This window comes from Pedosphaera parvula Ellin514 (assembly GCF_000172555.1).
Classification (GTDB): domain Bacteria; phylum Verrucomicrobiota; class Verrucomicrobiia; order Limisphaerales; family Pedosphaeraceae; genus Pedosphaera.
In genome coordinates, this window is record NZ_ABOX02000022.1 from 57,672 (window position 1) to 107,422 (window position 49,751).

General features: G+C 52.2%; 47 protein-coding genes (1 of these 47 only partly in view). 31 read left to right on the forward strand and 16 right to left on the reverse strand.

Annotated features, from left to right (window positions below; translation table 11 throughout):
• A protein-coding gene (locus CFLAV_RS17160; protein WP_007416048.1) for a hypothetical protein crosses the window boundary here: on the forward strand, window positions 1–197 show its 3' portion. 64 nt of this gene lie to the left of the window's left edge; only the last 197 of its 261 coding nucleotides appear in the window; its start codon lies beyond the left edge, outside the window; its stop codon occupies window positions 195–197.
• A gap of 157 nt (window positions 198–354) precedes the next feature.
• On the opposite strand, the gene CFLAV_RS17165 is transcribed toward CFLAV_RS17160, so the two are convergent.
• Window positions 355–1,629, reverse strand: a complete 1,275-nt coding sequence (locus tag CFLAV_RS17165) for a PQQ-binding-like beta-propeller repeat protein (protein ID WP_007416049.1) — start codon at window positions 1,627–1,629, stop codon at window positions 355–357.
• 131 nt (window positions 1,630–1,760) lie between these two features.
• Between CFLAV_RS17165 and CFLAV_RS17170 the strand changes: the two genes are divergently transcribed.
• Window positions 1,761–2,369, forward strand: a complete 609-nt coding sequence (locus tag CFLAV_RS17170) for a hypothetical protein (RefSeq protein WP_007416050.1) — start codon at window positions 1,761–1,763, stop codon at window positions 2,367–2,369.
• A gap of 66 nt (window positions 2,370–2,435) precedes the next feature.
• Window positions 2,436–3,119 (forward strand): DUF748 domain-containing protein, encoded by a 684-nt coding sequence (locus tag CFLAV_RS17175; RefSeq protein WP_007416051.1) that lies wholly within the window; start codon window positions 2,436–2,438, stop codon window positions 3,117–3,119.
• Window positions 3,120–3,187: 68 nt separating this feature from the next.
• Here the strand turns inward: CFLAV_RS17175 and CFLAV_RS17180 are convergent, their stop codons facing one another.
• Window positions 3,188–4,258, reverse strand: coding sequence for a M42 family metallopeptidase (locus CFLAV_RS17180; protein ID WP_040549213.1), 1,071 nt, complete (start codon window positions 4,256–4,258; stop codon window positions 3,188–3,190).
• Here CFLAV_RS17180 and proB point away from each other — a divergent pair.
• From proB to CFLAV_RS17195, 3 genes are all read left to right on the forward strand, one after another.
• Window positions 4,257–5,462 (forward strand): glutamate 5-kinase, encoded by a 1,206-nt coding sequence (gene proB / locus CFLAV_RS17185; RefSeq protein ID WP_202796911.1) that lies wholly within the window; start codon window positions 4,257–4,259, stop codon window positions 5,460–5,462. The two genes, CFLAV_RS17180 and proB, sit on opposite strands and share 2 nt — an antisense overlap.
• A gap of 86 nt (window positions 5,463–5,548) precedes the next feature.
• Window positions 5,549–6,220 carry a nucleoside triphosphate pyrophosphohydrolase gene (gene mazG / locus CFLAV_RS17190; RefSeq protein ID WP_007416054.1) on the forward strand — a complete coding sequence of 224 codons (672 nt, stop codon included), beginning with the start codon at window positions 5,549–5,551 and terminating at the stop codon, window positions 6,218–6,220.
• A gap of 43 nt (window positions 6,221–6,263) precedes the next feature.
• A complete protein-coding gene (locus CFLAV_RS17195; RefSeq protein ID WP_007416055.1) occupies window positions 6,264–7,373 on the forward strand; it encodes an aminopeptidase in 1,110 nt (369 codons plus the stop codon).
• A gap of 92 nt (window positions 7,374–7,465) precedes the next feature.
• Here CFLAV_RS17195 and CFLAV_RS17200 read toward each other — a convergent pair whose 3' ends face one another.
• The 3 genes from CFLAV_RS17200 to CFLAV_RS17215 all read right to left on the reverse strand — a co-directional run bounded on the left by CFLAV_RS17200 (window position 7,466) and on the right by CFLAV_RS17215 (window position 9,857).
• A complete protein-coding gene (locus CFLAV_RS17200; RefSeq protein ID WP_007416056.1) occupies window positions 7,466–8,344 on the reverse strand; it encodes a LysR family transcriptional regulator in 879 nt (292 codons plus the stop codon).
• A 294-nt stretch (window positions 8,345–8,638) separates the two neighbouring features.
• Window positions 8,639–9,046: a cytidine deaminase gene (locus CFLAV_RS17210; protein ID WP_007416058.1), complete on the reverse strand. Its 408-nt coding sequence runs from the start codon at window positions 9,044–9,046 to the stop codon at window positions 8,639–8,641.
• A complete protein-coding gene (locus tag CFLAV_RS17215) occupies window positions 9,033–9,857 on the reverse strand; it encodes a purine-nucleoside phosphorylase (protein WP_007416059.1) in 825 nt (274 codons plus the stop codon). Before CFLAV_RS17215 ends, CFLAV_RS17210 begins: the two co-directional genes overlap by 14 nt.
• Window positions 9,858–9,973: 116 nt before the next feature.
• On the opposite strand from CFLAV_RS17215, the gene moeB reads away from it, so the two are divergent.
• From moeB to CFLAV_RS17265, 10 genes are all read left to right on the forward strand, one after another.
• Window positions 9,974–11,122 (forward strand): molybdopterin-synthase adenylyltransferase MoeB, encoded by a 1,149-nt coding sequence (gene moeB / locus CFLAV_RS34200; protein WP_007416060.1) that lies wholly within the window; start codon window positions 9,974–9,976, stop codon window positions 11,120–11,122.
• A gap of 389 nt (window positions 11,123–11,511) precedes the next feature.
• Window positions 11,512–14,316 (forward strand): hypothetical protein, encoded by a 2,805-nt coding sequence (locus CFLAV_RS17225; protein ID WP_007416061.1) that lies wholly within the window; start codon window positions 11,512–11,514, stop codon window positions 14,314–14,316.
• 222 nt (window positions 14,317–14,538) lie between these two features.
• On the forward strand, window positions 14,539–16,101 hold the full coding sequence (locus CFLAV_RS17230; protein ID WP_160164605.1) for an IS1182 family transposase: 1,563 nt from the start codon (window positions 14,539–14,541) through the stop codon (window positions 16,099–16,101).
• 504 nt (window positions 16,102–16,605) lie between these two features.
• Window positions 16,606–17,511 carry a helix-turn-helix domain-containing protein gene (locus CFLAV_RS17235; protein ID WP_237712412.1) on the forward strand — a complete coding sequence of 302 codons (906 nt, stop codon included), beginning with the start codon at window positions 16,606–16,608 and terminating at the stop codon, window positions 17,509–17,511.
• A gap of 229 nt (window positions 17,512–17,740) precedes the next feature.
• Window positions 17,741–18,778, forward strand: coding sequence for a zinc-binding dehydrogenase (locus tag CFLAV_RS17240; protein ID WP_007416064.1), 1,038 nt, complete (start codon window positions 17,741–17,743; stop codon window positions 18,776–18,778).
• A gap of 32 nt (window positions 18,779–18,810) precedes the next feature.
• On the forward strand, window positions 18,811–19,527 hold the full coding sequence (locus CFLAV_RS17245; protein WP_007416065.1) for a carboxymuconolactone decarboxylase family protein: 717 nt from the start codon (window positions 18,811–18,813) through the stop codon (window positions 19,525–19,527).
• 59 nt (window positions 19,528–19,586) lie between these two features.
• Window positions 19,587–20,582, forward strand: a complete 996-nt coding sequence (locus CFLAV_RS17250) for an aldo/keto reductase (RefSeq protein ID WP_085998875.1) — start codon at window positions 19,587–19,589, stop codon at window positions 20,580–20,582.
• 170 nt (window positions 20,583–20,752) lie between these two features.
• Window positions 20,753–21,523, forward strand: coding sequence for a glucose 1-dehydrogenase (locus CFLAV_RS17255; protein ID WP_007416067.1), 771 nt, complete (start codon window positions 20,753–20,755; stop codon window positions 21,521–21,523).
• Between the two features lie 60 nt (window positions 21,524–21,583).
• Window positions 21,584–21,982 (forward strand): (R)-mandelonitrile lyase, encoded by a 399-nt coding sequence (locus CFLAV_RS17260; RefSeq protein WP_007416068.1) that lies wholly within the window; start codon window positions 21,584–21,586, stop codon window positions 21,980–21,982.
• Window positions 21,983–21,993: 11 nt separating this feature from the next.
• Entirely contained in the window at window positions 21,994–22,221 is a 228-nt protein-coding gene (locus CFLAV_RS17265; RefSeq protein ID WP_007416069.1) for a tautomerase family protein, read from the forward strand.
• An 89-nt stretch (window positions 22,222–22,310) separates the two neighbouring features.
• Here the strand turns inward: CFLAV_RS17265 and CFLAV_RS17270 are convergent, their stop codons facing one another.
• The 3 genes from CFLAV_RS17270 to CFLAV_RS17280 all read right to left on the reverse strand — a co-directional run bounded on the left by CFLAV_RS17270 (window position 22,311) and on the right by CFLAV_RS17280 (window position 25,154).
• The gene (locus CFLAV_RS17270) at window positions 22,311–23,357 is read right to left on the reverse strand and encodes an LLM class flavin-dependent oxidoreductase (RefSeq protein ID WP_040549254.1); all 1,047 of its coding nucleotides are present in this window, start codon (window positions 23,355–23,357) and stop codon (window positions 22,311–22,313) included.
• Window positions 23,358–23,487: 130 nt separating this feature from the next.
• The gene (locus CFLAV_RS17275; RefSeq protein WP_007416071.1) at window positions 23,488–24,000 is read right to left on the reverse strand and encodes a hypothetical protein; all 513 of its coding nucleotides are present in this window, start codon (window positions 23,998–24,000) and stop codon (window positions 23,488–23,490) included.
• A gap of 191 nt (window positions 24,001–24,191) precedes the next feature.
• Window positions 24,192–25,154: an N-acetylmuramoyl-L-alanine amidase-like domain-containing protein gene (locus CFLAV_RS17280; protein ID WP_007416072.1), complete on the reverse strand. Its 963-nt coding sequence runs from the start codon at window positions 25,152–25,154 to the stop codon at window positions 24,192–24,194.
• Window positions 25,155–25,326: 172 nt separating this feature from the next.
• Between CFLAV_RS17280 and CFLAV_RS17285 the strand changes: the two genes are divergently transcribed.
• Entirely contained in the window at window positions 25,327–26,304 is a 978-nt protein-coding gene (locus CFLAV_RS17285; RefSeq protein ID WP_007416073.1) for a 5'-nucleotidase, read from the forward strand.
• 51 nt (window positions 26,305–26,355) lie between these two features.
• A complete protein-coding gene (locus CFLAV_RS17290; RefSeq protein ID WP_007416074.1) occupies window positions 26,356–26,583 on the forward strand; it encodes an AbrB/MazE/SpoVT family DNA-binding domain-containing protein in 228 nt (75 codons plus the stop codon).
• A gap of 57 nt (window positions 26,584–26,640) precedes the next feature.
• Here the strand turns inward: CFLAV_RS17290 and CFLAV_RS17295 are convergent, their stop codons facing one another.
• Window positions 26,641–27,954, reverse strand: a complete 1,314-nt coding sequence (locus CFLAV_RS17295) for a sodium:proton antiporter (RefSeq protein WP_040549215.1) — start codon at window positions 27,952–27,954, stop codon at window positions 26,641–26,643.
• Between the two features lie 71 nt (window positions 27,955–28,025).
• Between CFLAV_RS17295 and CFLAV_RS17300 the strand changes: the two genes are divergently transcribed.
• A complete protein-coding gene (locus CFLAV_RS17300; RefSeq protein ID WP_150107464.1) occupies window positions 28,026–28,667 on the forward strand; it encodes a hypothetical protein in 642 nt (213 codons plus the stop codon).
• 50 nt (window positions 28,668–28,717) lie between these two features.
• Here the strand turns inward: CFLAV_RS17300 and CFLAV_RS17305 are convergent, their stop codons facing one another.
• Genes CFLAV_RS17305 through CFLAV_RS17320 form a run of 4 tightly spaced genes read right to left on the reverse strand, consistent with a single transcriptional unit; the run spans window position 28,718 to window position 33,380 of the window.
• Window positions 28,718–29,695, reverse strand: coding sequence for a HEAT repeat domain-containing protein (locus tag CFLAV_RS17305; RefSeq protein ID WP_150107465.1), 978 nt, complete (start codon window positions 29,693–29,695; stop codon window positions 28,718–28,720).
• A 46-nt stretch (window positions 29,696–29,741) separates the two neighbouring features.
• Entirely contained in the window at window positions 29,742–30,734 is a 993-nt protein-coding gene (locus CFLAV_RS17310) for a glycosyltransferase family 2 protein (protein WP_007416078.1), read from the reverse strand.
• On the reverse strand, window positions 30,734–31,390 hold the full coding sequence (locus CFLAV_RS17315) for a class I SAM-dependent methyltransferase (protein WP_150107466.1): 657 nt from the start codon (window positions 31,388–31,390) through the stop codon (window positions 30,734–30,736). Before CFLAV_RS17315 ends, CFLAV_RS17310 begins: the two co-directional genes overlap by 1 nt.
• A complete protein-coding gene (locus tag CFLAV_RS17320) occupies window positions 31,374–33,380 on the reverse strand; it encodes a hypothetical protein (RefSeq protein ID WP_007416080.1) in 2,007 nt (668 codons plus the stop codon). Before CFLAV_RS17320 ends, CFLAV_RS17315 begins: the two co-directional genes overlap by 17 nt.
• A 410-nt stretch (window positions 33,381–33,790) precedes the next feature.
• On the opposite strand from CFLAV_RS17320, the gene CFLAV_RS17325 reads away from it, so the two are divergent.
• The 4 genes from CFLAV_RS17325 (at window position 33,791) to CFLAV_RS17340 (ending at window position 38,387) form a co-directional block, all read left to right on the forward strand.
• Window positions 33,791–34,333 (forward strand): GNAT family N-acetyltransferase, encoded by a 543-nt coding sequence (locus CFLAV_RS17325; protein WP_040549218.1) that lies wholly within the window; start codon window positions 33,791–33,793, stop codon window positions 34,331–34,333.
• Between the two features lie 558 nt (window positions 34,334–34,891).
• Window positions 34,892–36,385: an ATPase domain-containing protein gene (locus CFLAV_RS17330; RefSeq protein WP_007416082.1), complete on the forward strand. Its 1,494-nt coding sequence runs from the start codon at window positions 34,892–34,894 to the stop codon at window positions 36,383–36,385.
• 37 nt (window positions 36,386–36,422) lie between these two features.
• A complete protein-coding gene (locus tag CFLAV_RS32550) occupies window positions 36,423–37,946 on the forward strand; it encodes a sensor histidine kinase (protein WP_007416083.1) in 1,524 nt (507 codons plus the stop codon).
• A 3-nt stretch (window positions 37,947–37,949) separates the two neighbouring features.
• Window positions 37,950–38,387, forward strand: coding sequence for a response regulator (locus CFLAV_RS17340; RefSeq protein ID WP_007416084.1), 438 nt, complete (start codon window positions 37,950–37,952; stop codon window positions 38,385–38,387).
• Window positions 38,388–38,392: 5 nt separating this feature from the next.
• On the opposite strand, the gene CFLAV_RS32555 is transcribed toward CFLAV_RS17340, so the two are convergent.
• A complete protein-coding gene (locus tag CFLAV_RS32555; RefSeq protein WP_160164607.1) occupies window positions 38,393–38,794 on the reverse strand; it encodes an ester cyclase in 402 nt (133 codons plus the stop codon).
• Window positions 38,795–39,142: 348 nt separating this feature from the next.
• On the opposite strand from CFLAV_RS32555, the gene arsS reads away from it, so the two are divergent.
• The 6 genes from arsS (at window position 39,143) to CFLAV_RS17380 (ending at window position 45,393) form a co-directional block, all read left to right on the forward strand.
• Window positions 39,143–40,087 (forward strand): arsenosugar biosynthesis radical SAM (seleno)protein ArsS, encoded by a 945-nt coding sequence (gene arsS, locus CFLAV_RS17355; RefSeq protein ID WP_007416087.1) that lies wholly within the window; start codon window positions 39,143–39,145, stop codon window positions 40,085–40,087.
• A 103-nt stretch (window positions 40,088–40,190) separates the two neighbouring features.
• The gene (locus tag CFLAV_RS17360; RefSeq protein ID WP_007416088.1) at window positions 40,191–41,360 is read left to right on the forward strand and encodes a DUF8838 domain-containing protein; all 1,170 of its coding nucleotides are present in this window, start codon (window positions 40,191–40,193) and stop codon (window positions 41,358–41,360) included.
• A gap of 24 nt (window positions 41,361–41,384) precedes the next feature.
• Window positions 41,385–42,152, forward strand: a complete 768-nt coding sequence (locus CFLAV_RS17365; protein ID WP_007416089.1) for a DUF547 domain-containing protein — start codon at window positions 41,385–41,387, stop codon at window positions 42,150–42,152.
• A 6-nt stretch (window positions 42,153–42,158) separates the two neighbouring features.
• Window positions 42,159–42,866 carry a TVP38/TMEM64 family protein gene (locus CFLAV_RS17370; protein WP_007416090.1) on the forward strand — a complete coding sequence of 236 codons (708 nt, stop codon included), beginning with the start codon at window positions 42,159–42,161 and terminating at the stop codon, window positions 42,864–42,866.
• Between the two features lie 4 nt (window positions 42,867–42,870).
• Window positions 42,871–44,388: a mercuric reductase gene (locus CFLAV_RS17375; RefSeq protein WP_007416091.1), complete on the forward strand. Its 1,518-nt coding sequence runs from the start codon at window positions 42,871–42,873 to the stop codon at window positions 44,386–44,388.
• 777 nt (window positions 44,389–45,165) lie between these two features.
• Window positions 45,166–45,393 carry a hypothetical protein gene (locus tag CFLAV_RS17380; protein ID WP_007416092.1) on the forward strand — a complete coding sequence of 76 codons (228 nt, stop codon included), beginning with the start codon at window positions 45,166–45,168 and terminating at the stop codon, window positions 45,391–45,393.
• Window positions 45,394–45,579: 186 nt separating this feature from the next.
• On the opposite strand, the gene CFLAV_RS17385 is transcribed toward CFLAV_RS17380, so the two are convergent.
• Window positions 45,580–45,795 (reverse strand): hypothetical protein, encoded by a 216-nt coding sequence (locus CFLAV_RS17385; RefSeq protein ID WP_007416093.1) that lies wholly within the window; start codon window positions 45,793–45,795, stop codon window positions 45,580–45,582.
• 321 nt (window positions 45,796–46,116) lie between these two features.
• On the opposite strand from CFLAV_RS17385, the gene CFLAV_RS17390 reads away from it, so the two are divergent.
• The gene (locus CFLAV_RS17390) at window positions 46,117–47,835 is read left to right on the forward strand and encodes a DUF262 domain-containing protein (RefSeq protein WP_007416094.1); all 1,719 of its coding nucleotides are present in this window, start codon (window positions 46,117–46,119) and stop codon (window positions 47,833–47,835) included.
• Window positions 47,832–48,932: a protein kinase domain-containing protein gene (locus CFLAV_RS17395; protein WP_040549221.1), complete on the forward strand. Its 1,101-nt coding sequence runs from the start codon at window positions 47,832–47,834 to the stop codon at window positions 48,930–48,932. Before CFLAV_RS17390 ends, CFLAV_RS17395 begins: the two co-directional genes overlap by 4 nt.
• 327 nt (window positions 48,933–49,259) lie before the next feature.
• On the opposite strand, the gene CFLAV_RS17400 is transcribed toward CFLAV_RS17395, so the two are convergent.
• Window positions 49,260–49,751: toll/interleukin-1 receptor domain-containing protein (locus CFLAV_RS17400; RefSeq protein ID WP_007416096.1), on the reverse strand; the 492-nt coding region annotated here is incomplete at its 5' end.

The following is a 49,751-nucleotide window of genomic DNA, read 5'->3' on the forward strand; positions in this document are numbered from 1 at the left end:
TTACGGGCTTGGAGCGGAGCAGGGCGGTCGCATTGGATAAAGGATATTTGCAAGGTGAGTTGAAAGGCAGCACCAGTCCGGAGCGAGCGCATTCATTGCCGGGCGACTATACCAAAAATGCGAAAGCTGTTGCAGAGCGCAGAGCCGCACTTGCCGGCTATCGATTGGCCGATGAGATTCAGAAGTGTCTGCGTTAACTGGTGCTGCCGGGAAACTTTGAGGCGTGGGAGATTGCACAAACCTGGGATTTATCTCCCGTTGCGACTAAAACGGAGGCCCGGTCAGGTTTGTCTCCGACCGGGCCATGCGTTTGAAAATCACCAACTCCTCAATGGAGGAGTCTTAAAATTTGGATCAAGGCTTGGCGCTTACATCCAGGCAAACCAAATCGCCACGAGCGTTGCGGCAGTAAATCTTTCCGTTCGACAGGACGGGCACGGTCCAACATTTGCCGCCGAGTACTTGAGCGCGGGAAGCGGGTTTGAATTCTGTGGGCGAAGCTTCGGCGGCCATCAATTCACCCTTGTCACTCAATCCAATGATTTTCCCATCAGCCAACATGAGCGAACCTTTTCCGAAACTTTTTTCACTCCATTTTACGTCGCCTGTGTCCCAGGTGAGACACTTGAGTTCGTTTTCGTCCACGCCATAAATGAAACCTTTCCACAGGACGGAACTGGCGAAATGATTGCGCATATTCTTGTTTTCCCAGAGCTGTTTCGGTTCGCCACCGCTGATATCGATGATGGCACAGCCATGATTGTAACCCGAGGAAACAAAAATTTTGCCATCTGCAATGATGGGCTCAGCGGCATTCACGTCGTACTGAGTTTTCCAGGGATAATGCCACACTTCCTTGCCATTCTTTACATTCACGACCACCAGGTCTTTTGCGGCAACAATGGCAACGCAACGATTTTTTTCGTAATCAAACGGGACCGGAGTTGCATAACCGGAGACACCCTTGCCTGAACTCCATACCACCTTGCCGTTTTTTTTATCGAAAGCCGTGCCTGCTTCACCGACATTGAGAATGGCAAGATCTCCTTCGATTAATACCGAACCAGCAAAACCCCAGGTTGGAATTTCAAGGCCAAGTCCCTTGTTCACATTGGTGGACCAAATAACAGAACCCTTGTTGGCATCCAAACAATAGAGGTCACCTTTTTTGCTCATCGTGTAGACCTGGTCGCCATCGACTGTAGGCGTGCTGCTGGAACCGCCTTCATAATACTTGGGATCCAATGGACAATCATAAGTATGTTTCCATACCACTGCACCAGAGTTCGCAGCGAAACAGTATACAGTGTCCTTGTCATCCTTGTTGCCCATCGCATAGACATGTCCTTTGCTGACTGCCAGGGAAGAAAAGCCGGTGCCAATGGATGCTTTCCAAAGTTGTTTTGGGCCGTCTGCCGGCCAGTTCACCTGCCAACCCGTCTCCTTGGAAATGCCATTGAGATCCGGCCCGCGAAAGCGATACCAGTCCGCGGCGCAGGCAGCACCGGTGAGTGTGGCGAAGGTACAGGCCACCAAAACAATTTTTGCAGCCAGGCGTGATGGAAATGCAAACCGAGACTCGCGTCTGTGCACAATGGATTTAAAATCGTGATTGGAGCCTGTTCTCATGGGGCATCATTACTGCAAGCCTGTGGCTGTGTCAATGTGGCATGGTTAAGCTGTCTTGCCGCGCCTGAGCGTTCGGGAGGGAGAAACCTGTCGGCTCGACAAAATTCCCGGGAAAGGCCAAGCTTTCCCCGATGGCACTGAACACAGATTCTCGCCTGGACCGACTGTGGAAGGAATATAGCCTGGCCTTCCAGGATTTTGATGATTTGACTCTGGCGCGATGGCTGGCCCAAACCCTGGGCCAGTTGGAGGGCCGCGTCTGGCGGCTGTCGCATCCTTTATTGGGAGCTTATCGCCTGGCCGCCCAGTTGGGGCATCGTCGTCAAGTTTGGTTGAAGCGTTTGGCGACTGCTCCTGCCGCATATATGGAGGCTCCTTGTTGCCGGGCGCCGCTATTGCCATTGTTAACTCGTGACGTTCGGGAATCCGGATTGATCTGCCAGCACTGCACTGAAACAGCGGTGTCTTTTGAAGAAATTCCAACAACCTTGCGAGCCGAGCTTGATGCCTGGGCAGCGCGGTATGCTCCCATTCACGCAGTCGCGCATTGGGATAATCAGCAACGCAAGAGCGCTGCAAATTACGATCTTGCCTATGAAAATGCTGTTGAGCAGGCAGAACAAATGCTCGTAACGCTCAGCACCAAAATTATGCCAAAACTTTTGGATCATTATCCGGCCGCAGTTTGGGAGGATCAGGATGAATGTCTCTCCGTTCAACCCGAGGATCTTGAGCTGTAACGGCTATCGGTTAGGGATGTCGCAAATGGCATTGTTCAGTGAGTATAAGTCTGGTAGAAGGAGACCATGAAGTTCCTGTTCCGATGGGCTTTTCGCCTCTTCATTCTGCTGGTTGTCCTGGTGATCGCTGGCATTTTGTTGCTCGATACCATCGCGAAGGAGGTGGCTGAATACCGGATCAGACGTCAGACTGGCCTTGATGTAAAAATCGGCAGGATGCAGGTCGGTATCTTTAATTCCAGGGTCACGATTGAAAATTTGGTTATTTATAACACTGCGGAATTTGGTGGTTCACCTTTAATTGATCTGCCCGAACTGCACGTCGAATACGATCGAGACTCGCTTCTTTCCCACAAGCTGCATTGCAAGCTGGTTCGATTTAATCTCGCACAACTAAATCTTGTAGAGGACAAAAACGGAAACCTCAATGTCGCGCAGTTGCAAGCGAGGATGCAGAAAACCAATGGCCAAATCAATCCGGCGGGTACCAATAAGACCTTGCAAACCCACCTTAAATTCACTGGAATTGATACGTTAAACCTTACTCTCGGCAAGGCTACGGTGTTGAATATGAAACAACCCAAGGATGTGGTCCAAATCACGATGGACCTCCGCAACCAGGTGCTTACGAATGTTCAGTCGGTGCAGGATCTGGGAGGAGTAGCTTTGCTGGTTGCGCTAAAGAACGGTCAAGTCATGGATAAAACGCTGCAAAACTGGTTGGTTCAGTTTGGTTGGCCAGCGAAATAGCAGATTCTTTGTCTGCCAATTGAGGGGGAGCGGCGACAATCAAGGCTTACCGCGGTCATGCGGGGAAATTAGATGATTACCTTGAACTCCTCCCCCTTCTTAAGGGAAAGAGCAAAGGCGGCCATTAATTCCGGAATCTTTTCCAGGTCCGCGAGGCTTACTACTTCCACAGGTGAGTGCATATAGCGGTTGGGCAGACTGATCAGGGCGCTGGGTATGCCGCCCCGGGTCCAGAAGATCACATCGGTGTCGGTCCCGCTGGTGTTGGAAATAGCCTCGTGCTGTAGTGGAATGTTTTTCGCCTTTGCGAGCTCTTCAATCCGGTTAACCACTTCGGCATGATTACAGCCACCATGCGTCACGGTGGGTCCCTGGCCGATCTTTACATTTCCATGCTGCGCCTTGTTGACGGTCGGGAAATCTGTTGCATGGGTCACGTCCACCACGAGTGCCACGTCCGGTTTAAGCGTGTAGGCAATCTGGCGGGCACCGAGGAGCCCGACTTCCTCCTGCACGTTGGAAACGGCACAGATTTCTGCCTGCAATTTGCCCTTGGAACGTTGTAGCAAGCGCAGAGTTTCTGCGACTGCGAAGGTGCCGATTCGATTATCGAAGGCGCGCGCCACGGCCAGGTCATTGCGCAAAAGCTCAAACTCGTCATTAAGGGTTATCGGATCTCCGACTCGCACCAACTTTTCTGCCTCCTTCGCGCTGCTCACACCGATGTCGATGAAAAGGTCATGCATCTTTGGCAATTTACGGTCCTCTTCCTGTCTGGTAAGGTGCGGCGCGACGTTTCCAACCACGCCTTTTACCGGGCCATTGCGGGTGTGGATGATGACGCGCTGGGCCTTGGTTATGGCTGGATCGATGCCGCCCATTTTCTTCACGTAAATAAAACCCTCGGGATCGATATAATTCACACCCATGGCGATTTCATCCGCATGGGCTGCGAGCATGAGTTTTGGAGAGCCTCCTTTGTTCAAAACGGCGACACAATTTCCATAAGCGTCGGAAAACGTTTCATCGGCAAAAGCCTTCACATAATCGAGCCAAACACGTTGTCCGCGGGTTTCATATCCCGTCGGACTGGGGGTATTAACCAAAGCTTCAAGGAAGTTTAGTGATTCGTCGCGCATGCCGCCATTATGCCAAGGCCTCATCCAAAATTCAAAGTTCAAATTGCATCGAAGCAGCGGGCCTTGGAGTCGGTTGCCACCACGCCAGTTCTCGACACGTGCCAAATCTTTCATTACGATTTATGGAGTGCGTAGTCAGTTGCTAAAAAATGTAAGTCGTATCGTGGTCAAGTTGGGCACCGGTGTTCTGACCGATAGCCGGAAACAGCCCGATTTGGCGCAGATGGAACAATTGGTGGCTCAGGTCGCAGAGCAATGCCGGGCTGGAAGGGAAGTTGTGCTGGTCTCTTCTGGCGCGGTGGGTTCAGGCATGGGCGCGTTGGGTTATAAAAAGCGGCCCGCTGAACTGGCTGAATTGCAGGCTTGCGCTGCCGTGGGACAATCGCGTTTGATGGCCACTTACGAAGGATTATTTGCCAAACACAACATTAACGTCGCCCAGGTATTGTTGACGCATGAGGATTTGCAGGGACATGAGCGGCATCTCAACGCACGTAATACGCTGGTAACCTTGCTGAAGCATCGGGTGGTGCCGATCATTAATGAGAACGATGCCATTTCATTCACTGAGCTGAAATTTGGTGACAACGACAAGCTATCCGCACTGGTGGCTTCAATGCTGCCGGCTGATCTTCTCGTCATACTAACCACTGTGGACGGGGTTATTGAAAACTTCGGAAAGTCAGAGGCGCGCGTGATTTCCACGATTCAGCAGGTAGATGGTGAAATAGAAAGCCAGGTCGGCGGTACAGATAGCGAGACGGCTGTTGGCGGCATGACGTCAAAAATCCAGGCAGCCAAGATCGTTATTCGTTCCGGTGTCCCGTTAGTGATTGCGTCGGGACGCAAGCCGAATGTCATAGAGGATATTCTTAAGGGTGAGGATGAGGGGACGCTTTTCGTTCCTCAACCAACACGTCTGCAGGGACGCAAGCGTTGGATCGCATTTTTCCATCATCCCAAGGGCACGTTGTTTGTGGATGAGGGAGCCAAAATTGCCTTGCGTGAGAATGGCAAAAGCCTGCTGCCTCCCGGAGTTGTACGCTGTGAAGGTGAGTTTACAGCGGGCGATGTATTACGTATCTGCGACCTCGATGGAACTGAATTTGCGCGTGGGATTTGCAATTACACTTCTGAAGCCATTACCGCCCGACAGTTTGACAGCTCGGAAGTGATGCATCGGGATGATCTGGTGATTTTGTAAGCTGTTTTCCCCGGGAAGCCGTGGAGCTAATTAGGAATTTTACTTTCTTCGAAGTTTGTGCGTTGTTTCGAAGGTGGGTCGATTTTATGCCAAAGACTGCTGCGATTGAAGATTTGCTGAAGGTGATGGCCAGGCTGCGTTCACCCAAGGGATGTCCCTGGGATCGTGAGCAGGATCATAAATCCTTACGTTGGCATGCCGTCGAGGAGGTTTATGAGCTTATGGATGCCATCGAGGCTGGTGACGATCATGAGATGGCTGAAGAGTTGGGGGACCTCTTATTACAAGTGGTATTTCACTGTCAAATGGCGCAGGAACGAGGTGCCTTCAATTTTGAAAAGGTCGCTCGCCATCTTGTGGATAAATTGATTCGAAGGCATCCGCACGTTTTTGGTAATTCAAAAGTAAAAACAGTGGATGCGGTATGGGCGCAGTGGGAGCAGATCAAGAAAGCCGAGAAAAAGGGCACCAAGCATGAGCGCCCTTCGGCGCTGGATGGCATCCCCAAACACCTGCCAGCCTTGATGCGAACAGAAAAGCTGCTTAAGAAAGCGCGCAAAGCCGGGTTGTTGGAAGCAGGCGCCGGGACCGGCAAGCTCTCCAAGGCGGTTGTTGGCCGCAGGTTGTTTGAACTGACCAAATATGCCCAGCGAAATAAATGGTCGGCCGAGAGCTTGCTGCGCGCAGAGATGAAAAAGGAAGAGCGCAACCTTCGAAAACTGGAGAAGGCGCGCGAACGCAAGAAAACCACGAACTAATTTTTGTGACAATCCGCACTTCTGTGCTTACTTAAACATTGATATGACTGATCCACGATACGCGAAACTGGCGAAATTATTGGTTGAATATTCAACAGAGTTGAAAAAGGGAGACAAGGCATTGCTCGACATGATCGATGTGCCGGATGAGTTCACGGTCGAGTTGATGCGCGCGGTGCGGGCTGTAGGCGCAACCCCGATCGTGGAAGTGCGGCACACGCGAATCACCCGTGAGGTGCTAAAGGACACAAATGACAAGCATGCTGCATTGGTCCGTGACCTCGAGATGTTCCGGATGAAGAAAATGCAGGCCTATATCGCGATTCGCGGAAGCGCGAATGCCAGTGAAACTTCGGACGTGGCGAGTGACCGAATGTCCTTGTACTCGCGCATCATGCGCCCGGTGTTGAACTACCGTGTGAACAAAACCCGCTGGGTGGTCCTGCGCTGGCCGAGTCCGAGCATGGCCCAGGCTGCCAGCATGAGCACGGAAGCCTTTGAGAATTTATACTTCGACGTCTGCACCATGGATTACCAAAAGATGGCGAAGGCGATGGCGCCGCTTGAGAAGCGAATGAAGAAAGCTGATCACGTGCACTTGAAGAGTCCCGGCACGGATCTGACCTTCAGCATCAAAGGCATTGGTGCAAAAATGTGCAAAGGTGATCGCAACATTCCCGATGGCGAAGTCTTCTCCTGCCCAGTGAAGAACTCGGTAAATGGATATATCACTTTCAACACACCAACTCTTTATTCCGGCACCAAGTTCGAGAATGTGCATCTCGAATTTAAGGACGGCAAAATTATCAAAGCCACCGCCAATAATACCAAACGCTTAAACGAGATTTTGGACACCGACGCCGGGGCACGTTACATCGGAGAATTCTCCCTTGGTTTCAATCCTTATATCCAAAACCCGATGTGCGACATTTTGTTCGACGAGAAAATTGCCGGCTCGTTGCACTTCACTCCGGGCCAGGCATATGAGGTTTGCGACAACGGCAATCGTTCAGCCGTCCACTGGGATATGGTGTTAATTCAACGTCCGGAATGGGGCGGGGGAGAAGTGTGGTTTGATGGCGAACTCATCCGCAAGGAAGGTATGTTCATTCCCAAAGACCTGAAGCCGCTAAACCCGGCCCATCTTAAGTAGTTTAACTGATAGTTCCTTTTCATAAAAAGAGACGGCCTTAATTGGTCGTCTCTTTCGTTTTTCTTATGAAACCTTGAAAGTCTCGAGATCGATCAGCCTTCCTTCAAAATGGCCAGGAACTGCTTCACTGCTGGTGACAGCACCTTGTTTTTCTTGTAGATGGCTGCGAGCGGGCGATAAAAATCCCCGTCTTCCAATTGTATTTGAGTGAGCGTCTGCTTGGCGACTTCCTGCAAAATCGTGCCCTGCGGAACGATGGAGATACCCGCATCAATTTCCACGGCCCGCTTCACGGTTTCAATGTTATCGAACTCCATCACGTGATTCACCTCAACGTTTGTGTCCTTTAAAATTTTATCCAAGGCCTTGCGCGTGGGGATGTCCGGTTCAAAGCCGATGAACTTTTGGCCGGTGATCGCCTTGAGTTTGACACTCTTGTTTTTGGCGAACGGATGTTGCGGATGACAAATCAGCACCAGCGGATCCTTGCGCAGGGAAACAGTTTCCAGCTTGCTTTCACGAGTGGGATACGCCACCAAACCCACGTCAACAACGTTGCTCAGCACATCGTCATAAACCTGGTTTGCACGACGGTATTCCACGTGCACATTGACCGTCGGATAACTCTTGAGAAATTTTTTGATGTAGGGCGGCAGGTCGTGAAGTCCGATTGAATAAATGGTGGCGACACGAATGGTGCCGGAAATAATGTCCTTAATCTCCTGCAACTTGCTATGCAATGAATCGTGAGTCTGGATGATCTGCTTGGCAAATTCGTAAAGCACCTGACCTTCGCGCGTAAGCCGAAACTTTTTTTTGCTGCGTTCAATCAAAAGGGACTTGAACTGCCTCTCAAGAGAACTTATCTGCTGGCTGACCGCCGATTGAGTGACATTATTAATCTGTGCGGCTTTGGTGAAACTTTCAGTTTCAGCCAAATCGCAGAAGACTTTGAGACTTTCGATTTGCATAAGTTATGTTTATTGAATCCAAAACTGTCCAGTCAGTCAACAGGTGTAGGGTAACTTGATGATGACAATGCGTGTTTGACCTTCAGCAGGAGGTCCTGACCGGTGAAGGGTTTTGTAAATAGGTGATTTCGTCCGATGCCGGCATTGCAAACCACGCCGGCCGCAGCCAGCAGGAGCGTGGGCCAAAATGCTTTTTCCAATCCGAAAACGACGTCAGACTTCATGGTACGCAACGACAACTCTCTGAACTTAACTTAATTAACATACGTGTTTTCTCCAAATAAAATTACCAATTTAAGAAGGAACATCCAGAAAGGCCGCGGGCAAAAGTTCGCGCACCGTGAATTCCTTTATCTTTTTTGGAAACTTACTGTCGGCAGTCCAGACCTTCGCATCCGGGGCGTATTCCGATAAAAGCTGCCGGCACGCTCCACACGGCATTGGAGTGCCCGGTGCACGAGCCACCACCGCAACCGCCACGTACTTCTTAAAACCCTCCGTCAAACCCTTGAACAAAGCAACCCGCTCAGCGCAACAGGTCAGGCCATAACTTGCGCTTTCCACGTTGGCGCCGGTGATGATTTCACCCTTGTCCGTCAATAACGCCGCCCCCACCTGGAATTTCGAATAGGGTGCCACGGCCATTTGGCGTGCTTTCAATGCCGCCGCGACCAGTTCCGCTCTCTTATCAGCCCTTCGCATACAATTTTGCAAAACTGTTAAGCAATCGCGCTGCCATATTCTTCACTCGTTCGGCAGTCTCAAGCACTTCGGCATGGGAGAGCGTATCCCCGCCACAGCCTGCCGCTAAATTCGTTATGCACGAGACACCCGCTACATTGATGCCACATTGACGCGCCACAATCGCCTCCGGAACCGTGCTCATCCCCACCGCATCCGCCCCCAAGGTCGCAAAGGCGCGTATCTCTGCCGGGGTTTCATAGCTCGGACCCGAAACCGCCAGGTAAACCCCCTTTTGCAGCTTCAATCCGCACAATTTCCCCGCCTTATGCAGCAACTGACTCAATTGCTGGTCATAAGTGCACGTCATATCCACAAAACGCGGCAATTTCGCTATCGTCGGTCCTCGTAACGGATTGATTCCCATGAAGTTAATATGATCCGTTAACACCATGAAATCGCCCGCCTTGAACTTCCGGTTTACCCCGCCTGCAGCATTGGTCAGCAACAAATCGCGAATCCCAAATTCCGCCAGAACTCTCGTCGCATAAGTCACTTGCTCCATCTCGTGACCCTCGTAGTAATGCGCCCGACCACTCAAAACCAGCACCGGCGTCTTCCCCAGATACCCCAAAATCAACTTCCCTGCATGTCCACTGACTCCCACCGGTGGAAATCCCTTCAACTTTTCGTAGCTGATTTCCAGTTCGATTCGCATCTCTGCGATTGCCTGTTGGAAACCGCTGCCCAAAACGATGGCAAGCGTTGGCCTAAGTTGGGACAGCCTGCCTAATTGCTGCGCCGTGATTAGTGGATTTAATTGAGCATTCATCCTGATTCGAATCCTGCGATTCTATCCATCCACTTTGCACATTTCCAATCCTCATTTCATCGACTTGATTTATTTTATTTCTGCACTACGCTCGCACCTCTTAGAGAAATAGATATATGGAATTAGACAATGACCAAATACGGCGTTACTCCCGCCACCTGATCCTGCCCGAAGTCGGCCTGGCCGGACAAAAGAAAATCTGCTCCACCAGCGTCCTTTGCATCGGCGCTGGCGGCCTCGGTTCCCCCATCGCCATGTATCTCGCCGCCGCCGGCATCGGCAAAATTGGCATCGTCGACTTCGACACCGTCGATTTCTCCAATCTCCAACGCCAGATCATACACGCCACTGCCGACGTCGGACGTCCCAAGGCCGACTCCGCCAAGGAAACCATTCTCGGCATCAACCCGACCTGCGAAGTCGTCATCCATAACACCCGGCTCTCCAGCGAAAACGCCCTCGACATCATCCGCCAATACGACATCGTCGTCGACGGCACCGACAATTTCCCGACTCGTTATCTCACCAACGACGCCTGCGTTCTCCTCAAGAAACCCAACGTCTACGGTTCCATTTTCCGATTCGATGGCCAGGCCAGCGTCTTCGCACCGCACCTCGGCGGACCTTGTTACCGCTGCCTCTATCCCGAACCCCCGCCACCCGGCATGGTTCCCAGCTGCGCTGAAGGCGGCGTCCTCGGCGTCCTCCCCGGCATCGTCGGCTGCATCCAGGCCACCGAAATTTTGAAGCTCGCCATCGGCAAAGGCACCTCCCTCACCGGACGCCTCATGCTCTTCAACGCCCTCGACATGAAGTTCCGCGAGCTCAAGCTCCGTCGCGATCCCAAGTGCCCCATCTGCGGCGACCATCCGACCATCAAGGAACTCATCGATTACGAAGTGTTCTGCGGCATCCCGACCGAACCCGAAGTCACCTCCGCGAACCCCGATGAAGTCACCGTCCAGGACATGAAACGCGCCCTCGACGACCCCAAGCTTAACATCAAGGTCATCGACGTCCGCGACCCCGACGAATACGAAATCTGCCACGTCGATAGCGTCCCCCAGATTCCACTCGGCGAACTCCCGAACCGCTTCACCGAACTCGATCCCAACCAGCAGTTGTACATCCACTGCAAGAGCGGTGTCCGTTCCATGAAAGCCCTGAAGTTCCTCCGCGAACAAGGCTACAAATACGTCAAGAGCGTTAAAGGCGGCATCAACGCCTGGTCTGACGAAATCGACCACTCCGTCGCCAAGTATTAAAGCCAAATTTAGTTCACGCTCCTTAAACATATTTTTGTCAGTCACCCGAGACGCCCTCAGCGGCGTCTCTTTTTTTCAAGGTAGGGCACGTCACTCCGTGCGCGCCGCACTAACAATTCCCCCGATCTCACAACTCCAATTGCCACGACCGCGCACGCGACCCGCAGCGCAATCCCATTAGTATTTCTGAAAATCAAAATTTGAAAGATATCATCGCCCGGGTTAAATTCCGGGCCTGACTGGTTGGGTCAAGACGTTTTGGAAGGAATGCATGGAGCCAAAGCGGAAATCTCAACACAGCTTTAGCCAAAGAGGAATATGCACAACGGAAGGGAAGTAACGTCTCAATATCTCAGAAAGACTAATCAAAATTAAACCATCGGAAGGATATGAAAGTGAAACTCGCCTCAAAAAAGCCCACGCTGTTTTTGCTGCTGACGTTCTCAATTTTCTTTTCAGAATTTTTCTCCGCGCACGCCGCTCCCGGCATTCTCGATACTACCTTCAATAAAACCGGCAAGGTCCGCACCGGTTTCGGCGGTGGAAACGCCCAGGGCTATGCCATGGCAGTCCAACCGGATGGCAAGCTGATCCTCGGCGGCGTGGCCAACAAGGATTACCCAGGCGTGGGCGGCGCATTTGTCCTCGCTCGTTTTGACACAAACAACGTGCTCGATTCCTCATTCGGCAGCAGCGGATCGGTCATCACTCCTGTGGGTGTGCCGACAAATACCTATTATAGTGCGGCCGCGACCGCGATCAAGGTGCAGGCGAATGGTAAAATCGTCGCCGGAGGCTTTGCCAACATCGGCACAACCTATCCTGACTTTACCATTATACGCTACAACTCCGACGGTTCGCTGGATACCACCTTCGGGACCAACGGCACCGGCATTGTTTCCAAAGATCTGGGCCAAGCTGCAAAAATCACCTCCATGGGAATCCAGCAGGATGGCAAGATCGTGGTCGGCGGATACCTGCTGCCGTCCCTGGGATCCTCCGGTGGTGTGGGTGCGGTGGTCGCCCGCTATCAAACCAATGGAGTTCTTGATACTTCCTTTGGCAACAACGGCATCGCGCTGGTTGCCGCATCAGGCAAGAACGATGCTGTGTATGGCCTGCTCCTCCTTGGCACCGGTAATATCCTCGGTGTTGGTTCCGCCACCAGAAGCGGTGACAATGGAATTGATTTCGCCGTCTATCGCTTTACCACCAATGGCGTGCTGGACACCGCTTTTGGCGGGACCGGCCGGGTGCTGACGAAGACTACTACTACCACTGTCTCATACATCGACGAAGCTCAGGCCGTCGGTTACCAACTGGGAAACTTCACAGTGCAAAATCCGGATAAATTGGTTGTAGTGGGATATCATTGGGATTTCTCGGGCAACAACCATGTTTACCAGACTATTGTCCGCTACCTTCTGGATGGCTCTTTGGACACCTCTTTCGGAAGTGGGGGCGTTACCACCAATATCATTGCCAGCGTCCCAGGTTTCGGAGACTACGGCGTCGGCGTGGTTGTCCAGGGAGATTTGTCTCAGCCCCGCAAAATCGTGGTGGCCGGTTATGCCAACGCCAGCAGTGGGGACTATTTTACCCTTGCCCGTTACACCGCCGCTGGCGCGTTTGATACCACTTTCAATGGCACCGGAAAACTCGTCATCCCGACCGGTCCCGGGGCGTATGATGTCGCAGCCGCCTTCGGATTGCAGGCGGGTCAATACGTGGTGGCCGGCACCAGAGAGATCAATGGGCACAACAGCGTCATGATGGCGGCCCGCGTTACCTCCACAGGAATCCTTGATACCAACTTCGGCACCGGCGGCATCATCACCGCCGATGTCTCGGACATCGGTTCCCGGGCCAAGGCTCTGGCAGTCCAGGCAGATGGCAAAATCATCGCTGCTGGTTCTGGAAACAACGGGGTGCAAAACTTCATGGCGCTCGCTCGTTATCAGACCAATGGCCTGCTCGATCCCTCTTTCGGTGCTGGCGGCCGGGTCATCGCGCTGGGCTCAAACGATGTCGCTTCGGCCGTGACCATCCAACCCGACGGCAAAATTGTCGCTGGCGGATCAACCAGCTCGCAGTCATTCGCATTGGCTCGTTTCCAGACCAACGGCCTTCCCGACCCTTCCTTTGGCACTGGCGGCAGAATAGTTACCTCCTTCAGCGGAACTTCCGAGGTGCTCTCGCTGCTGAGCCAGCCCGATGGAAAAATTATTGCCGCAGGCGATGCAAGCGATACCAGCGGCTATGCCACTTTCGCCCTGGCCCGATACAATACCAATGGCACATTGGATGCCACCTTTGGCAGCGGCGGCAAGGTGACAACGGGTTTCACCTCGCCGAGCATCAACGAGGCATACGCCATGCGACTGCAACCTGATGGAAAGTATCTGCTCGGTGGATTTACGGAATTCGTCGTGGGTTCCGGTGTTGAGGAAGATTTTGCGATGGCGCGTTACAACACCAATGGCGCGCTCGATTTCTCCTTCGGCTCCCTGGGCCGTGTCTCGGCCACTGTTGCCGCTGGAACACTGGACATCGGCTACTCCATGGCCCTCCAGCCTGATGGAAAAATCCTGATGGCTGGTGGCGCTGCCCTGGGAGGCAACAGCTACGTCGCCATCGCCCGCTTCAACACCAACGGCACCGTCGACAATTCCTTCGGCAGCGGCGGTTCCGTGATCAACCAGGTGGGTGCTGCGGCTGACTACGCCACCGCGCTCACACTCCAACCCGACGGCAAAATCGTCATCGCCGGTTCCAGTCAAAACGTGAACTTCAAATTCTTCGCGCAACGTTACAACTCCGATGGTTCAATCGATGGTTCCTTCGGCACGGGAGGCACAACTTTGATCGATTTTGGCACCGGCACAAACGAATATGCCTACGCGCTGACGCTCGACGCATCCGGTCGCCCCGTGATCGCAGGCGATGCCGGCGGTTCCTTTGGCGTGGCGCGGCTCGGGAGAAATCCCGAGCTGACAATTGCCGTGACCTCCACGAATACCGTGCTCGTCTCCTGGCCCTTGCCATTGACAGGTTGGAACCTCCAGCAAAAATCAAACCTCAACTTGGCAAGCTGGAGCACACCCACCGAAACGGTGCATAATGATGGCACAAATAATTTCATCATCGTCAGCCCACCCACCGGCACCCGTTTTTACCGCCTGATCTATCCATGAAACCCTGAGCCGCTCCCCACCGCGCCAGCAATTAATTATTCGGTGGAATGAGACTCCGTCGAATTCTGACACCGTTGGTGATTCCATTCATCCCATCGAGCTTATCCGCGCACGCGACCCATGATTGCAATCCTCGCGCCAGCAAACAATTGTAGGGTAGGGCGTACCTCTGGAGACTGTCTCAAAACTTGAATGTGTTTTTTGGGGGGAGCGTCCAAGAAAATGATGGCTCACGCGATTGCTCCTGATTACGGACAGCAGTTTATTTTCCCTCCAGCCTTGGAAGACTGGGTGCCCAAGGATCATCCGGCCCGCTTCCTGCGCGAGTTTGTCGACCAGCTCGATTTGTCATTGCTGGGTTTCGTCATGCCTTCAGCCACCGAAGGCCGTCCGCCGTATGCGCCCAGTCTGCTGCTCAAGATCTGGCTCTATGGTTATTTTCACCGCATTCGCTCCACGCGCAAACTGGAGGCAGCCTGTCGGGAGCACTTGTCCCTGCTCTGGCTGACTGGGCTGATTCAACCTGATCACAACAGTCTCTGGCGTTTCTGGCGTGATAACCAAAGGGCATTGCGCGAGATTTTCAAGCAAACCGTGCAGGTGGCCGTGCGAGCTGGCTGCGTCGGTCTGGCGTTGCAGGCTTTGGACGGCACGAAAATCGAAGCCTGCGCCGCCGGCCCCAGCAGTTGGAGCCGCGAATATATGGAAAAACTTTTGAGCGCGCTGGACGAAGCCCTGGCCCATACCGAGCTGGCTATCGTGCAGGAGGAGCGGGCACAACCGGGCTATCGTCTGCCAGCTGGCCTGGCTGAGCGTCAGGCGTTGCGGGAACAAATCAAAGGCGGTCTGGCGCAACTGGCCGCCGACGGGCGCGCTTACTATCATCCCGTGGAGCCTGAGGCCCGGCGCATGAAGGTGGATGGCAAAAACCGCTTTGCCTATAACGCGCAAGCCCTGGCTGATGAGAAGACGGGCGTCATCGTGGCCTGTGAGGCCACCCGGCAGGAGACGGACGTGGAACAGTTGGTGCCGATGATTGAACAAGGACGTGAAAACGTTGGCATCGCCGCGTTGAACACCCTGACCGTGGCCGACACCGGCTACGGAGCAGGAGCCGATTTGCGGGCAGCGAGTGAAAAAGGTTTAAATGTGCTGGCTCCGCCCATGGAGGGCTCCTCCACGGCGGACCAACCCTACGCCACGCGTTACTTCCACTATGACGCCAAGGAGCGGACGGTCACCTGTCCCCAGGGCAAAAAACTGGATCACGAAGGACACACCACCAACAAAGGCCAGCGCGTTGAGCGTTATCGCTGCCACTGGCGCGATTGCCCGGTGCGGGCGCAGTGCACGCGTGACCCCAAGGGACGGCAACTGGAAGTGCGGCCCCACACGCCCCAGGTGCAGGCGATGCGAGAGCGTCTTCAAGAACCACCGGCCCGGGCACTCTGGAGCCAGCGGGGCCAGATCATTGAGCGCATTTTTGCCCAGATCAAACAACATGAGGGCTTCCGTCGGTGGACTGTGTGGGGACTGGCAGCAGTAAAAACCCAGTGGGCCATGCTGTGCGCAACCCTCAACCTGCGGGTGCTCTATCAAACCTGGCGGACAAAAAGGGGAACCCGGCCGGTGGGTGCACAAATGGCGGCTCGGCTGATGCGGCAACGCAAAAAGTGGGGCTTCGCACTCACAACCGCTACCCGGCATATGGCAGGACGAAGATCACCGTTAGCGTCTTCTACTTTCTTCGCCCGCTCCAACTCGAATCAAGCCTGTGCTAGCTAAAAACTTTTGAGACAGTCTCTCTGCGGACGCCCTGACATGGCCCGCGATTTAATCCCTCTGAATTGCTTCCAACCGCGCACGCGCCCCACGATCCATTCCCACCTGGATTTTTTTCCGACGTTATAAATTATCCATTATCAATTATCCATTGATTCCCGTCTCCACCCTCGCACCCTCCCCACGACTCAATCCCACCTCACCGGAGCGCCGGTTTCCAAACCGGCTTGGCCTGACAACAAACCGGGCACGCCCAACGCGTGCGCGACCCATGCCTCCAACCAAGTGCGCCAGCCATCAATTGGCGTATGGAATAATGCCCGCATGGAAACGCCCCGTCTGGAAAGACCTGCCGCGCGTTCCCTGACATTGCCTCAGATTCATGAGGCATGAATGAAGATGGAGAAGATTGACAGACAGTCCGTGGAGTTCCGAAGCAACAAAGCATTCAATTTCCAAACAGCTTCTGCTAAACTATTCGATAGCGTATCTTTAATGGCAAATAAAATGACCACCCCTGATCGCAGTACGGCCGCCGCCTTTCCACAATATCTCGCAGGCGAAGTGGTGGCAGATAGCGTGGCGCTCCAATGGCCAGGACTTTATGCCCGGCGCTGGCGGCTTCCACGCGTGGTGGATCATTTTCTCGTGCCCGCCACTCCAGAACCTCACATTTCCTGCAATCTTCGAGGTATGGCGGAATTCCGTGAACGGGACGTGGGTGGGACATGGATCACGCGACAGATCCACGGAGGCGACCTGTTTGTCACACGCTCGCGCACACCATACGAAGTAGACTTCCGGTCTCCGCCCGGCGAGGAACTCGATAACCTTTCCATCCACATCGCCGTTGAGCCGTTTTTGGGCGCGCTTGAGGCGCGTTATCCAGGAAAGGCAGACCACGTGCAGGTCGTTGATTATTTTGGACGCGACGAAATCCTTTGGCCCATCTGCCTCACCTGCGCCGAGCTTCTCGCCGCACGCGTGCCCGGCAAATCGCCCCTGATCGCAGCGCTCACTCAACTCTTCGCCGCGCATCTGGTTGAAAAATACACCGATGCCGCCGCCAAAACGCTAGCCTATCGCGGCGGCCTCCCCATTCGCCAACTTCGCAAGGTCGAGGATTACGTCACCGGGCATCTCGCAGAGGCAATATCAATCGAACAACTCGCCGAACTGGTGGAACTGAGTTCCTCGCATTTTGCCCATGTTTTCAAGGAGTCCACGGGCATGACTCCGCTGCAGTTTGTAACCCGCCAACGTGTCACGCGCGCCCAGCAATTGATCCGCGAAACTTCACGCAGTCTCATCGACATTGGCCTCGAAGTGGGCTACACCAGCCCCAGCCATTTCGCGCAAGTCTTCCGACGCGTAGTAGGCGTCACTCCAAATCAATTCCGAAGCTCGCTTTAAAACAGATTCTTAGTTTCCCGCAGGATTACAACAGGGAGCGCAGGATCGCGAGAGAAGGACTCATTCACTTGAGGCAATGTGCTTGCGTTAACCCGATATGGGAAACGCGAAACAGTGCAAACACGATGAGACAATCATCAGCTACGACAGATTCATCGGCCCGAAGTAGATTGATCACAGAGGAGAGACTGATGAAGAACGAATTTATCAAGAGAACGAAAGGACATTTATGCGTGCAACAATAATGTATTGTGCTGGCGACGTGCGGGTTGAAAACGTCCCCGACGCCACTATTGTGAATCCCACCGACGCGCTGGTGCGTGTCACTCGCGCCTGCATCTGCGGCAGCGATCTGTGGCCTTACAAGGATTTGGCCCCCACGGAAAAAGGCCGCCGCATGGGCCACGAGGCGGTCGGCGTCGTTGAAGCCGTTGGCAAACAGGTGCAGAAGGTCAAAAAAGGCGATTTCGTCATGATGCCATTTGCCTTCTCCGACGGCGAATGCGCGTTTTGCCATGAAGGCTTGCAAACATCTTGCGTTCATGGCGGATTTTTTGGCTTCAGTGAAGGAGTGGGCGGAGCGCAGGCTGAGGCAATTCGCATACCGTTTGCGGACGGCACGCTCTTCGTGCTGCCAGTCCGTGAGGATCACGCGCTGTTGGCTTCTCTGCTCACGCTCTCGGATGTAATGGGAACTGGCCATCATGCAGCCGTTGCGGCAAGAGTCGCTCCCGGCAAAAAAGTCGCAGTCGTCGGCGACGGCGCCGTCGGCTTGTGCGGTGTCATCGCTGCCAAACGCCTCGGCGCCGAACAAATTATTTTGCTTGGACGGCATCCGACTCGGATCGCGCTGGCAAAGGAATTCGGCGCAACGGACATCGTAAAGGAGCGGGGCGATGAAGCGATTGAGCAGGTTCGTAAGATCACTGGCGGCTTTGGTGCGCATTCCGTGCTCGAATCCGTCGGCACCGAACAATCCATGCTCACGGCTGTCAATATCGCGCGACCAGGTGGTGCGATCGGTCGCGTCGGAGTTCCTCATTATCCAAAGGCTCCTGCCTGGGAACCGACGTTCTATAAAAACATTACCATCAGCGGTGGCCCCGCGCCGGTCCGCGCCTATGTCCAGGAGCTGTTGCCCGATGTGCTTGAGGGTCGCATTCAGCCCGGCTGCGTCTTTGACCGCGTGATTGGCATCGACGAGGTGCCGGACGGCTACCGTGCCATGGACAAACGCGAAGCCATCAAAGTGATGGTGAAACCGTGAACTAAGGAAACATGAGAAAGGAGTAATAGCTTATGAACAGTAATGAGAATAATCCAAAGGACCGAAGCGCTCATGCCTTTCGCAAGATTGCGCCAGCGCTTGAGCGTTACACCGAAACAACACTTAACGAAGTCTGGCAGCGGCCTGATCTTTCTGCGCGCGACCGCAGTTTGGTTACAGTTGCAGTACTGATTGCACGCAACCAGCCAGCCGCGTTGGCCACTTACATCAATGGCGCACTTGATAGCGGAGTGAAGCCAGCAGAGATTTCTGAAGTGATAACACATCTCGCGTTCTATTCCGGGTGGGGGAATGCGATGGCAGCAACGAACGTGGCCAATGACGTTTTCGAGGAACGAGGGATTGGCACTGACGCGATTCCTTCCGCTTCAGGCCAGTTGTTGCCGCTCGACGATGCTGCCGAATCAAAGCGAGCAGCTGCAGTTGAACAAAACATAGGTCCCGTTTCACAGGGCGTGGTGCAATACACGAGCAATCCGCTGTTTCATGATTTGTGGCTGCGTCCTGCGCTTGCTCCCCGTGATCGCAGTTTAATCACTGTCAGTGCGTTAATTGCCAGCGGCCAAGTCGCGCAAATCACGTTTCACTTGAATCGTGCCATGGATAACGGCCTAACGAAAGCGCAAGCCTCAGAGGTATTAACCCACCTGCTCTTTTACGCCGGATGGCCAAACGTTATGTCCGCCGTGCCGGTAGTAAAAGATGTGTTCGAAAGCCGAAAAAAGTAAGTTTCTAAATTTCGCCATCCACAAATTCAGAAAGAAATATGAAAGCAACAAAGCAATCAATCCCGACCCGCACATTGGGTAAAGCAAAATTGGAAGTGTCAGCCATCGGCCTTGGCTGCATGGGAATGAGTTTTTCGTATGGACCGCCCAAAGACAAGAAGGAGATGATCGCACTTCTTCGCGCCGCAGTTGATCGGGGGATTACCTTCTTCGATACCGCGGAAGTTTACGGCCCACTAACAAACGAGGAATTGGTCGGCGAAGCGCTCAGCCCATTCCGTGGCCGCGTGGTTCTCGCTACAAAATTTGGCTGGGTGCCTGCCCGTGAAGGTGAAGCGAGATGGAGTCGGCTGAACAGCAGGCCCGAACACATCATGAAAGTCGTCGAAGGTTCCCTCAAACGACTGCGCATAGACGCCATCGATCTGTATTATCAGCATCGCGTCGACCCCGAGGTCCCGATCGAGGATGTCGCAGGTGCTGTGAAGGATCTTATCCAACAAGGTAAGGTTAGGCACTTCGGCTTGTCCGAAGCATCGGCACAGACCATCCGCCGAGCTCATGCAGTCCTTCCGGTTGCCGCAGTGCAAAGCGAATATTCTCTTTGGTTTCGCGAACCGGAAAAAGAGGTGCTGCCCACATTGGAAGAACTTGGGATTGGTTTTGTGCCATTCAGCCCTTTGGGGAAAGGCTTTCTCGGCGGCAAAATTGACGAAAGCACAAAATTCGATAGCTCTGATTTCCGCAACACCGTTCCCCGTTTCACTCGCGAGAATCGAAAGGCGAACCGCGCAATAGTTGAACTGCTTGAGAAAATTGCCGCACGCAAGCAGGCTACTCCCGCTCAAATTGCTCTCGCCTGGCTGCTTTCTCGGAAGCCATGGATCGTTCCCATCCCCGGAACGACTAAGCTGAGCCGATTGGAGGAGAATATTGGAGCACTGGAGGTGCAAATTTCTTCCGATGATATGCACGAAATAGAAATCGCTGCGTCGCGGATCACATTCCATGGGGCTCGGTATTCGCCGGAGCACGAACGGTTAGTCAACCGATGAAGGCATTGCGAAGCTGAGGAGGCCTTTTATGACATCAGGTTTTGAAAGCAAAGTCGCCGAAAATACGATGCCATACGCCATGTCAAAACTTAGGCCTCGAAAATATCAACAGCCGAGAGCCCATATTGAGACCTTGATTGCCCGAACATTCAAACGTGAAAGGAAATTACATGATGAAAAATCCATTGGACTTCAGCGGCAAGGTGGCGCTTGTCACCGGGGCCGCAGCCGGCATGGGGCTGGCGACGGCGCAACTATTTGCGGAAGCGGGAGCAACGGTCGTGCTGGCCGATTTCAAGGAGGACGCGATCAAGGAAGTAGCTGAGAAGCTGGTTGCCGCCGGTCACAAGGCGCTCGCCATGCGCTGTGATGTGAGTGACGATGCGCAAGTGGCCGCTTTGGTGGACCGGACCGTAAGCGAGTTCGGGAGAGTGGACGCAGCATTCAACAATGCCGGGGTAATGGCGCGCATCGCGCCAACCGCAGAGAGCACCCGGGAGGAGTGGGAGCGTGTTATCGGGATCAATCTGCGAGGTGTATGGAGTTGCATGAAGCACGAATTGCGGCAAATGGAACGTCAAGGCAGCGGAGCGATTGTGAACAATGCGTCAGTTGGCGCATTGACCGGCAACCCCGGTATTGGTTCTTACATCGCCTCGAAGCACGGTGTCATCGGCCTGACGCGGACCGCGGCGCTGGAATACGCAAAGAAAGGCATCCGCGTAAATGCTGTGAATCCCGGCCTCATTGATACTCAAATCGGCCACGATGTTTTTAAGGGGGACGAAAATGTTTATGCCGAAGCTGCAAGGAGCGTTCCGCTCGGGCGCGCTGGCAGGCCGGAGGAAATCGCGTCGGTGGTGTTATGGCTGTGCAGCCCGGGTGCGAGTTATGTCATCGGTCACGGCCTTACGGTGGACGACGGGATGACGGTGGTATAACCACAGACACTCTCAAACAATTGCGTCATTTATTCACAGAAAACAAAGGACTTAATAGTTATGGAAATCAAGAAAGTTGGTTCACAAGCCTCCGCAAAAGGTCCGGCAGACTGGTTTACCGGCACCGTGCGAATTGATCCGCTATTTCAAGCCCCCGCACCGGCACGTGCGGCCGGTGCGAGTGTGACATTTGAACCGGGCGCCCGGACAGCCTGGCATACGCATCCATTGGGACAAACGCTCATCGTGATTTCAGGCTGCGGCCGCGTGCAGCGCGAAGGCGGCCCGATCGAAGAAATTCATCCGGGTGATGTTGTTTGGTTTCCACCCGGTGAGAAACATTGGCACGGCGCTGGCCCGACCACGGCCATGACCCACATAGCAATACAAGAAGCGCTGGACGGGAAGATGGTGGATTGGATGGAAAAAGTAAGCGACGAACAATACAGCAAACACTGAAGGAAAAAGCCATGCCACATGTCATCGTAAAACTATGGCCGGGAAAGTCGGAAGAGCAGAAGGCCCAACTGGCCGAGGCGATTACCAGGGATGTGATGAAAGTCTTGGGCTATGGTGAAGAGTCCGTCTCAGTTGCCATGGAAGAAATCAAAGCACAGGACTGGGCTGAGCAGGTTTACAAACCAGACATCATCGCCAAACCGGAAAAGATATATAAAAAACCGGGATACACAATGTGAAGTGCAGCAACAAACTGCAGCGCTTGAGTGTCGGTGACACTGTCAGTAAACGTGTGTTTTTTGCCTTTTTGTGGCTAAACCATCCATAGTTACCCTTTTCGCCCCGCAGTAGCTTTGTGTATCAGCGGCACCACCTTGTTGCCTACTAACTGAATCGCGTTTAACAACTTCTCCTGTGACAACTCCGCCACGTCCATCTGGAAAGTAAGCCGCGAGATGCCTCCCAACACTTCGCTGTGAGCCAGGATTTTCTTCGCCACTTCCTCCGGATTGCCCAACATCATCGCACCATGTTCGCCACGAACAGCATCAAAGTGCGCACGCGTGGTCGGCGGCCAGCCGCGTTCCTTGCCGATCTTGGTGAAGGTCTTGGCGTAGCCGGGGAAGAAATCGTCGATCGCCTTTTCCGTCGTTTCCGCGACGTATCCCAACGCATGCACGCCGACCTTGAGCTTCTCCGGCGGATGACCTGCGCGCTTGCCGTATTCCCGATAGAGATCCACCAGCGGACGGAACCGCCGCGTCTCCCCGCCGATGATGGCAACCATCAATGGCAATCCCAGCGCACCGGCGCGCGCGAACGATTCCGGCGTCCCGCCCACGCCAATCCAGAGGGGTAGGGGGTTCTGCAAGGGACGCGGATAAACACCCTGGCCCGTGAGCGCCGGCCGGAATTTGCCGGACCAGTTTACGAATTCGTTCTCACGCAACTTCAGCAGCAAGTCCAACTTCTCGGCAAATACCTCGTCGTAATCCTCCAGGTTCAATCCAAACAACGGAAACGATTCAATAAACGAACCGCGCCCCACGACCATTTCCGCTTGTCCCTGGGAAAGCAAATCCACCGTCGCGAAATTTTGAAACACGCGTACCGGGTCCGCCGCGCTCAACACCGTTACTGCGCTGGTCAGCCGAATGCTTTTCGTGCGCACCGCTGCCGCTCCGAGAATGACCGCCGGAGCCGAATCGAGATATTCCCGGCGATGATGCTCCCCAACTCCAAACACATCCAACCCCGCCTGATCCGCGAGTTCAATGCGCTGAACCAGATTGCGAATGCTCTCCGACGCACTGACTTCTGCGCCGCCGCCCTCATCCGGAAATCGCGCCGCAAAACTATCCACCCCAACCTGCATGGCGAAGTTCGCCCTCCCTTTGTTCATCTGATTCCCTTTGTTCACATCCAATGATTCACTCATACCGCATCATACCACGCCCATGGCCTTCAGCATATCTTCAGATTATCATACAGAATGCTCGCTACACTTAGTCCTTCTCTCCATCGATCAAAGTCAGTTCGCCCATTTCTTTCCATACATTCTCCGAGAAATGGAACCAATTTTCCTCTTGATACTCCGATTTGCCATGCGTCTCGATGGAGCCTAAAGTGACATGCAGGCACAAACTGAGTGATTCAATTTTCTTCGCCTCGTCTCTTTGTGATTTGGTGTAAGCGGGCCTGAATTCTGCGCTCCCAATAAAAAATAGTTTATGGCATAAAAGATCGGGAGAATAATCCAGTGATGGTTGGATCCAACCAAACGGTTCTTCCTGAGCAGAATAGGAAAGCTCAATACAGCTACCCTGTGATAAAATGCGCTCGCGATCCTTTAAAGTGAAACCCCTGACCCATTCATCCTCTTTGTCTACGTAGATCGAGATATCACCCTCGGGTTTGAAGCCGTGCTTTCCAAAGCATTCGTCGATAAGCTTAAACGTCTGGCCAGTCAAGGGCAGTCCGTCGAAAGTTATTACCACCGAAGTCGCTTGTTTGCTCACAATGGCTTGTTTTTAGTTCAACAAGGCTGCTTCTTCAAGCTCGAGTAACCACGCAAAAGAAAACGGTCCAAATCATTTACTCATTTTCGTTTCCATCCGCGTTCATCTGAGTTTATCTGCGGTTCAAAGCTTTGTGCTTTTTGTGCCTCTTTGTGGCCAAATTATTCGTGTTTCTTCGTGTGAATTCGTGTTTAACTGACCTCAAGCGGCCTAGCAAACATCACACCCGTCAGCTTCGACGACCAATTCAGGCAGGTGCTGATGTCCGACTCAAGCGTCACCTTCATGTTGCTTTTGGACGACGACGCATCCATGAAATGCACGATGCCTTGTTCATCCTTGATGCAAAGACCTGTGTGCGCGATGTCGATGCCTTTCTCACTCGTGGCGACCCCTACGATGTCCCCCGTCTGCAGCAAATGCTCCGCGTCCTTCAACTTCGACATCGGCAAATACTTCAACTGCCGCGCATTGATCTTGTCCTCAAGCGCCTTGATGGTTGGAACCATCTCCGGATGTGTCTTGAGCTGCCGATAATTCTGCGGACGCTCCGACATAATGCCGACCTTCTGCGTGAACGGCTCGGCACCCGGCAAACTCGGAGTCAAGATTTTCACCACCCCCTTCTTTTCATTATCGTAAAACCAATCCGTCGTGTAATGCAACCGCGTCGTAAAATCACCCATCTTCCCGCCGCGATACCGCGTCGTCTGCACCTCGCTGATGAGGTCCGCCGGCGAGCTCTTTCCCTTCTTCAACATCCGAGCCATGCAGAGCGAATCCTCAAAGAACGTGACACAATCCAGCCCCTTAAAATTAACCACGCAATACTCCGCATCCTTCGAAAGCTCCAGAGTGAACCCCACATATGGCGTGCCATTCAACTCCATGGCAATCTTGCCCATCAATTCCCCAATTGGCAGCTTCTTCCAATTCTCCGCCGCCGCCTTGCTCACGATGCGATCAAAAATCTCCTGCCCATCGAAATGCTTGACCTGCTCCTGTACCCACTCCGCACTCTCCGCCAGCGCCGACGACCCGAGCAAGCCGAGTACACCGAGCGACGCATACCGCAACGCCTCCCGACGCGTTATCATCCCGCGATTCATGGAAATAGCCTTGGAAAGCAGCAACTGGTCATTCGTGGCTTTCATATTGGCCGACCCTACCACAACCAGGCCAAACCTTTCAAGCCACCAGTCCCATCAGTATTTTCATTGGAAATGCGAAACTCGCCATTCGCAATTCATGTTGCCACTCGTCACTTGTCACCTGTCACTGCTTCCGCTACCGTTCCCAAAAGAAACATCCGGCCCAAAACCCGCAATGTCTTATTCCATCGATAAAAAACTCGTCGTCGCCGTTTCCAGCAGCGCGGTGTTCGACATGACCGAAGCCGACAAGGTCTTCAAGGCTGAAGGCAACGAAGCTTACCGCCAATACCAGGTCGAAAGAATTGACAACCCATTCTCACCCGGCGTCGCCTTTCCTTTCATCAAACGCTTGCTGCGCTTAAATGAACTTCATCCCCAGGAGCAGCCGATTGAAGTCGTCGTCATTTCCCGCAACGACCCTGACAGCGGCCGCCGCTTCTTCCGTTCCTGCCAGCATCATCAGTTGAACATCACGAGAGGTGCCTTCCTCACCGGCAGACCGCCATACCTTTTCATCCCCGCTTATAACTCGTCATTATTTCTCAGCGCCAACGAAGCCGACGTGGTCGACGCCATCGCCGCCAATCTCCCCGCCGGCCTTGTCCTCCCCACCACCGCCAAGGACGACGCCGCCGACCCTGAACTCCGCATCGCCTTCGATTTCGACGGCGTGCTCAGCGACGATGAAGCCGAAATAGTTTATCAGGAATCCCACAACCTCGAGCTCTTCCACGCCGCGGAAGTGAAGAAGATGACCACGCCGCACAAACCCGGCCCGCTCAAGGATCTCCTGACCAAAATTTCTTACTTCCAGCGCATCGAAGCGAAGAAGGAAAAGCTCGACCCCAATTACCGCGCGGCCCTGCGAATCGCCATTGTCACCGCCCGCAGTGCTCCCGCGAATGAACGCTTTGTTACCACCTTGAATTCCTGGGGCATCAGCGCCGCTGAAGTCTTCTTCATGGGCGGCATCGAAAAGCGCCGCGTCCTGGAAGTCTTGAAACCCCACATCTTTTTCGACGACCAACTCGCCCACCTCACCCCCACCGCCTCCCAAATCCCCTCCGTCCACATCCCCTTCGGCGTCGTAAACAAAAAGGCGAATCTAAAATCCGCAAAAGCCAAAATTCAACCAGGCAATAATAAGTAGTTCAGCTTACGGTTCCTTGACTTCCACCATTGGCAAACACACTATGAGATTATGATCACAAAGGTCATCAAGGTCGGTAGATCAAAAGGCATTACTCTCGATGCCGCTCTTTTGGAAGCACTGCATCTCAAAATTGGGGACAAGTTAACTGCAAAATTTGAGCCGGACGGAACTATTTTGCTGACGCCAGTCCGGTCCAAACCGTCTCGCAAGAAAGTGTCCAAAGTCATTAAGTCCACGATGAAGGACTACGCTCAGACTATGAAGAAACTTGCCTAATTTCGGAGTGACGCAACACGCCACACGCAACAGCCTCCCATCCGTGGTAAAGGCTTTTTAAAAAACCCTCCACCGCGAGAAAAACAAAATCGAGATCAACAAAAACAGCGGCACCAAAATCGGCACCGCGTATTTGAACAGGTAAACAAAAAAGCTCGGCACCTTCACCTGGGCCTGTTCGGCAATTGATTTCACCATGAAGTTTGGTCCGTTGCCAATATACGTGATCGCCCCGAAAAATACCGCTCCCAATGAGATCGCGATCAACTCGTGTCCATGCGCTGCGATGTAAGCCTGAATATCCGCCGGATTATCCAGACTGAGCCCGTGACGTCCTGTAGCCGCCGCCAAAAACGTCAGGTAAGTCGGCGCATTATCCAATGCGCCCGAAAGCAAGCCCGTCAGCCAGAAAAACTTCATCTCCGAATCGAGCCCCAATTCCCCGGCATGCACCTTCAAGTAATCCAGCGCCGGCACCATTGTTAAAAAAATTCCCACAAACAACCACGCCACCTCCCGAATCGGTTCAAAGGTGAAATGATTGGCCTTGTGTATCTGACCAGGCGTCGCGAAGTAGGAGCCGATGGCCGCACCAAACATCAGCGCCTCGCTCACCCCGGGTGGATGCTTGATGAACACTGCCACCAAAATCACAACCAGAAACGCCACGTTCCGCCAACCGGTGATGTTCCATGTCTCCAACGGAATTTCCCTGTCGCGCACCTCCTTGGGCGCACGCAGGAAATTGGCTCGATCAAGAGCATAAAAAATTCCCAACAGCGCCAGCATACCAATCAACCATGCCGCCCAGGCGTTTTGCAGCATCCACCAGAACGGCACCCCTTTCAGGTATCCCATAAACAATGGCGGATCACCAATCGGCGTCAGACAGCCGCCCAGGTTGCTCACAATGAAAATAAAAAAAACGATGTGAAAGGCGGTGATGCGGTACTTGTTCATCCGAATCCACGGACGAATCAACAACATCGACGCGCCTGTTGTCCCAATAAAATTGGCCAGCACCGCGCCAATCAAAAGGAATACGCAGTTGACCCACGGTTTCGCTTCCCCTTTGACCCGAATATGAATCCCCCCGGAAACCACGAATAACGACCCGATCAACGCGATGAAGCTGATATATTCATGAGCCACGTGAAGTATGCGCGCTCCGCTGTGAATAAAGAAAATATAATAGGTGGCCGTAATGGCACCCAGGCAGGCAGCCACTTTAGGATAATTGTGTTCCCACCAGTGCCTGTGCACGAAAGGCATCAACGCAATCGCCAGGAGCATCAGGCCAAAAGGAATGATCATCGCCGGATGCGGTTCGATTCCCGGTTGCTCCGTTGGCATGGCCAGCATGCTTCTCATTCTTCCATTAATCTATGCTTTGGATCCAAGTTTGTTAAATGGAGCAGGGTTCGCGGCTCAAGGCAATCAGAATGCTGCCAATCAAGTGTCTGGATGCGAGCCGTCCTCCGCTCATCTCTGTTGATTTCTTTCCTCGAGTCACCGACAGTTACACCATGGGAACTGTGAAGCGAACAAAAGCCAAAACTGCCGCGAAATCCAAACCAGGGAAAAAATCTGCCGCCACACTTCCAAAGCCTGCAGCCGTGCCAAATACTCCCGACTTTACCGAACGCCCATTGCAACCCGTCGAAGAGGAAGATATTCAACTCTCCATCAAACGCGGCTATAAGCAGCTCAAGCTCGACCCGAACAAAGCCTCGGCCGTGGCGACGCAAAATGCCATCGCCCGCGCCTTGGTTCAGGTGTTCCGTGCCAAAAAGAAGCCCAGCCCGAAAACCATTGAAAACCTCGCCATCAATCTCGGCTGTCTCTGGGGTCAAACCATCTGCGATGTGCTTGGTTGGGAATGGTGTTACGTCACCCTCGATGAAAGCGGCGCCTACGCCATCGTCAATTCGAAACGTTCCCACATGGTCGCCCCGATGGAATTCATTCTCGAACAATTGCAAAAGCAGTTGCCCGAAGAAAATGCCAGCCTCTTCCTCTTCAACATGCTCAAAGCCGGCTCACTCCTGAAAGCCAGCCCGCGCTCCTACGTGCTTGTTGGCTGATGAATCTTCCATGAACGGCGCCTCACGAAAACTTCGATTGGGAATCAGTGTTATCTTCGAATGGCTTCGGCAGCTGATTTTTTTAGCAGGTGTTTCGCCAGTTGTTGGACGGTCGGGTCCGAATCCAACAGAGCCTTTTCCAGAATGGGGTTCATGAGCTCGTGCGGCATGATTTGGTAAAGGCTTGTGATGGCCGCTTGCCGTACCAGGGAATCAGGGTCGTGGACGTGTTGTTCCAGGATCTGGTTTGTTGACCGGGCTTCCTGTTCGAATTCTCCCAGTGCTTCGATGCTTCCTCTGAGCGGAATATTTTTCGGCGGTATCACACCTGCCAGTGAAGAACTGCGCTTGATGGTATTCACCAGTGCAGGAATGGACAGTTGAGGATTGCTCCGGATACGCCCCAAAGCTCGGGCGGCAAAGAACATAATGGAGCTGTTCGTAGACTCCAACGCCTGACATAGCAAGGGAACCGCCTTTGCGGCATTTGTTTCCAAATCAGCCAATGCATTTGCAGCGAAGTACCATTGAGGCTTGGTATTGTCCCCCAGGTCAGCGATTAAAGGATCAATCGGTGCGCCTTTGATTTTTATGAGAGCGGCAATCGCTGTGGGACTAAGCATGACATCCCGCTCGTCGGCCAGTTTTTGCAGGTAAGGAACTGCTTCCGTTGCGGTGGAACCAAGTTCTCCCAAAGCGTTGACCACATAAATGCGAGTAGTTCCAGAGGTCTGCTGGAAGGTGCCGGTGAAGAGGGAGAATCCTGCTGTGAAGGTCGCAAGCTCCGTTTTGATGGGCGAGTTTCGCGCCTGGAGCATTTTGATCAGTCTGGGAACGGCGGCTTTTCCTATACTGTGCAAGGCATTTCTGGCCTCCACTCTTTCCTTTCGGTCACCTTGCCGTACCTGCACCATCCAGAAGCTTAGAGATTTTCCCTGGAAAGTTGGTTCGTGTGAAAACCAATATAAAACCAGGAGACCCACCGCCGCGGCGAACAGGAAACAAATGGCAGCCCTTTTTCTTCTCAAAGATATTAAATTGGATGCACTCAAGGGAGGGTGAACGGATGGCACTCTATAACCGTTTGTGAAGTGGAATCTGAGGAACGTTGCGTACATCGTAATTTAAGAATGAAAGCAGCAACTGACTGCCAAGGATTACGGGCAGAGCCGCCAGCATGACTGTGCCGGCGGTGACGGGTTGGTCGGTTGAAATCGAATGCCACCACCGGGCTGCTCCGAAAACAAAACCAAATAAAAGGCTGGAGATTCCCAACGTAATCTCAATCGATGCTGCGCTGAAATTACGGAGAAAGTGGTTGTAACCGATGCGTTTCACGGAGTTCAGCAGATGGTTAAAAAGGAACGAACCGATGATGGTTCGGATATGCAAATTACTTTGTTCATCCCCGTATTTCGCGTTCATTGGCACGTCTTCGACCACCGCGGTAACAGTGTTAAGCCGGAACAGCAAATCAGACTCGAAGAAATAGCGACGATGAATTTTATCCAGTGGCAGCTCCGATATTACCCTGGAGTGAATGGCGAGATAGCCGTTCGTGGGGTCAAAGATGTTCCAATAACCGCTGGAGAGCTTGGTCACAAACGATAAAACTGCATTCCCCAACAGCCGGATGGGCGGCATCGATTGCACCGATTGTACATTGAAGAACCGGTTGCCTTTGCAGTAATCCGCCCGGCCCACAACGATGGGATTGATCATGCGCGGCACCAGTGCCGGGTCCATTTGACCATCGCCGTCTATTTTGACCACCACCTCTGCGCCGTCCTCCAGGGCACGTTTGAATCCGCTGATGGTTGCGCCGCCAACGCCTTGGTTCTGCTCATGCTTGATAATTTGTACCCGTGGGTCCCGGCAATTCTCCGCAATGTAGCGGCCGCTTCCCTCAGGACAACAATCATCAACGCAGTAAATGAATTCAACCTCCGGCCCAATCCTGCGGATAACTTCCAGCACCGTCGGGATAACCCGGTAGCTGGGAATGACTACCGCGATCCGGCAGGGGGCCGGTGACTTGTTCGCGGGAATGTTGGTTGCGGTTTCCATTAAATGCGACGCCACGCGGTGATCAGAAACAACGGTGCAATGTGAAAACGCAATGGCACACATGAAGTCCTGATTCTTTGGAACCCGTTTTTCTCAAGCTGTGCCTCGACCTCGTAGGCGGTGTGATAATGGTCCCACGGTTTTTCAATGCCGAATACTTTACGCAGCAGCACGTATACCCAGTTTTCGGTGGGTAACGATGTGAATAACACTCCTCCCGGCTTCAGCCAGCGATGCAACCGCGGAATCGGCAGGCTTAAATCCTTGAAGTGCTCCAACACATCCGCAGCCACTGCGGCATCAAACGGCTTGCTGGTAAAATCAAGTTCGGCAGCATCACTTTGGACAATCTCCACATTGTCCAATCCATAACGGTTCTTCACCAGCTTCGCCTGGTGCGCTTCAAGATCCACCAGCGTCACCTTTTCAAAGGAGCGTGAGAGTGTGGGCAGGAATACCCCGGCACCGCCGCCGAAATCCAGGCAGGACTCGCGCGCATCCAATGTGCGATTCATCATCGAGGTCAGGCTATACAGCCGGCGCCAGAACATTCGCCGCAGCACATAATTGCTGGCGTAATAGAGACGCGGAATGCGATCGCTGTCGTCCGCAATCTCAGCCAGATACTCCTGGGGTATCTCAATAAATTTTGCCATGGTTTTGAGGGGTTGCCTGGTTGAGACCATTTTCAGTTTGAGCGGAAACAGGGCTGTCCTTCAATTCATAAAGCACCATTCGATCATCAGAATAACAAATGCGATTGCGCCTGCTCAATTCCAGGAGAGTTTGTCTGAGATACAGCCCGAAGTCCCCTATTTTCTGGTCCACCGTAAATCGGCTTCTCCTGCAACCCTCCAGGTAGCCTGATTTGGGAACAGCGTAGCCGTCGGTTTCCATCAACACATATCGCACGCCCATGCTCCGAAGATACCTTTGAAAACTCTCCCCATCCGCTCCCGCTGGGAAATGGAGTTGCGGATTGATGATTCCGGTTATGGAGGCGGTGAGGAGTTCGTTCCGCGTGAAATCCATTTGAAACGGGGCCACGGTAAAAACGAGCGCTCTGGCTCCAGGTGCCATGTTCGTTTGTATGGAAGAATAATATTCCGCTTCAAATGGTGATATTCTTCCACGACTGTAACCTTTGTACTCGGGACTGGTTGGAAAAGCGAGCAGCGTCCGGTTGGTGGCCGCCATACGAACCCGCCCCCAAAAAGTTCCTCCGAAAAGAACAATCACTCCAACCAGGCACGATGACAGGGCCCATCGTTGTCGGACAGCTTCACCGACGACAGTCTGGTAAGTCAGCCTGACGAAGCAAAGGACCGTGACCGCAAATGCTCCAATGAGCGAAGGACACAGATAGCGGACTGCTGTCTCAGCAGGGAATAAATGCCCGAATGCGAGATAGGTCACCGGTAGCGTTATTCCGACTGCGAGAATCAGGCTTCCGGAAGAGGAGTTTCTGTTGGCGCCTCTTCGTAAGAAGGCAATTAATCCGGCCACTCCAACGACCAATATGACGAAGAAAAAGGAAAGCGGCCTGTTTCCATAGAAAGTGGGAGCCATCGAGAACATCGCAGGGATGTTATGTGCTGAAAGGGAGGAGTACTTCGTCGCCAGGTCAGCCTGGGCATGCAATCCCGCAGCCAGTTCACGAGCTTTGAGTATCGTTGGCAGGGAAATCAGCGCCCAGGGCAGGACAAAAATTCCTGTAAATCCTGCAACGATGAAACCTGATTGAAACACAGTTCGACGTTGGACCGCTTTTGCTTTAAATAAGAGCAATAGGTAAAGTGTCCCTAGAAAGCAGCCCGCGAAGACCGCCAGCGTAACTTTCAGAGTGATTAACCAGGCGAAAATCAAACCCAGGCTGAGCTCGCTGCGCCAACGGTTGCTGAGTACATTCGAAGCCAGGGTCCGTGCCAAAAGCACGCCGCAGATGAGCAGGCTCATAATTCCCAGCGCACCAGAGTAAACTGGAGAGATGTTCACGTATTGCGGATTAATAACCGCGGTACAAAGAACTGCCAGGGTGCCGGTAAACCAGTGCAGCCTCCAGCGTATTGATAACTCTGCTATCAGCAACAATGAGAAGGCAAAGCAAATCACGGCGTCAAAGCCGTTGAGCATGCGAATGTCACTGCCTTGGAGAAAGAATGCATGAAAAAACGACTGACTGCCAAGGCTATCCAGACCGAGTGGGTCGAACGCATTGCCCCCAACGGACCCAGTTTGGGTCATTCGAACCGCACGCACCGCGTAGGTGTGAAAATCATCACCGATATTGAAAATCTCTGAGGGCGCGAGCCAGGCACCGGCACTCAGGGCAAATCCAAGAGCAACCCAGACCGGAATGGATGCCTTGCTCAGAGCCAACCCTCGCCACGGCTGCAATCTAACTAACTCAAAAGCGCCGAGGGCCGCACCCGAAAGCATCAGGGAAAGGAGTGTCCATGATTTAGCCAGTCCGAAGAGGTTTAGCACTCCTCCAGCTACGTTCAAAAGCGCGAGGCCAAGGGCAAAAGGAATGGTATGAAAGCGAAAAAGTCGTCGATCGCAGAACAACTTGCAAAAACGCCCCCAACCATAAACGGAAAAGACGAATAAAATGATAATGGCGAATGGAAATCGGGAAAATTCCATAAGTTACGCCACTGCTTTTGCATCCTTGAGCCGAAGGACGGCAGGAAATCCTCCCGTACAAATCATTAATCTCTGGTTTCGGCGCATAATGCAGTTCTTTGCCAGCAAATCTTGAGCCGAATCCCAACCGTGTAACAAGTTTTTTCGCCCCTCTCCTCCCGTAAAGGTCGCCCCCGATAGGATGTAGATACCCCCATGCGTTCACATTCCAGTTCCAGTTCGCGACGCCTCAGCCTGCTTTGGTCGCGCTTAGACCCGGCAGATTTCTTGAGGCTGAACGAACAGGATGTCCCGAAGTTACATCTTATAACAGCCTAATGAATTACCCGGTTTATTCCGCTTTTCACCGCTGTCGGCTCCGGACTAAAGTCATTTTGTTTAAAGGCCAGTTGAGAAGTCGCTCTGTTACCATGAACCATTCACTCCGCCTTTGCCGCGAAACGGATATCCCGGCTCTGGAAGAACTCATTCCCCTGTCTGTCCGGACTCTCCAGTCGCCGTGCTATTCTGTTTCCCAGATGGAAGCAGCCCTGGGTCCCGTGTTTGGCGTAGACCGCCAGCTTATTCTGGATCAGACCTATTTCATCGTCGAAGAGCAGGGGAGAGTTGTTGGTTGTGGTGGCTGGAGCAGACGCAAAACTCTCTTCGGCAGTGACGAGGGCCGGAGTGAAGCGCAAAACCCATTGCTCAACCCATTACAGGATGCCGCCCGCATCCGCGCTTTCTTTGTCCATCCAGATTTCGCGCGTCGTGGAATCGGTCGCGCGCTGCTATTTGCCTGTGAAAAGGCCTGCATCCAGGCTGGTTTTCAAAGAGCTGAACTCGTCGCCACGCTTGCCGGCGAACCGCTCTACACAAATTATGGCTACGCTGAGTTCGAGCGTTATTCAATTCCGCTGGCCCATGGTCTTTCGCTGCCTGTCGTGCGAATGCGGAAAGTCTTCCTCCTTTAAGGAGTCGGTCGTTCCCTGACCGATCTGACGTTCACCAACTGCTGCCTGAGGGCATTGTCTTCTGTAATAAATATTTTGGCTCAATCTATTCACCTCACAGCGGATTTGCCTGGATCAATGCTTTTAGGACTGATGCAAATTCGTTTGGGAAAACAAAACCCTATCGCGATCAAATCACGATTAGTAATCCTGTTTACCAGCGGTTTTTCTCTTTGTCGACCTGCTGTAAAACACTAGGCCACCATTGGAGCTCATCACCTGGGGCGCATCTTGAAACTGTTCTTAAGAAATAAAACCACTGTTCGGAAACTGAGGCATTTTAATCAACTTTGCCAAGATTAAGAACAGTGATGAGATGCACCCATCACCTGCTTCAAATCTCTTGCCTCTTTTACAATTCAGCATTACTTTTCCCCACGCTTGGGTTGGCATCCAGGCAATGAACCTACTGACCAAATGCCGTTCGTTGTGAAAGTGTTTGAGGCACTGTCCTTGTAATTTCTTTCTCTCGTTACCCGAAAGCGAAGTGCCTATGGCAGAATCGCGCGTGTTTTTATTATGAGTTCAGTTGTAAACAATTCCAGTAATATGGTGACCACCGGGGTTCCAGGTCTTGATGAAATCCTCTGCGGGGGCTTGCCGCGCAACCGAATTTACCTGGTTTCCGGCGATCCTGGCGTGGGCAAAACCACCATGGCTCTTCAATTCCTGCTGGAAGGCGTTCGTCTCAAGGAGCCGGGTCTATATATTACGCTTTCTGAAACCAAGGACGAATTGATTGGTGTCAGCGAATCTCATGGGTGGTCATTGGAGCATTTCGCGCTCTTTGAACTGTCAGCCATCGAACAGCAACTCAAGGGTGAGACTGAAAACACTTTTTTTCATCCATCCGAGGTCGAACTCAATCGAACCACCCGTGTTATTCTGAGTGAAGTTGAACGCACAAACCCGGTCCGAGTGGTCTTTGATTCGCTTTCAGAACTGCGTTTGATGTCGGAAACGCCGCTCCGTTTTCGGCGGCAGATGCTCAGCCTGAAACAATTTTTTGCCGGCCGGAATTGCACGGTCCTGTTTTTGGATGACCGATCGGCTGACACGCGCGATGCGCAGGTGGAAAGCATTGCCCATGGAGTTCTCAGCATGGAAAAAACCTCGCCTGAATATGGAATTTCCCGACGCACTTTCACCGTCGATAAGGTGCGCGGGGTGAAGTTCATGGAGGGTCGGCATGATTTCGTCATCAAAAAGGGCGGCATGGTGATTTTCCCCCGTTTGATAGCAGCTGAACACCACACCGAGTTTAAACGCGAAGCCTTTCCAAGTGGAATTGCCGAACTCGACGCGTTGTTGGGAGGTGGAATTGATCGTGGTACGAGCAACATGTTTATGGGCCCTCCCGGCACGGGCAAATCCACCCTGGCCATGCGCTATGCATCCGCCGCTGTTGCCAAGGGCGAAAAAGTGCGATTCTTTAGTTTCGATGAAACTGCTGGCACGCTGGTGGGTCGCTCCATTGCCCTCGGCATGGACATTCGCCCGCACCTCAAATCGGGACTGCTCTGTATTGAACAGATTGACCCTGCGGAAATCTCGCCGGGAGAACTGGCCCACTCCATCCAAAAGGCCGTGGAAAAGGATGGCACCCGGATGGTTATTATCGATAGCATTAACGGCTACTTGAACGCCATGCCGGGGGAACGTTTCCTCAGTCTCCAATTACATGAACTGCTCAGCTACCTTAACCAGCAGGGTGTCATCACGATCATGGTGCTGGCGCAACAAGGAATGTTGGGAAACATGCAATCGGCAGTAGACCTCACCTATCTGGCCGATACGGTCGTGCTCCATCGCTATTTCGAGGCGTTTGGCGAAGTGCGTCAGGCGATCTCCGTCATTAAAAAGCGTAGCGGCAGCCACGAACGAACCATTCGCGAATTTAAACTCGATTCAGAGGGCCTTCACATCGGCCCGCCACTCAAGGAGTTTCAAGGCGTGCTGACCGGCGTGCCCAATTTTCGAAGCCCTTCAGAGCAGGGCTTAAAATTGAAATAAATTCTCCAACTAGTGCTACATTGTCGCTGTTATTCTTGTGAATTCCGTCAAAGTTGAAGATCGCATCCTCGTCCTTGCCCCTACGGGGCAGGATGCGGAACTGACTGTCGCCTTCCTGATCAAAGCTGGTTTTAAAGCGCAAGCCTGCCGTGACATGTTCGATCTGGCTCATCAGATTCAATTCGGCTGCGGCGCCGTTGCCATTGCGGAAGAGGCCTTGGGCTCAAGTTCGGTGCAGGTCCTGGTCGATCTTTGTGCCCACCAGCCCTCCTGGTCCGACCTTCCCATCACCATCGTCACCAGCGGTGCGGAAGCCACGGAAGGAACGATGCAGCGTTTGACTGTGTTCGGCCCGACCGGCAACGTCACGTTTCTTGAACGCCCCTTCCGGCCGCTGACTCTGGTAAATACCATGCAGGCCGCCTTGCGTTCACGCCGGCGTCAGTATCAGGTCCGCGACCTGCTGGAACAACGGGAAACCATTCTTCAGAGCATCAATGACATCTTCGTCACTCTGGATAAGAACTGGCGTTATACTTATGTGAACGAACAAGCCGCCACCGCCTCTCATTTGACGGTTGAAAAAATGCTCGGCCAAAGCATCTGGGATCTTTTTCCTCACCTGGCGGAATCCATTGTTGCACAGGAGATGCGTCGTGCCATGGCAGAGAATGTCATTGTGCAACTGGAACATTTGAATGAGCGGGAGCAAAAGTGGCTTGATCTCCGTATCTATCCCTCATCCAATGGCATTGCCATGCTGGCTACGGATATTACCGCCCGCAAGAAGGTCGAAATCGCCTTCCAGGCCGCCAAGGACCAGCTTAGCCATTACGCCACTGATCTCGAAAAAACGGTTGCCGAACGCACCGCCAAACTGGAGGAAACCATTTCGGAACTGGAGGCGTTTTCCTACAGCGTCTCACATGACCTCCGCGCTCCCTTGCGGGCCATGCAAAATTATTCCCAGTTTCTCATGGAGGATTTTGCCGAGAAACTGAACGGCGAAGGCAGGGAGTACATCAACCGTATTATCAACGCTTCCAATCGATTGGACCGCCTCATCCAGGACATTTTGACGTATAGCCGGGCCACCCGTAGTGACATCACCATTCAACCTGTTGACCTGGAGAAGTTGGTCACCGACATCATTCAACATTATCCCCCCCTGCAACCGCCCACGGCAAAGATTGATCTTCAATTGCCGTTGCTGGGCGTCCTGGCGCATGAGGCCTCGCTGACCCAATGCATTTCCAATCTCCTGGTCAACGCCGTGAAATTTGTAGCCCCTGGCGTGGTTCCTGAGGTGAAGGTCTGGACGGAAATGGTTGAAGACCAGGTCAGGATCAATTTCCAGGACAATGGAATTGGCATCGATCCTCATTATCAAAACCGCATTTTCAAAATGTTTGAACGCGCGGTTCCTGAGGGAAAGTATGAGGGCACTGGCATCGGCCTGGCCATCGTGCGAAAGGCGGTTGAGCGGATGGGAGGAAGCGTGGGAGTAAAGTCGGAACTGGGCAAGGGCAGTAAATTCTGGATCCAATTACCTAAAGGTTAAATCGTGCATACTGTAAAACCAATTCTTCTGGTCGAAGATAACGAGGACGATGTTTTCTTCATGAAACGTGCGGCCAAAACCGCTGAAATCGCTGACCCGCTTTTGGTCGCCACCGATGGCCAGGAGGCCATCGACTTTCTTTCCGGGACCGGAATCTACGCCGATCGTGATAAATACCCGATCCCTTCCCTGGTGTTGCTTGATCTCAAATTGCCCCGCAAGAGCGGCCATGAAGTCCTGCAATGGATTCGTGCGCAATCCCAGTTTAAAACTCTCATCGTGATCATTTTGTCCACCTCCCGTGAAGGCCGCGATGTGGAACTGGCCTATCAGTCCGGCGCCAACTCATATCTGGTCAAACCGACGGGTTCTCCTCAACTCACGGAGATGGCTCGCAGCTTGAAAGATTACTGGCTGAAGCAAAACGTTTTCGCGCCTTGAAGCATTCAGCCGAGTTGCTGCATCACGCCGTGCAAGTCCCAGTTGTTCCACGATTCCAATATCTGGCCATCTCGAATCCGGCAGATGCTCATGCCATCCGTCTTGACCTGTTTGCCAGTACTTTCCTTTCCCAGGAAATGTCCTCCATGTGTCATGGTGGCCGACCAACGTGTTGCCACTAAATCGCCTTCGGTCACAAACTGCTCGCACTTGATATTCACGTCAGGGAAGGCGCTTTTTATTTGCTGAAAAAAGGGCAGGAAGCCCTTTGGACCATGTATAGGTCCGGCCCCCAGCCCGTAAGCCAGGCCGTCCTTTGCCATGAGTTCATTGATCGTGCTGACCTTGCCTTGATTCCATACCTCCTCGAACCAACGCGCCACTACGGTTGCATTTTCTTTGGCCATAAGATTGTAAAGGGTTGTTCTTCCATTTCGCATTCTGGACTCCAGATTGCAAATCAATTCTTAATGGTTTGGAAGTCCGGTGCTCTTCCTTGTCTGCCCGCTGCAATTCAGAAGTGGGGCGCCGTTGCCGCTGAAAGAGAAGCGTATGGAAAAATTATTCTTAATCGTCAGCCCTTGGGTGTCCCTCGTTGGATGTAGTACCTGCAATGGCTCCGAACCATTGAGAACGGGCAGCAACATCTCCATGGATACGCGTCCACTAATGTGGAATGCCTTCATTCACGGCTTTTCAGCCGCCCTTTTTGGTTATGAGAATTCAAAATCCTATGTTAACTAATTGGTGGGCACATGAATGTCTTCGAACAAAAACTCGCCGAACTTCAGCTGACATTAAGACGCGACGCATTGCAAACCCTGCAAATCAACGTGGGACGCAAGTGCAACCAGGCCTGCCGCCATTGTCATGTGGACGCCGCACCCTGGCGGACGGAGATGATGGATGAAACTACGGCGCATCGCCTCGGCGAATGGATTGAGAAGTACTGCCCTGCCATCGTTGATATTACCGGTGGCGCACCGGAGATCAGTGAGTTCTTTAAGTACTTCGTTGAAAAGGCAGTGGCAAATGGAGCGCACGTCATTGATCGTAATAACCTGACCATCATTGAAGAAAAGGGATACGATTACCTGCCTGAATACCTGGCGGCCCATCAGGTGGAGGTAATTGCCTCGTTGCCCTGTTATTCAAAGGAAAACGTCAACCAACAACGCGGCAATGGAGTGTTCGATAAAAGCATTGCTGCCTTGAAGAAGCTGAATGCGGTGGGATATGGCACGCGGTTGCCGTTAAATCTGGTTTACAATCCGCTCGGTGCAAAGCTGCCCGGGCCACAGGCGGAGTTGGAAGCGGATTACAAGGAAGTGTTGGGACGCGAGTTTGGGATCATTTTCAACCGGCTGTTCACGATCACAAATCAACCGATTGCACGATTCGCTGAAGATCTGCGGAAGCAGGGGAAGTGGAATGAATATCTGGAACTGCTCGCCAATAGTTTCAATCCCGGGACGATTGCAGGATTGATGTGCCGCAACACGTTGAGTGTCGGATACCGGGGGGAGCTTTACGACTGTGATTTCAATCAGATGCTCGGGATGCAATTGCAGAACGGGAAACCGCTTTATTTATGGGATGTCACCCCGGAATACCTGGAGAATCGACCGATTCAAACCGGAACCCATTGTCTGGCTTGCACTGCCGGTTGCGGCAGCAGTTGCACCGGAACTTTGGCTTGAGTGCGTGGAATAATTCAGTTGTCCGTGCATCCAACGGCTTTTCGCTGTCGTTTGTATTTTTGATTTTGCTACTATTATAGGCAATTAACCGGATTTTTGGACTATGGATACAACCACTTCGCTACGCACTGAATCTGCTGTCAAAGACCGTTACGCAGCCGCTGCCAAAGCGCCGGAAGCGGCCCTGTGCTGCCCGATCTCATATGATCCTCAATTCCTAAAAATCATACCAAAGGAAGTCATTGAAAAGGATTATGGCTGTGGCGATCCCAGCAAATATTTGAAGCCGGGTGAAACCGTGCTGGATCTGGGCAGCGGCACCGGAAAGATTTGCTTTATCGCAGCACAGGTGGTCGGTCCCCAAGGCCGGGTCATCGGCGTGGACATGACCGATGATATGCTGGAAGTCGCGCGCCGCAATGCCCCCGTCGTGGCGGAACGACTTGGCTACGCGAATGTGGAATTTCGCAAAGGACGCATCCAGGATTTGGCGCTTGACCTCGAATTGTTGGACCGCGAGTTGAAGCAACATCCGATTTCAGATGCCGCCTCCTTTTTGGCTGCGGATGAACGAGCTCAGGATTTACGGGTCCGGCATCCCTTGGTGGCAACCGATTCCGTGGATGTGGTTGTGTCCAACTGCGTGTTGAACCTGGTTGAGGCGAAATCCAAACGCCAGCTATTCGAGGAGATTTTTCGGGTGCTGAAAAAGGGCGGGCGAGCGGTAATTTCAGACATCGTTGCGGACGAAGCCGTGCCCCAGGAATTGCAAAATGATCCTACTCTCTGGAGCGGCTGTATCTCCGGGGCATTGACCGAAGCGGAATTTTTAAAGGCGTTCACCAACGCAGGGTTTTACGGAGTGCAAATCCTGAAACGTGACGATTCACCCTGGCAGACCGTGAAAGGAATCGAATTCCGCTCACTTACCATCGCTGCCTATAAGGGCAAACAGGGCCCTTGCCACGACCGTAACCAGGCGGTGGTTTACCTGGGGCCGTTTAAGGAAGTGTTGGACGATGACAATCATCGCATGGAACGAGGGCTCCGCTACGCCGTGTGTGACAAGACCTATCAGCTTTATAAGAAGGAGCCTTACAAGCAGTGCTTCGCATTTATTGATCCTGTAAAGCCCATCTCCCTGGAAGAGGCGAAGCCATTTGATTGTTCGAGAACTTCATTACGACATCCGAGGGAAACCAAAGGTCAGGAATACAATATTACCACCGAAGCCAGCCAATGTTGTGATGGTGGTGGGGGAAATTGCTGCTAAGACTTTCATCCAGAAGGGGCAATCATGAGATTATTTACAATTCTTTTGTTAGTGCTCAGCCTCACTGAATTCGTTCAAGCAGCGGAGTTTGATCACTCTCATCAGCATTTCGACCGGGTGCTCAAACAATATGTGAAGAATGGATTGGTAAATTATGCAGGATTGAAGACGCATCCACAGGAGTTGAACAGTTATCTCGATCAACTGGCGAGCGTCCCGGAAGATGAGTTTGCCCGGTGGAACGAAAACCAGCAGATGGCGTTTTTAATCAATCTTTATAATGCGGCAACGTTGCGCCTGATCGTCGATCATTATCCGGTAAAGAGCATTAAGGATATCGGCGGAGTGCTCAACGGGCCGTGGAAGCAGAAGGTGGTGCATCTTTGGGGCGAGACGATTACGTTGGATGACCTTGAGCATGGGATTTTGCGGAAACGGTACGCGGAGCCGCGAGTACATTTTGCGCTGGTTTGTGCGGCGCACGGTTGCCCGCCCTTGCGTGAGGAGGCCTACACGGAAAAGAAATTGAATGAGCAACTGGATGATCAGGGCAGGAGATTTATTGGTAATAAGGAAAAGAATCGAGTGGATGTCTCGGCTCATGTTGTCTATCTCTCACCCATCTTCAAATGGTATGCCCAGGATTTTGAAAAAAAGGGCTCTCCAGTGCTTAAGTGGATCACGCCTTTTTTCACAAAAGAGGAGCAGGCAGCATTAACGAACGGGGGCGAGTTTAAGATTCGTTATACCGATTATGATTGGTCACTAAACGATTCCTCAGTTGGCAAATAATGGGCCATGAACGGGGCGAGCGCAACAGGGAGCAAATCGTCTTCCAAATGGAAATGGGTTTTGTGGATCGTTGTCATTTTGCTTCTGATCGGCCTCGGCAAATACCTGCATGTCCAAACCTTTTTGCAAAAGTTGCTGGATTGGATCAACGGCCTGGGAGCCTGGGGCTGGGCAGCCTTTGTATTGATTTATATCCTGGCGTGTGTGCTCCTCATTCCGGGGTCCATACTGACGCTGGGGGCAGGAGCTATTTTCGGCGTGGTGAAAGGCTCGATCCTGGTTTCCATCGGCGCGACATTGGGGGCGACCGTTGCTTTTCTAATCGGGCGTTATTTGGCCCGGAATGCCATCGCCCGGAAAATCGAACACAACGAAAAGTTTTCAGCCATCGATAAAGCCGTGGCCGCGCAAGGCTGGAAAATTGTGCTGTTGACCCGGCTATCACCCATTTTTCCCTTCACCCTTTTGAACTATGTTTTCGGTCTGACAAGGATTTCACTGCGCGATTATGTGCTCGCATCGTGGATTGGGATGATGCCCGGAACGGTGATGTATGTCTATATCGGTTCCCTGGCCCGGTTGGCGGGGGAGCGGACCCGCACGCCTGCCGAATGGGCTCTGTATGGAATTGGTTTAATCGCCACAGTGGTGGTGACAATTTTTGTCACCAGGATTGCGCGCAATGCCCTGAACGAACAAATTGCAAATAATTAATTGGATGAGTGCCGAAAAAATTCTGCCGTGGGATGCCTATAACCAGCAACTGGTCGCGCAGGTGCATCCGGACGATTGGGTGAATCCAACGCCAACCGGGCGATACAACCTTGTGGTGATTGGGGCAGGGACCGCAGGATTGGTGACTGCGGCCGGGGCGGCAGGCTTGGGAGCCAAGGTGGCGCTGATTGAGAAGCATCTTCTCGGTGGCGATTGCCTGAATGTGGGTTGCGTGCCGTCCAAGACGATGATCCGGTCATCGCGGGCAGCGGCCGATGCGCGGGACGCTTTGCAGTTTGGTATTCGTGTTCCGCCGGGTGTGGAGGTGGATTTTGCAGCGGTGATGGAACGCGTGCGTGCAGTTCGTGCAAAGATCAGTCCGCACGATTCTGTGAAACGCTTTGCGGAAATGGGCATCGATGTGTTCCTGGGCGAGGCCAGGTTTTCCGGGACTGAAACCGTTGAAGTCGCTGGAAAACAATTGCGGTTCAAGAAGGCAGTGATCGCAACGGGAGCACGCACGGTGCAGCCACCAATTGAAGGCCTCAAAGAGGCTGGATATTTGACGAACGAGACCGTTTTTTCGCTGACGGAGCGGCCTAAGAGATTGGCGGTAATTGGCGGCGGACCGCTCGGATGCGAGTTGGCGCAGGCCTTTCAACGATTGGGCTCACAAGTGGTGCTCTTTCACAAGCACGGCCATATTCTGGACCGCGAAGATAGCGATGCTGCAGGGGTGGTGCAAAAAAACTTTGTGCGAGAAGGGTTGCGGCTGGTTTTGAATGCTGATGTAAAAAAAGTGGAGCGAAAAGGTGCCGAGAAATGGATTCATTTTGAAACGGACGGCCAGACGGATTCAATCGCCGTGGATGAAATTCTTGCGGGAACCGGGCGTGCGCCAAATGTGGAGGGATTGAACCTTGAGGCAGTGGGGGTGCGCTACGACCAGCGCCACGGCATCGAGGTGAATGATCATTTGCAAACGAGCAATCCACGAATCTATGCGGCCGGAGACATCTGCATGCAATGGAAGTTCACACATGCGGCCGATTTCGCAGCGCGGATCGTGATTCAGAATGCGTTGTTTTTTGGTCGTAAGAAACTGAGCGCTCTCAACATGCCATGGGTGACGTACACCGACCCGGAGGTTGCCCACGTTGGATTGTACGAACGCGAAGCGAGGGAACGCGGAATGGAGGTGGATACTTACCTGCGGCGTTTCGACGAAGTGGATCGCGCAATTTGTGATGGTGAGGAAACAGGGTTTGTAAAAATTCACGTGAAACGAGGCACTGACCAGATTTTAGGTGCCACCATTGTGGCCCGGCATGCGGGTGAAATGATCAGCGAAGTCAGCGTGGCCATGACGGGAAAAATTGGGCTGGGCAGACTGGCCTCCGTAATCCATCCCTATCCCACACAAGCCGAAGCGATTCGGCAGTGCGGTGATGCTTATAATCGAACCCGCCTAACACCGACGGTGAAAAAGCTATTGCGAAGATGGTTGGCTTTTACGCGCTAAGCCGGAACGATTCAGTTGGAGTGGTCGCGTTTGCTTGATCTTTTTGCACAAAGGCTTCGTTGTTCGTCGCTTACGTATCCAATTTGGATATGCTCGCGACTCACGCCTCGCTTTGTGCAAAAATCTGCTGCACAACCGCTTCCCATCCAACTGAATCGTCCCGGCTAAGAGCCTGTTTTAAAATTATGGAGGGTGGTGCGGTTGGGGATTTTGGCTGCGGCCAAGGCGGCGAGGTGCTTCCGCACGGGCACCAAGCATCCCCGCAGCGGGCTGTGAGGGCCGAGCTAACGCAGGCCGTGACCAAAGCACCGCCGCCCGGAGGGTTTTCGCGCAAAAGGCCGTCTGGCGGCGCTGCTCCTTAGTCGAAGATCCACCAGGGATATTCTCCTTCGTCGCGCCTTGCCATACAGCTTTTTGCGCGAAAACAGCACCCTCCAGAATTTTAAAACAGGCTCTAACTGTTCTCAAAACCCGGAGGAGGGAGTGATTCCGAAGGTAATTTGCAGTTGATAGGCAATGTCTTCCAAGCCTCCGAAGACCGGTATCAATTGTCCGCGTTCATGTTTCAGAGTGAAGAATCACATTTTGCAAATTGGGGTTTAACCATACGTGGCGCGGTGCATTTCTCCCCATGGAGGTACGGGTAACATCGTCCTATGTTAACTCATCTTTGTGGTTGGGGCGTTTAGCAGGCAGACCGTCGAAATAAGTCAGATATGAATAAGGTAATGAGAATGGTGGGTTGTTGAAACCGCCTCCTCACAAAAAGAAGAACCTATGGGAACCGAAAATGCACAGTTGATGGCAGAGTTGATGAGCCGGTTGCAGAGTCAGGAACAACTTAAAGAAAGGCTCCAACAGACCTTGGCACGCGTCGATAGCTCTTATCCCGGACTTAGAGAGCGTGCAACACGAACCAGGGTGGCCCGGCAGTCATTTCCAAGTGTGGAGACAGCCCTCAGCCATCCTGACCAATTTGCTCAAATCCAGGTTCAAGCCAATTAATTAAGTTGCCTAGGTGCCTGCATGGGCGTTCCGCGCAGGCACTTTCTGGTTATCAACCAAGGCGCCTGGTTGAATGCAAACTTCTTCAATTGTTACCGTTTTCCAAGCCATAGTGCTCGGAAGTGTAACCCATCACTCCGGTTCATACCCTCCCTTGCTTAACGGTACGAGGATTTTCAGTTCTGTCTAGATGGAGAATGGGCAGGTGTGTGTTGGCGCGTTGTTATTGGCGACGTTGATGATATCGATGTATCCGGGGACTGTGCGATTGGTGTATTGGTTGAGGTCGTTGGCATCGTAGGTGGCGGAGCGGAGGTTTTGTCCATGGTAATCGCGACCGGCTTGGGTGCTGGTGCGGTTGCTGATTTCATCGAAGCCGTATTCGAACTGCTGGCCTGCCATCGTTCCAGTATTTTTTGCCGGAGATCACCTGGCCAAGAGAGGCGCAGCAATACGCTTAACTAGTGTAATTAATTAAGACCGACCCGTTCACGCATGAGATTGGTGCGCAGACCCAAGGGATCAGGTATGTAAGAGTAACCATCGAGCACGTGGCCCCACTGATTGGCCAGGGCGGTGAAGTCCCGGCGGGCCAGCGAATCGTAATGATTGGTGATGACCGCGGCATTGGGTACCAGTTTATTCTTTCATTAATTTGCCCTTGGATATTCCACTTATTACTGATATTGATACTTCCAAAATTAAACAGCAGAGGTGCGATCCATGCTTAAATCACGATTAGAAGCAAACACTTATGGAATTGGAGCGTTAATAACCCAAAGGAAACTCTTTTGCGTTCCAGAACACCAAAGGAATTTTGCTTGGACTACAGAAGAGGTTGAACGCTACCTTGAAGATGTTCAACAAGCTGTTGAGAGATCTGAGGAGGAGTATTTTATTGGTCTTGTAGTGCTGATGGGGCCTTTGGATAACGTTTGGCAGGTGTTGGATGGGCAACAAAGATTAGCTACCACTACAATGATTTATGCGGCGATTCGGGAGTGGTTATTGGCGCGCGAGTTTAAGGAGGATGCAGACCAGATTGAGTCAGAATTCATGGGTGTTCGTCAGTTGGGGGGCAAGTATACTCCTCGACTGCGTCTGAATTCAGAGAATCGTCAGATTTTTGAAGAATTTGTTATCAAACCAGTGTCTAATAGCGAAATTCAAAAGGAGCTTAAAACATGGCCAAAGCGTTCTTCAAATCACGACCTTCTAGAAGCCTCCAGTTTTTGCCGTGAATGGATTGCAAGATTTGCAAGTTGCAATGCAAATAGTAAAGAGGAACAAGCAACGCGCTTATTTCGTCTTTCATCGTATTTAGAAACGCGTGTAAAAGTAGTGTGCCTGGATGTCTCCTCGGAAGCAAACGCCTATATCCTGTTCGAAGCATTAAATGATAGAGGAGCAGATCTTTCCGCATTGGACTTAGTAAAAAATTATATTTTTAGTAAGGCTGGAGTCCAAAACATCGAATTATTTCGCTCAAAGTGGTCTGTTATGACGCAAAATATTGAGGGAAAAGACGCAGATGATTTTTTGAAGGTATTTTGGACTTCTCGCTTCGGAATTATTCAAAAACTCGAATTATTTAACCGACTCCGGCGAGAATATGAAAACGAACCTGGAGCACGCCAACTAGTAGTTGATCTGGCGGACGCATCCGAAAAATGCTCAGCTATCGAAGATCCTGAGCACGAGTTATGGTCTCAATATGGCAAAGATTGTAGAAGACTTATTGCAGATTTAAGTCTACTCGGCAGCCGACAGGTCAGGCCTCTAATTCTAGCCGCAATGAATCGCTTCGATAAAAAGGAAATTGCTAGCTTTTTGTGGGCGTTGACGGTCGTTATCGTGCGTTACCAAGTAATCGGTAAAGGACGTACTGGAGTACTTGAAAAGCAATTTGGATGGCTCGCCAGGCAAATACATTTGGGACAAATTAAAAACTCGTTCGACAGCTTAAGTTCATTAACCAAGCTGCTCACCGATGACGAAACTTTTCACAGAGATTTCTGTCAGCATTTAGAATACAAGGCTTCTCGTTTAATTTACTTCTTACTCGAACTAGAATTGACCGAGAGGGGAGTTTTTGCACCAGGCGAAAATCTTGAAAGAGTAAGAGAGCTCAAAGGAGTTGTGTCTCCAATCCATATTTTTGATGTGGTGGATGACACTGAAGATTCTGAAAAAACATCACATAGCCTCGGCAATGTGGTTTTGCTCGAAGATACATATCAGGATTCACTTCTTTTCGAAAACTTTGATGCCAAATTAAAAGTATGCTCAAGATCGGAGTTAGAACTAACGAGGAATGTAGAATTTTACTGCAAGAACGGACCTCCTTCCGTTCGGCACCGGGCTGAATATCTGGCGGACTTGGCTGTTGATACATGGAAGTTCGGAAATCTTTTGTATGGGCAGATTTCGCCTACGATATGAACCCTTCTCCCGACTTAGAAGTATTTCAGCGGATTCATTCCAATTCTGGAGTTTACTACCGGGTGCTTCAACCGCTGGGTAGGGGAGGAAATTCGAGTGTGTATCTCGTTGAAGCTATGGCGGGGCAGCACCGGGGAGTTCTCTTTGCTCTCAAACTTTTCTCGAAAGTTACCGATCCTGTGAGGTTAGGACGATTTAAGGTGGAAGTAGATTTTTTAAAGAAATGCGATCACCCTTCAATAATGAGGGTTTACGATGACGGAGAATATGCTGTTTCGGCAGGCGCGTCCCGCCTAATTTTTCCTTTTGTAATAGCGGATTTTCTGCCAAAGACACTTCACCAAGCAATGCTGAGCGGCTTAAGTATGATTGAAAAGCTTGCTTTTTCTCTCCAGCTCCTTTCTGCCCTAGCATATCTAGCTGAACGCAATCCTAAAGTAGTTCATCGAGACATTAAACCATATAATATTTTCGTCCGAGGAAAGGCGTGCATACTTGGGGATTTCGGTCTGTTAAAGCTTTTAGAACCTTCATCCGCTGGTCTCGTAATAGGTGAACCGGTTGCCAGTGTAGGCCAAGCGGTGGTTGCCAGCGTAGGCCAAGCGGTGGTTGCCAGTGTAGGCCAAGCGGTGGTTGCCAGCGTAGGCCAAGCGGTGGTTGCCAGCGTAGGCCAAGCGGTGGTTGCCAGCGTAGGCCAAGCCGCAGTCGCCAATCCGGATGTTGATTTTATTTTAGACAGCACTGGACCTAGAATGGCCCGTTTCTATCGGACCCCTGACTTGGTAGAATACTGTAAAGGAAGGGCAGAACTTACTGTGAAATCCGATGTGTTTCAATTGGGTTTGGTTTTAGCTGAGCTTTTCACGGGGCAAAATCCGCATATTCCAGCAGTCAAGAACTTGTTTGAAGAAGTAAAACTTAATCCACTTGCGAATTTTGAATGTTCCCAGAAAGCCGGCATTCAATATCTCATACAAAGCATGCTGCTTTTCGATGTTAGTAAGAGACCAAATGCCGCGGATCTTCTCGATTCATGGGAGGGCCTATTTAGAGAAGCCGTTGTAATCTCTCATCAGCTGGAAGGTCGCATATTTTAAGTCTTATATGGATTCAAGCGTTTTAGGGAACATTCCCAGCTGTTCATTTTGAAGTCCTTTTAGAATTTGTCGAGAATCGTCTGCAGAAGGGATTCAATTGGCAGCCCCGAGTGGAAAAAGTGATTCGGTGAGAAAGTGCGCCGATTATATTTTTATTTAGTGCAAGAGAAATATGAGGCGATTTAATTAACTGATCGAGCTGAATTGTTCCACTGGAGGCGGGGTTTTGGTGTTATGGAGTGAAGAGGGATTCCTCCTATAGGATGATTTCTACACGTGTAATTAGTAATGTTGGGTGATTTAGTGTAGAATTTGAATTGCTTGCCTTTATGCGGTGTCGCGTCCGAGCTTCTTTAAAACTTGATGCGCAAATTCTGACGGCTTCAGTTTTGAGAGTGAAATGTAGGCCAATGTGGAACGAATGGCATCGACTGGTGTATCATCAAATCGAGCTGGAAGAATATATTCGCTTTGCTCTTTCAATGCTCTTGCCAAGGCCGTTTGTCGCTCATGCCGCGTCCACATTTTCTTCACATAGTCTTTAGAAATGAAAATGACACAGTAGCGCCCACTCGTGCCGTAAATCATGTCGAAGTGCTCGGCCAGATCACGGCCCCATAGATGAGCCTCCTCAAATTTGTCATAGAAAACCTTCACGCCTTTTGAACGAAGAAATCGTGCTACTTTTTCAACGTATGGCCGATCTTCACCAGCAAATGAAAGCACAATGTCATAAGATGGTACGACCTTGGCAAGAAATTCCCTCGGAATGCCGCCCTCCTTCACCGCCCAATGAGTGCGATTCAATTCGAGGAAACT

Bases quoted from the DNA above. Each gene is read 5' to 3' on its own strand.
- CFLAV_RS17165 (WP_007416049.1), bottom strand. From the start codon at position 1,629: ATGAGAACAGGCTCCAATCACGATTTTAAATCCATTGTGCACAGACGC.
- CFLAV_RS17170 (WP_007416050.1), top strand. From the start codon at position 1,761: ATGGCACTGAACACAGATTCTCGCCTGGACCGACTGTGGAAGGAATAT.
- CFLAV_RS17175 (WP_007416051.1), top strand. From the start codon at position 2,436: ATGAAGTTCCTGTTCCGATGGGCTTTTCGCCTCTTCATTCTGCTGGTT.
- proB (WP_202796911.1), top strand. From the start codon at position 4,257: ATGCCGCCATTATGCCAAGGCCTCATCCAAAATTCAAAGTTCAAATTG.
- CFLAV_RS17180 (WP_040549213.1), bottom strand. From the start codon at position 4,258: ATGCGCGACGAATCACTAAACTTCCTTGAAGCTTTGGTTAATACCCCC.
- mazG (WP_007416054.1), top strand. From the start codon at position 5,549: ATGCCAAAGACTGCTGCGATTGAAGATTTGCTGAAGGTGATGGCCAGG.
- CFLAV_RS17195 (WP_007416055.1), top strand. From the start codon at position 6,264: ATGACTGATCCACGATACGCGAAACTGGCGAAATTATTGGTTGAATAT.
- CFLAV_RS17200 (WP_007416056.1), bottom strand. From the start codon at position 8,344: ATGCAAATCGAAAGTCTCAAAGTCTTCTGCGATTTGGCTGAAACTGAA.
- CFLAV_RS17210 (WP_007416058.1), bottom strand. From the start codon at position 9,046: ATGCGAAGGGCTGATAAGAGAGCGGAACTGGTCGCGGCGGCATTGAAA.
- CFLAV_RS17215 (WP_007416059.1), bottom strand. From the start codon at position 9,857: ATGAATGCTCAATTAAATCCACTAATCACGGCGCAGCAATTAGGCAGG.
- moeB (WP_007416060.1), top strand. From the start codon at position 9,974: ATGGAATTAGACAATGACCAAATACGGCGTTACTCCCGCCACCTGATC.
- CFLAV_RS17225 (WP_007416061.1), top strand. From the start codon at position 11,512: ATGAAAGTGAAACTCGCCTCAAAAAAGCCCACGCTGTTTTTGCTGCTG.
- CFLAV_RS17230 (WP_160164605.1), top strand. From the start codon at position 14,539: ATGATGGCTCACGCGATTGCTCCTGATTACGGACAGCAGTTTATTTTC.
- CFLAV_RS17235 (WP_237712412.1), top strand. From the start codon at position 16,606: ATGACCACCCCTGATCGCAGTACGGCCGCCGCCTTTCCACAATATCTC.
- CFLAV_RS17240 (WP_007416064.1), top strand. From the start codon at position 17,741: ATGCGTGCAACAATAATGTATTGTGCTGGCGACGTGCGGGTTGAAAAC.
- CFLAV_RS17245 (WP_007416065.1), top strand. From the start codon at position 18,811: ATGAACAGTAATGAGAATAATCCAAAGGACCGAAGCGCTCATGCCTTT.
- CFLAV_RS17255 (WP_007416067.1), top strand. From the start codon at position 20,753: ATGATGAAAAATCCATTGGACTTCAGCGGCAAGGTGGCGCTTGTCACC.
- CFLAV_RS17260 (WP_007416068.1), top strand. From the start codon at position 21,584: ATGGAAATCAAGAAAGTTGGTTCACAAGCCTCCGCAAAAGGTCCGGCA.
- CFLAV_RS17265 (WP_007416069.1), top strand. From the start codon at position 21,994: ATGCCACATGTCATCGTAAAACTATGGCCGGGAAAGTCGGAAGAGCAG.
- CFLAV_RS17270 (WP_040549254.1), bottom strand. From the start codon at position 23,357: ATGCAGGTTGGGGTGGATAGTTTTGCGGCGCGATTTCCGGATGAGGGC.
- CFLAV_RS17280 (WP_007416072.1), bottom strand. From the start codon at position 25,154: ATGAAAGCCACGAATGACCAGTTGCTGCTTTCCAAGGCTATTTCCATG.
- CFLAV_RS17285 (WP_007416073.1), top strand. From the start codon at position 25,327: ATGTCTTATTCCATCGATAAAAAACTCGTCGTCGCCGTTTCCAGCAGC.
- CFLAV_RS17290 (WP_007416074.1), top strand. From the start codon at position 26,356: ATGATCACAAAGGTCATCAAGGTCGGTAGATCAAAAGGCATTACTCTC.
- CFLAV_RS17295 (WP_040549215.1), bottom strand. From the start codon at position 27,954: ATGAGAAGCATGCTGGCCATGCCAACGGAGCAACCGGGAATCGAACCG.
- CFLAV_RS17300 (WP_150107464.1), top strand. From the start codon at position 28,026: ATGCTGCCAATCAAGTGTCTGGATGCGAGCCGTCCTCCGCTCATCTCT.
- CFLAV_RS17310 (WP_007416078.1), bottom strand. From the start codon at position 30,734: ATGGAAACCGCAACCAACATTCCCGCGAACAAGTCACCGGCCCCCTGC.
- CFLAV_RS17315 (WP_150107466.1), bottom strand. From the start codon at position 31,390: ATGGCAAAATTTATTGAGATACCCCAGGAGTATCTGGCTGAGATTGCG.
- CFLAV_RS17320 (WP_007416080.1), bottom strand. From the start codon at position 33,380: ATGGAATTTTCCCGATTTCCATTCGCCATTATCATTTTATTCGTCTTT.
- CFLAV_RS17325 (WP_040549218.1), top strand. From the start codon at position 33,791: ATGAACCATTCACTCCGCCTTTGCCGCGAAACGGATATCCCGGCTCTG.
- CFLAV_RS17330 (WP_007416082.1), top strand. From the start codon at position 34,892: ATGAGTTCAGTTGTAAACAATTCCAGTAATATGGTGACCACCGGGGTT.
- CFLAV_RS32555 (WP_160164607.1), bottom strand. From the start codon at position 38,794: ATGGCCAAAGAAAATGCAACCGTAGTGGCGCGTTGGTTCGAGGAGGTA.
- arsS (WP_007416087.1), top strand. From the start codon at position 39,143: ATGAATGTCTTCGAACAAAAACTCGCCGAACTTCAGCTGACATTAAGA.
- CFLAV_RS17360 (WP_007416088.1), top strand. From the start codon at position 40,191: ATGGATACAACCACTTCGCTACGCACTGAATCTGCTGTCAAAGACCGT.
- CFLAV_RS17365 (WP_007416089.1), top strand. From the start codon at position 41,385: ATGAGATTATTTACAATTCTTTTGTTAGTGCTCAGCCTCACTGAATTC.
- CFLAV_RS17370 (WP_007416090.1), top strand. From the start codon at position 42,159: ATGAACGGGGCGAGCGCAACAGGGAGCAAATCGTCTTCCAAATGGAAA.
- CFLAV_RS17375 (WP_007416091.1), top strand. From the start codon at position 42,871: ATGAGTGCCGAAAAAATTCTGCCGTGGGATGCCTATAACCAGCAACTG.
- CFLAV_RS17380 (WP_007416092.1), top strand. From the start codon at position 45,166: ATGGGAACCGAAAATGCACAGTTGATGGCAGAGTTGATGAGCCGGTTG.
- CFLAV_RS17385 (WP_007416093.1), bottom strand. From the start codon at position 45,795: ATGGCAGGCCAGCAGTTCGAATACGGCTTCGATGAAATCAGCAACCGC.
- CFLAV_RS17390 (WP_007416094.1), top strand. From the start codon at position 46,117: ATGCTTAAATCACGATTAGAAGCAAACACTTATGGAATTGGAGCGTTA.
- CFLAV_RS17395 (WP_040549221.1), top strand. From the start codon at position 47,832: ATGAACCCTTCTCCCGACTTAGAAGTATTTCAGCGGATTCATTCCAAT.